The 45,481-nt window shown below is 69.9% G+C and carries 42 protein-coding genes and 1 pseudogene; 21 read left to right on the plus strand and 22 right to left on the minus strand.

Annotated features, from left to right (window positions below):
• Positions 1 to 207: 207 nt before the first annotated feature.
• Positions 208 to 6,651 (plus strand): RHS repeat domain-containing protein, encoded by a 6,444-nt coding sequence (locus ACZ4EF_RS35410; RefSeq protein WP_467508299.1) that lies wholly within the window; start codon positions 208 to 210, stop codon positions 6,649 to 6,651.
• Between the two features lie 3 nt (positions 6,652 to 6,654).
• Positions 6,655 to 7,047, plus strand: a complete 393-nt coding sequence (locus ACZ4EF_RS35415; protein ID WP_391045360.1) for a hypothetical protein — start codon at positions 6,655 to 6,657, stop codon at positions 7,045 to 7,047.
• Between the two features lie 24 nt (positions 7,048 to 7,071).
• Here the strand turns inward: ACZ4EF_RS35415 and ACZ4EF_RS35420 are convergent, their stop codons facing one another.
• Positions 7,072 to 7,440, minus strand: a complete 369-nt coding sequence (locus ACZ4EF_RS35420; protein WP_355345586.1) for a hypothetical protein — start codon at positions 7,438 to 7,440, stop codon at positions 7,072 to 7,074.
• Positions 7,441 to 7,458: 18 nt separating this feature from the next.
• On the opposite strand from ACZ4EF_RS35420, the gene ACZ4EF_RS35425 reads away from it, so the two are divergent.
• Positions 7,459 to 8,316: a LysR family transcriptional regulator gene (locus ACZ4EF_RS35425; RefSeq protein ID WP_467350932.1), complete on the plus strand. Its 858-nt coding sequence runs from the start codon at positions 7,459 to 7,461 to the stop codon at positions 8,314 to 8,316.
• 131 nt (positions 8,317 to 8,447) lie between these two features.
• Here the strand turns inward: ACZ4EF_RS35425 and ACZ4EF_RS35430 are convergent, their stop codons facing one another.
• Positions 8,448 to 8,870 carry a hypothetical protein gene (locus ACZ4EF_RS35430; protein ID WP_355345580.1) on the minus strand — a complete coding sequence of 141 codons (423 nt, stop codon included), beginning with the start codon at positions 8,868 to 8,870 and terminating at the stop codon, positions 8,448 to 8,450.
• Positions 8,871 to 9,434: 564 nt separating this feature from the next.
• On the opposite strand from ACZ4EF_RS35430, the gene ACZ4EF_RS35435 reads away from it, so the two are divergent.
• Positions 9,435 to 9,821, plus strand: a complete 387-nt coding sequence (locus ACZ4EF_RS35435) for a DoxX family protein (protein ID WP_355345577.1) — start codon at positions 9,435 to 9,437, stop codon at positions 9,819 to 9,821.
• 36 nt (positions 9,822 to 9,857) lie between these two features.
• Here ACZ4EF_RS35435 and ACZ4EF_RS35440 read toward each other — a convergent pair whose 3' ends face one another.
• Both ACZ4EF_RS35440 and ACZ4EF_RS35445 read right to left on the minus strand, forming a co-directional pair.
• A complete protein-coding gene (locus tag ACZ4EF_RS35440) occupies positions 9,858 to 10,757 on the minus strand; it encodes a bifunctional helix-turn-helix transcriptional regulator/GNAT family N-acetyltransferase (protein ID WP_355345574.1) in 900 nt (299 codons plus the stop codon).
• Between the two features lie 177 nt (positions 10,758 to 10,934).
• A complete protein-coding gene (locus tag ACZ4EF_RS35445) occupies positions 10,935 to 11,675 on the minus strand; it encodes a dienelactone hydrolase family protein (RefSeq protein ID WP_391162053.1) in 741 nt (246 codons plus the stop codon).
• A gap of 294 nt (positions 11,676 to 11,969) precedes the next feature.
• On the opposite strand from ACZ4EF_RS35445, the gene ACZ4EF_RS35450 reads away from it, so the two are divergent.
• On the plus strand, positions 11,970 to 12,425 hold the full coding sequence (locus tag ACZ4EF_RS35450; protein WP_355345568.1) for a hypothetical protein: 456 nt from the start codon (positions 11,970 to 11,972) through the stop codon (positions 12,423 to 12,425).
• Positions 12,426 to 12,546: 121 nt separating this feature from the next.
• On the opposite strand, the gene ACZ4EF_RS35455 is transcribed toward ACZ4EF_RS35450, so the two are convergent.
• Genes ACZ4EF_RS35455 through ACZ4EF_RS35465 form a run of 3 tightly spaced genes read right to left on the minus strand, consistent with a single transcriptional unit; the run spans position 12,547 to position 14,532 of the window.
• Positions 12,547 to 13,638, minus strand: a complete 1,092-nt coding sequence (locus ACZ4EF_RS35455) for an iron-containing redox enzyme family protein (protein ID WP_391162051.1) — start codon at positions 13,636 to 13,638, stop codon at positions 12,547 to 12,549.
• Positions 13,638 to 13,907, minus strand: coding sequence for a CDGSH iron-sulfur domain-containing protein (locus ACZ4EF_RS35460; protein ID WP_355345562.1), 270 nt, complete (start codon positions 13,905 to 13,907; stop codon positions 13,638 to 13,640). The genes ACZ4EF_RS35455 and ACZ4EF_RS35460 overlap by 1 nt, the downstream gene beginning before the upstream one ends.
• Positions 13,891 to 14,532: a HemK2/MTQ2 family protein methyltransferase gene (locus ACZ4EF_RS35465; protein WP_355345559.1), complete on the minus strand. Its 642-nt coding sequence runs from the start codon at positions 14,530 to 14,532 to the stop codon at positions 13,891 to 13,893. Before ACZ4EF_RS35465 ends, ACZ4EF_RS35460 begins: the two co-directional genes overlap by 17 nt.
• 212 nt (positions 14,533 to 14,744) lie before the next feature.
• On the opposite strand from ACZ4EF_RS35465, the gene ACZ4EF_RS35470 reads away from it, so the two are divergent.
• The 6 genes from ACZ4EF_RS35470 (at position 14,745) to ACZ4EF_RS35495 (ending at position 20,904) form a co-directional block, all read left to right on the plus strand.
• Entirely contained in the window at positions 14,745 to 16,109 is a 1,365-nt protein-coding gene (locus tag ACZ4EF_RS35470; RefSeq protein ID WP_467508304.1) for a preATP grasp domain-containing protein, read from the plus strand.
• A 343-nt stretch (positions 16,110 to 16,452) separates the two neighbouring features.
• Positions 16,453 to 17,718 carry an ice-binding family protein gene (locus ACZ4EF_RS35475; protein WP_467348780.1) on the plus strand — a complete coding sequence of 422 codons (1,266 nt, stop codon included), beginning with the start codon at positions 16,453 to 16,455 and terminating at the stop codon, positions 17,716 to 17,718.
• 246 nt (positions 17,719 to 17,964) lie between these two features.
• Positions 17,965 to 18,555: a DUF5819 family protein gene (locus ACZ4EF_RS35480; protein ID WP_355345550.1), complete on the plus strand. Its 591-nt coding sequence runs from the start codon at positions 17,965 to 17,967 to the stop codon at positions 18,553 to 18,555.
• On the plus strand, positions 18,545 to 19,615 hold the full coding sequence (locus ACZ4EF_RS35485; RefSeq protein ID WP_467508306.1) for an HTTM domain-containing protein: 1,071 nt from the start codon (positions 18,545 to 18,547) through the stop codon (positions 19,613 to 19,615). The genes ACZ4EF_RS35480 and ACZ4EF_RS35485 overlap by 11 nt, the downstream gene beginning before the upstream one ends.
• Positions 19,616 to 19,762: 147 nt before the next feature.
• Positions 19,763 to 20,062 carry a hypothetical protein gene (locus tag ACZ4EF_RS35490; protein ID WP_355345544.1) on the plus strand — a complete coding sequence of 100 codons (300 nt, stop codon included), beginning with the start codon at positions 19,763 to 19,765 and terminating at the stop codon, positions 20,060 to 20,062.
• Between the two features lie 80 nt (positions 20,063 to 20,142).
• Positions 20,143 to 20,904 (plus strand): nucleotidyltransferase domain-containing protein, encoded by a 762-nt coding sequence (locus ACZ4EF_RS35495; RefSeq protein ID WP_467508308.1) that lies wholly within the window; start codon positions 20,143 to 20,145, stop codon positions 20,902 to 20,904.
• 269 nt (positions 20,905 to 21,173) lie between these two features.
• On the opposite strand, the gene ACZ4EF_RS35500 is transcribed toward ACZ4EF_RS35495, so the two are convergent.
• Positions 21,174 to 21,566, minus strand: coding sequence for a VOC family protein (locus tag ACZ4EF_RS35500; RefSeq protein WP_355345517.1), 393 nt, complete (start codon positions 21,564 to 21,566; stop codon positions 21,174 to 21,176).
• A complete protein-coding gene (locus ACZ4EF_RS35505; RefSeq protein ID WP_467508310.1) occupies positions 21,563 to 21,865 on the minus strand; it encodes an ArsR/SmtB family transcription factor in 303 nt (100 codons plus the stop codon). The genes ACZ4EF_RS35500 and ACZ4EF_RS35505 overlap by 4 nt, the downstream gene beginning before the upstream one ends.
• 317 nt (positions 21,866 to 22,182) lie before the next feature.
• Between ACZ4EF_RS35505 and ACZ4EF_RS35510 the strand changes: the two genes are divergently transcribed.
• The 3 genes from ACZ4EF_RS35510 to ACZ4EF_RS35520 all read left to right on the plus strand — a co-directional run bounded on the left by ACZ4EF_RS35510 (position 22,183) and on the right by ACZ4EF_RS35520 (position 25,130).
• Positions 22,183 to 23,388, plus strand: coding sequence for a S8 family peptidase (locus ACZ4EF_RS35510; protein WP_467508312.1), 1,206 nt, complete (start codon positions 22,183 to 22,185; stop codon positions 23,386 to 23,388).
• A gap of 356 nt (positions 23,389 to 23,744) precedes the next feature.
• Complete coding sequence (locus ACZ4EF_RS35515) at positions 23,745 to 24,470, plus strand: dienelactone hydrolase family protein (protein ID WP_401311008.1); 726 nt, start codon at positions 23,745 to 23,747, stop codon at positions 24,468 to 24,470.
• A 270-nt stretch (positions 24,471 to 24,740) separates the two neighbouring features.
• The gene (locus ACZ4EF_RS35520; protein ID WP_401722321.1) at positions 24,741 to 25,130 is read left to right on the plus strand and encodes a PPOX class F420-dependent oxidoreductase; all 390 of its coding nucleotides are present in this window, start codon (positions 24,741 to 24,743) and stop codon (positions 25,128 to 25,130) included.
• 415 nt (positions 25,131 to 25,545) lie between these two features.
• Here ACZ4EF_RS35520 and ACZ4EF_RS35525 read toward each other — a convergent pair.
• Positions 25,546 to 25,815 (minus strand): annotated as a pseudogene (locus ACZ4EF_RS35525) (IS5/IS1182 family transposase); the annotation flags it as partial.
• Between ACZ4EF_RS35525 and ACZ4EF_RS35530 the strand changes: the two are divergent.
• The gene (locus tag ACZ4EF_RS35530) at positions 25,757 to 26,311 is read left to right on the plus strand and encodes a hypothetical protein (RefSeq protein ID WP_355345786.1); all 555 of its coding nucleotides are present in this window, start codon (positions 25,757 to 25,759) and stop codon (positions 26,309 to 26,311) included. The pseudogene ACZ4EF_RS35525 and the gene ACZ4EF_RS35530 sit on opposite strands and share 59 nt — an antisense overlap.
• A 243-nt stretch (positions 26,312 to 26,554) precedes the next feature.
• Here the strand turns inward: ACZ4EF_RS35530 and ACZ4EF_RS35535 are convergent, their stop codons facing one another.
• From ACZ4EF_RS35535 to ACZ4EF_RS35560, 6 genes are all read right to left on the minus strand, one after another.
• On the minus strand, positions 26,555 to 27,568 hold the full coding sequence (locus tag ACZ4EF_RS35535; protein WP_467508314.1) for an RCC1 domain-containing protein: 1,014 nt from the start codon (positions 27,566 to 27,568) through the stop codon (positions 26,555 to 26,557).
• A 46-nt stretch (positions 27,569 to 27,614) separates the two neighbouring features.
• The gene (locus ACZ4EF_RS35540) at positions 27,615 to 28,961 is read right to left on the minus strand and encodes a hypothetical protein (protein ID WP_467508316.1); all 1,347 of its coding nucleotides are present in this window, start codon (positions 28,959 to 28,961) and stop codon (positions 27,615 to 27,617) included.
• Between the two features lie 47 nt (positions 28,962 to 29,008).
• Positions 29,009 to 29,974, minus strand: coding sequence for a hypothetical protein (locus ACZ4EF_RS35545; RefSeq protein WP_401853971.1), 966 nt, complete (start codon positions 29,972 to 29,974; stop codon positions 29,009 to 29,011).
• The gene (locus tag ACZ4EF_RS35550) at positions 29,971 to 30,501 is read right to left on the minus strand and encodes a hypothetical protein (protein ID WP_355345493.1); all 531 of its coding nucleotides are present in this window, start codon (positions 30,499 to 30,501) and stop codon (positions 29,971 to 29,973) included. Before ACZ4EF_RS35550 ends, ACZ4EF_RS35545 begins: the two co-directional genes overlap by 4 nt.
• A 457-nt stretch (positions 30,502 to 30,958) precedes the next feature.
• Entirely contained in the window at positions 30,959 to 31,102 is a 144-nt protein-coding gene (locus tag ACZ4EF_RS35555) for a hypothetical protein (RefSeq protein WP_467508318.1), read from the minus strand.
• An 851-nt stretch (positions 31,103 to 31,953) separates the two neighbouring features.
• On the minus strand, positions 31,954 to 32,346 hold the full coding sequence (locus tag ACZ4EF_RS35560; RefSeq protein WP_467508320.1) for a hypothetical protein: 393 nt from the start codon (positions 32,344 to 32,346) through the stop codon (positions 31,954 to 31,956).
• A 386-nt stretch (positions 32,347 to 32,732) separates the two neighbouring features.
• Here ACZ4EF_RS35560 and ACZ4EF_RS35565 point away from each other — a divergent pair, with 386 nt between their 5' ends.
• Genes ACZ4EF_RS35565 through ACZ4EF_RS35575 form a run of 3 tightly spaced genes read left to right on the plus strand, consistent with a single transcriptional unit; the run spans position 32,733 to position 35,977 of the window.
• A complete protein-coding gene (locus tag ACZ4EF_RS35565; RefSeq protein ID WP_467508322.1) occupies positions 32,733 to 33,782 on the plus strand; it encodes a hypothetical protein in 1,050 nt (349 codons plus the stop codon).
• A 54-nt stretch (positions 33,783 to 33,836) separates the two neighbouring features.
• The gene (locus ACZ4EF_RS35570; protein ID WP_467508324.1) at positions 33,837 to 35,366 is read left to right on the plus strand and encodes an RHS repeat-associated core domain-containing protein; all 1,530 of its coding nucleotides are present in this window, start codon (positions 33,837 to 33,839) and stop codon (positions 35,364 to 35,366) included.
• 23 nt (positions 35,367 to 35,389) lie between these two features.
• A complete protein-coding gene (locus tag ACZ4EF_RS35575; RefSeq protein ID WP_467508325.1) occupies positions 35,390 to 35,977 on the plus strand; it encodes a hypothetical protein in 588 nt (195 codons plus the stop codon).
• A 598-nt stretch (positions 35,978 to 36,575) separates the two neighbouring features.
• Here ACZ4EF_RS35575 and ACZ4EF_RS35580 read toward each other — a convergent pair.
• Positions 36,576 to 37,352, minus strand: coding sequence for a DUF5655 domain-containing protein (locus ACZ4EF_RS35580; RefSeq protein WP_467508327.1), 777 nt, complete (start codon positions 37,350 to 37,352; stop codon positions 36,576 to 36,578).
• 340 nt (positions 37,353 to 37,692) lie between these two features.
• Positions 37,693 to 38,523: a class I SAM-dependent methyltransferase gene (locus ACZ4EF_RS35585; RefSeq protein WP_467508329.1), complete on the minus strand. Its 831-nt coding sequence runs from the start codon at positions 38,521 to 38,523 to the stop codon at positions 37,693 to 37,695.
• Positions 38,524 to 38,596: 73 nt separating this feature from the next.
• Here ACZ4EF_RS35585 and ACZ4EF_RS35590 point away from each other — a divergent pair, with 73 nt between their 5' ends.
• Complete coding sequence (locus ACZ4EF_RS35590) at positions 38,597 to 39,184, plus strand: TetR/AcrR family transcriptional regulator (protein ID WP_467508331.1); 588 nt, start codon at positions 38,597 to 38,599, stop codon at positions 39,182 to 39,184.
• A gap of 80 nt (positions 39,185 to 39,264) precedes the next feature.
• Here ACZ4EF_RS35590 and ACZ4EF_RS35595 read toward each other — a convergent pair whose 3' ends face one another.
• Positions 39,265 to 39,942, minus strand: a complete 678-nt coding sequence (locus ACZ4EF_RS35595) for a hypothetical protein (protein ID WP_467508333.1) — start codon at positions 39,940 to 39,942, stop codon at positions 39,265 to 39,267.
• A gap of 44 nt (positions 39,943 to 39,986) precedes the next feature.
• A complete protein-coding gene (locus ACZ4EF_RS35600) occupies positions 39,987 to 40,487 on the minus strand; it encodes a hypothetical protein (RefSeq protein WP_467508335.1) in 501 nt (166 codons plus the stop codon).
• A gap of 243 nt (positions 40,488 to 40,730) precedes the next feature.
• Here ACZ4EF_RS35600 and ACZ4EF_RS35605 point away from each other — a divergent pair, with 243 nt between their 5' ends.
• Entirely contained in the window at positions 40,731 to 41,342 is a 612-nt protein-coding gene (locus tag ACZ4EF_RS35605) for a flavin reductase family protein (RefSeq protein ID WP_355350251.1), read from the plus strand.
• On the opposite strand, the gene ACZ4EF_RS35610 is transcribed toward ACZ4EF_RS35605, so the two are convergent.
• The gene (locus ACZ4EF_RS35610; RefSeq protein ID WP_467508337.1) at positions 41,299 to 42,102 is read right to left on the minus strand and encodes a TVP38/TMEM64 family protein; all 804 of its coding nucleotides are present in this window, start codon (positions 42,100 to 42,102) and stop codon (positions 41,299 to 41,301) included. The genes ACZ4EF_RS35605 and ACZ4EF_RS35610 overlap by 44 nt on opposite strands.
• Positions 42,103 to 42,269: 167 nt before the next feature.
• A complete protein-coding gene (locus ACZ4EF_RS35615) occupies positions 42,270 to 43,505 on the minus strand; it encodes an MFS transporter (protein WP_467508339.1) in 1,236 nt (411 codons plus the stop codon).
• A 537-nt stretch (positions 43,506 to 44,042) separates the two neighbouring features.
• Between ACZ4EF_RS35615 and tuf the strand changes: the two genes are divergently transcribed.
• Positions 44,043 to 45,230, plus strand: a complete 1,188-nt coding sequence (gene tuf, locus ACZ4EF_RS35620; protein ID WP_467508341.1) for an elongation factor Tu — start codon at positions 44,043 to 44,045, stop codon at positions 45,228 to 45,230.
• Positions 45,231 to 45,481: the final 251 nt, after the last annotated feature.

Below are 45,481 nucleotides of genomic sequence, written 5' to 3' on the forward strand. Positions count from 1 at the left end.
CCCCCCCCCCCCCCCCCCCCCCCCCCCCCCCCCCCCCCCCCCCCCCCCCCGTGCCCCCCCCCCCCCCCCCCCCCCCCCCCCCGGACGCGTGGCATTCGACGAAGTGACAGATCAGACACGTGCTCACGGGCGGAGCCCGGCGGCGGTTCGTGCTGCCGACGTCGGAAGACGGGGGCGCACACGGTGAGGGATGGGGACGGGACAAGCGTGAGCGACAGACGGACATCAACGGGCGGCGCGCGCGGCAAGGCCGCGCTGCTCGCCTGCGGAGCACTGGTGGCGGGCCTGCTGCAAGTGGCCGCGCTACCGGCGGCCCAGGCCGACGACATGCCGAGAACACCGTCCCCGGGCGTGCCCGTGGCCGGACACTCCAGCACCACGACGGCGCCCCGCGCCGAGGACGGCCTGCCGCACCGGGCCGACGACCGGGCCGCGGAGAAGTCCTGGGCCGCGCCCGGAACCGCCACGGTGACGCTGCCCGCCGCGCACGCCGCGCCCACGGCGGTGCGCGCCGGAAAGCTCCCGGTGACCCTCACCGTGCCGGCGGCGGCGCCATCCGCCACGGCCCGCGGCGCGGCCAAGGCGACGGCCGCGCCGTTGACCGGCGCCGCGACCGTACGCGTCCTGGACCGGAAGACCACGCGGGCCGCGGGCGTGGACGGCCTCCTGTTCACCGTCGCACCGCGGGCGGACGCCGAGGGCGGAACGGTCGGCGTCCGCGTGGACGACAGCGCGTACGCCCAGGCGTACGGCGGTGCCTACGCGGCCCGGCTGCGCCTGGTCACACTGCCCGCGTGCGCGCTGACCACCCCCGACAAGCCCGCCTGCACCACGCGGACCCCGGTCCGCGCCACGAACGACGCGGCCGCGCACACGCTGACCGCCGACGCGCTGACCCTGGCGTCCTCGGGCGCGCCCGGCACCGCGACGGTCCTCGCGGCCACCGCGGGCACGTCGAGCGACCACGGCGACTACACCGCCACCTCGCTGTCCCCGTCCTCGAACTGGAACGTCGGGCCCAACACCGGCTCCTTCACCTGGTCCTACGACATGCCCGCCCCCGACGTGCCGGGCAGCTTCACCCCGAAGGTCGGCCTGTCCTACGACTCCGGCAGCGTCGACGGCCGCACCAGCAGCACCAACAACCAGGCGTCCTGGGCCGGTGACGGCTTCGACCTGTCGCCCGGCTACATCGAGCGCAGCTACAAGTCCTGCGGCGACGAAGGCGCCAAGGACTCCTCGGGCAAGAAGTACGAGGACCTGTGCTGGGCGTACGACAACGCGTCGATCTCCTTCGACGGCCACTCCGGCCAGTTGGTCGCCACCGGCACCAACTCCTTCCGGATCAAGGGCGACGACGGCACGAAGGTCGACCGGGTCTACGGCACCTCCACCGACGTGCGCTCCAACGGCGCGCGCAACGACGAGTACTGGCGACTGACGCTCACCGACGGCAGCCAGTACTACTTCGGCTACAACCGGCTGCCCGGCTGGGCGAGCGGCAAGGCGACCACCGACTCCACCTGGACCGTGCCGGTCTTCGGCAACAACGCCGACGAGCCGTGCCACGCCTCCACCTTCGCCAACTCCTGGTGCCAGCAGGGCTGGCGGTGGAATCTCGACTACTCCGTCGACCCGCACGGCAACGCCATCGCGTACTACTACACCAAGGAGACCAACTACTACGGCCGCGCCAGGACCGCCGCCAGCCCCACGACCTACGTCCGCGGCGGCTACCTGGACCACATCGACTACGGCCTGAAGTCCACCGCGATGTACTCGGCCAAGGCCCTCGCGCAGGTCGCCTTCACCAGCGGGGAGAGGTGCCTGTCCGCCACGGCGGGCGCCTGCGACGCCTCGAAGATCGACAACGCCGCCTCCCCCTGGTACGACACGCCGTGGGACCTCAACTGCAAGTCGACCGGCGACTGCCACTCCTTCGGCCCGTCCTTCTGGACCCGCGAGCGCTTGACCGCGGTCACCTCGCAGGTGCTCACCTCGGCCGGGAAGTACACCCCGGTCGACACGTGGAAGCTGGGCCACCAGTGGGGCATGGCCGACATCGACTACCAGTTGGAGCTGGCGTCGATCGAGCACACGGGCAACGCCGACACCCCCGAGGGCGCGCCCGACCTGACCATGCCGAAGATCACCTTCGGGTACGACCAGCGCACCAACCGGCTGGACATCCCCGGTGACAACACCTCGCCGTTCATCAAGGAACGCGTCTCGACCATCGACGACGAGACCGGCGGACAGACCGACATCACCTACTCCACCGCGGCCTGCGACGCCGCGCACCTGCCCACCCCCGACACCAACACCACGCTCTGCTTCCCGCAGTCCTTCACCAAGGAGGGCGACGAGGACCCGTCGCGCCAGTGGTTCAACAAGTACGTGGTGAAGCAGGTCATCCAGTCCGACCGCACCGCCTCCTCGCCTGACGAGGTCACCAGGTACGACTACCTCGGCGGGGCCGCCTGGCACTACGACTCCGACGACGGCATCACCAAGGAGAAGTACAAGTCCTGGTCCACCTGGCGCGGTTACGCCCACGTCCAGGTCGAGACCGGCGGCCAGGACCCGGTCGGCATGAGCTCGCGGACCGACCACTACTACCTGCGCGGCATGGACGCCGACAAGACGACCGGCGGCAAGCGCACCGTGACCGTCTCCGACGACAACGGCGGCACCATCACCGACCACGACTCGCTGGCGGGCGTCGAGTACAAGACCGAGCACTACTCCGGGCCCGACGGCAAGGTGCTGGACAAGACCGTCAGCACCCCCTGGCACCACGAAACGGCCTCGGTCAGCCGCAGTTGGGGCACCATCGCCGCGAATCTGACCGGCACCGCGGAGACCCGCGCCTGGACCTCCCTGGACAACGGCGCCGGTTCGTCGTGGCGGATCACCGACGTCACCCGCACCTTCGACAACACCGCGGGCCGCGTCCTGACCACCGACGACCACGGCGACATCTCCACCGCCGCCGACGACCGGTGCGCCACCACCACCTACGTCGACAACGCCACCGACTGGATCCTGGACAACCCCTCGCGGATTCTCACGGTCGCGGTGCCCTGCTCGGCGACCCCCGACTACACCAAGGACGTCCTGTCGGACATCCGCACCGCCTACGACGGCCACGCCTACGGAGCCGCGCCGACCGCGGGTGACGCCACGCACGTGGCGAGCCTGAAGTCCCACAACGGCACCACCGCCACCTACCTGGAGTCCGCCGCGGCCTACGACTCCTACGGCCGCGCCGTCTCGGCCACCGATCTGAGCGGCAACGTCACCGCGACCGTGACCGGCGCGCCCCAGCGCACCGACCGCACCGACGGCCGCGTCACGACCACGGTCTACGCCCCGGCGACCGGCTTCCCGACCACGACGATGGTCACCACACCGCCGGCCACCGCGGGAGACGCGAGCACCGCGCAGACCACCACCACGACCCTGGACCCCGTACGCCGGCTGCCCGTCACGGTCGTCGACACCAACGGCAAGCGCACCGACACCACATACGACGCGCTGGGCCGCAAGCTGAGGATCTGGCTGCCCGACCGCTCCAAGGCCAACAACCAGACGCCCAACTCCGCCTTCACGTACACACTGGCCGACGGCAAGCCCCCGGTGGTGGCCACCACGAGCCTCGCGGGCACCGGCACGCAGACCGCGTACGCGCTGTACGACGGCTTCCTGAGGGTCCGTCAGGCCCAGACGCCAGGGCCCAAGGGCGGCATGCTGGTCTCCGACACCTTCTACGACGAACGCGGCCTGCCCGCGAAGACCTTCGCCTCGTACTACGCGGCGAAGGCGCCCTCCACCGTGCTGTACAAGGTGGACGACGCGCTGTCGGTCGAGACGCAGACGTGGAACACCTACGACGGTCTCGGCCGGGTCGTGCGCAGCCAGCAGATCGCGGGCAACGGCGACGGCGGCCAGGTCCTCGCGACCACCACCACGGCCTACGGCGGCGACCGCACCACGGTCACCCCGCCGAAGGGCGGCACACCGACCACCACGGTCGTGGACGCGGGCGGCAACGTCCGTGAGCTGGACCAGTACCAGGCCGCGACACCCACGGGCCCGTACGACAAGACGCTCTACGACTACACCCCGGCGGGCAAGCTCTCCAAGGTCACCGACGCGTCGGGCACCGTCTGGGAGTACCGCTACGACCAGCGCGGCAACCAGACCAAGGCGATCGACCCCGACAAGGGCACGACCGACTCCGGCTACGACGACCGCGGCCAACTGGTCTCCAGCACCGACCAGCGCGGCAAGAGCGTCACCCACCTCTACGACGGGCTCGGCCGGGAGACCGAGACCCACGACGGCGACGCGACCGGCCCGCTGCTGACCAAGCACGTGTGGGACCCGGCCGGTTTCAAGGGCCAGATCGCCTCGGCCGCCCGCTACGTCGGCGGCGCCACGGGCTCCGCGTACACCGTGGCCTACTCGCTGTACGACAACCTGTACCGCGCCCACCGCACGACGACCACGATCCCGGCGGCCGAAGGCGCGCTCGCCGGTTCCTACCAGGGCAACGTGCAGTACAACGCGGACGGCACCACGCAGTCCGTCGGCTACCCCGCGGCGGGCAGCCTGCCCGCGGAAGCGGTCACCCCGACCTACGACGAGGTGCTGCGGCCCAGCACGGTGTCCGGCTCCGGCGGCGCCACGTACACGACCAACACCACGTACAGCTACACCGGCCAGGCGCTCCAGTACACCTTCCAGGCGGCCGGGCAGAAGATGACCCAGGTCACCAACACCTACCAGTGGGGCACCCAGCGGCTGTCCAACTCCCGCGTCGACCGGCAGGACGCGCCGGGCACCGACAAGTCCGCCACGTACGGCTACGACCCGGCCGGTGACATCACCTCGCTCACCGACGTCTCCCGCGACGGCACCGACGCCCAGTGCTTCCAGTACGACTACCTGGGCCGGCTGACCGAGGCGTGGGCGCAGGACTCGGCGGGTTGCGCGGCCACCCCGAGCGCCGCGGCACTCGGCGGCCCGGCCGCGTACTGGCAGTCCTTCGGCTACGACAAGGCGGGCGACCGCACCAAGGAGACGGACCACTCCGCCACCGGCGCCACCGCACAGGACACCGTCCGCGACTACTCCTACCCCGCCCCGACCAGCCCCCAGCCGCACACGCTCAGCCAGACGCGGACCACGGGCCCCGGCGGCAGCACGCTGAAGTCCTACACGTACGACGCGATCGGCGGCACCCAGACCAGCACGGTCGGCGCGGCCAAGCAGACCCAGGTGTGGGACACCGAGGGCCACCTGACCCAGGTGACCGCGGTCGACGGCAACGGCGGTACGAAGACCACCTCGTACGTCTACGACGCCGACGGCAACCGGCTGGTGGTCCGTACCGACAGCGGCAGCACGCTCTACCTCGGCGGCACCGAGGTCGCCCTCGCCAAGGGGTCGACCACACCGCGCGCCACCCGCTACTACGACCTCGGCGACGGCAACCAGGCGATGCGCACCGACGACAACAAGGTGTCGTTCCTGATCGCCGACAGCCAGGGCACCAGCCAACTCCAGATCAACGGCGCCGACCTGACCATGCAGCAGCGCCGTACCACCCCCTTCGGGGAACCGCGCGGCACGGCGCCGACCGCCTGGTCGGGGGACAAGGGCTTCGTCGGCGGCGTCAACGACCCGGGCACCGGCCTGACCCACCTCGGCGCCCGCGACTACGACCCGTCGACCGGCCGCTTCACCTCGGTCGACGCCGACCTCGACACCAGCGACCCGCAGTCGCTCAACGGCTACGCGTACGCGGGCAACGACCCCGTCTCCCAGAGCGACCCGACGGGCCTGTACACCTGCCGCAACGGTCACGAGGGCTGTGACGAGCACGGCAACGCCTGCGGCAAGGACTGCAGCGCGTGGGCGACCCAGACCGGTGACTGCGTGCACACCGAGTGCAGCAGCAGCAAGGTCAACCAGAACCCGTACGTCAGCCTCAAGACGCAGCGCAAGGTCTCCTACGCGCGACGCCACTGCGACGACCTGTGCGGCACCCTCGGCATCTCCTCGCCGAGGGAACACCGGTGGCAGGACCTGATCAAGGACCTGTACGGCGGCGACGCGCCGGAGCCCGAGCGGGACACGTACGCGGCCGCGCACGCGCAGGAGAAGTCCGTCGCCTTCTCGCCGCACCCGAGCTACAAATACACGATGTCGGAGCTGATCGGGCCCAACAGCCTCGGCACACCCGAGGAGATCATGGCCTACTTCAAGGCGCACCCGAAGGAGATGTTCCCGTTCAAGGTGACCGGCTGCGACGCCTTCACCCAGGGCGCGATGTGCACGCTGCACCCGGGCGACTCGATCGCGCACGGCCTCGGCCGGATCGCGGGCGGACCCGGCAAGGTGAAGGTGTCCTTCAAGGACAAGACCTCCTTCACCTTCACGGTGACCAACAAGGGATACTTCGACGACGCCGGTTCGCAGATCAAGTTCTCGATCTCGTCCCGGAAGGACGGCGTGTACCTGACGCAGAAGGCGTACACGACGGGCTCGAACTGGTTCGCGTGGGCCGGGGTCAAGATGGGCGCCGCCAAGCAGCAGTGGCAGCAGCAGGCCCGCAATCTGCGGAACGCCATGGAGAACAAATAACGGATGACACGCACGACGCGTAGGGCCTGGCTGTCCTCGGCCCCATGGATCGCCGCCGCGGTGGCGACTCCATGGGCGTCGAGGGCGGCCTCGCCCGTCGACCCCACGGTGGTCACCCTGCTGGCCGCCTTCGCCGCCGTCGGCGTCCTGGGCATCCCGCTGGGCGTCCTGCTCGGACGCCTGGGCGTCCGGCGGGAGGCCGTCGCCGTGGCCGCGCTCGCGGTGGCCGGGGCGGCGGCTTCCTGCGCGGTCCGGATCGTCGGTGCCAGTGACGAGGGCCCGGCGGGCAAGGCGGCGATCGTCCTCGTGCTGGCCGCGCTCTTCGCGGTCCTGGCCCTGCCCCTGCCCGCCGTCGGCTTCGTCGTGGCGTGGGTGCGGCGGAAGCGCGCGCACTGAACACGCGCCCGCCCGGTCGGTCGGTCAGGCCAGCGGCTCGTGGTTGGCCCAGACGACCTGGTACGGGTAGCGGGCCTGCCAGCGGCTGATGAGTTCCTCGGTGCCGGGAATGGCGAAGGCCGCGTTGAGCGCGTCGAGGTCGGCGACGCCGATGTGGACGATCGCGGTGGCGGTGAACACCGGGCTGTGGTCGTCCGCGGGAACACGGATGTGGCGCCGGGCGGAGAAGGTACGCACGTGCCCGGAGCCCACCATCAGGCTTTCGATGTCCTTGAGGTATTGATCCAGGTCCGCGTCCGGGATCGACGGTTCGAACGAGACAATCATCGTGTGGCTGATCATGGGTCCATGGAACCGCCGCCCGGCCGCCACGTCCAAGACCTTCTGGATCATCGGCGATAACCTGAGGGCATGAGTGACCTGGAGACGCGCGAGCTGGAGTACTTCGTCGCGGTCGCCGAGGAACTGCACTTCGGCCGCGCCGCCGAGCGCCTGTCCATCGCGCAGCCCGCGCTGTCGAAGGCGATCCGGCGGGTCGAGTCGCGCCTCGGTGTCCTGCTCCTGACCCGTACGAGCCGCCATGTGGCGCTCACCCCGGCGGGGGAGGCGCTGCTGCACCACGGCCGCCACGCGCTCAACGCGGTCGGCGCGGCGGCCGAGAGCGCGCGCCGGGCCGGTGACGCGCGGGCCCAGCTGCGGCTGGTGATCAAGCCGGGCGGCGACGCCAATCTGCTGTCCGGGATCCTCGCCGCGTACGCGGAACGGCCGGACGCGCGCCGGGTGGACGTGCTGTTCGGCGGCGCCACCGACCGGGCCGACCACCTGCGGGACGGCAGGGCCGATGTGGCGCTGCTGTACGCGCCGTTCGACGACCTGACCGGGCTCGCGTCCGAGACGCTGTTCGTGGAGGGGCGGGTGGCGATCCTGCCGCGTGACCACCGGCTGGCCGGGCGTGCGCAGTTGCGGCTCGCGGATCTGGACGGCGAGACGCTGCCGCGCTGGCAGGGCGTGGGCTGGGCGGGTGTGCCCGACGACGGGAGCGGGCCGGAGGTCGCGGACGTGCCGCAGATGGTCCAGATGATCGTGCTGGGGCGGATGATCGCGGTGCTGCCGCGGTCGCTCGCCGAGCCGGCGCATCCGGGTCTGGTGTGCGTGCCGGTGACCGACGCGCCCACGAGCCGGCTGGTCGTGGCGTGGTCGCGGAGCGACGACCGGGCGCTTGTCGCCTCGTTCGTACGGGCGGCGGTGGCAGCGGCGGGCAGGGCGTAGGCGTAGCGCGTGTGGTGCGCGGCGCGCACGCGTCGGTGCGCGAGAGCCGCGAGCCCGACCGCCGCCTCCACCGTACTGAGGGTGGGGCGGCGGTCCGGCCGGTGCCGCGTGTGGTGCTGCGTACTGCCTGACTACCGGCCGACGCGCGGGAGGCTGTTGAGCTTGCCGGGCAGTGCGGTGTTCGTCTGCTGGGCCCGCATGAGAGCGAGGACCGCGCCGACACCGGCGAGGATCAGGCTCACCCAGAAGCTGAAGCCGTGGCCACCGGCCGGGCCGAAGTCGGAGTGCGCGAAGATCGCGATCAGGTACAGGACGAAGCCCACCGCGAAGCCGACGAAGGTCAGCATGCGGTCGGGCGCGGGCAGCGTGACGGTGGGCACGAAGAGGCTGACCGCGAGCACCGCGGCGCTGAGCACCGTGATGACCATCGCGAACCAGGCTATGAACAGCCCGTGGCTGAAGTGCCAGGCACTCCAACTCACGCTGCCGAGGTTGATGCCGTAACCGCTCCCGAAATCCCAGGAGTAGTAGTCGAAGAACGAGAAGATCAACACAATGAACCCGATACCGAGAATTGCCCAGTCGAGTCGGTTGACCGAAGCCGGGTCGAAAGAACCCCCGGACGGGCCGCTCGCGCTCGGCGGCTGAGTCGGTGGGCCCGGCGGCGGTACATCGTGCGACATGGTGACTTGTCTCCCTGTTGACGTCGTTCTACGAACACTCGGGGGCTGAGAATAGCGGTACGTCGCCCCACCCCGTAAGCAGGTTGGACCGACCTGCATCACATGGGTTCAATTGGTCGCTTTGTTACGTGTGGGGACGCCAGTGGCGGGAGTTGACTTCTCGGTCCCACGGGTTCTGTGGGGAGGGTAAAAGGGGTGAAAGCGGCCCGCACAAGGTTCAAGCATGCGCAAATTCAGCGTATTTGGCCGCGCCCGGTCCCGTGCCAGTCCTGCCGTCGTGCCGCCCCCGGTCCTGCCCTCGCCCCACGCCTGTTCCTGCCTTCGTCCCGTGCCCGTTCCCGCCTTCGTCCCGCGCCGTTTCCGCTGGCGTGTCACAGGGCGCGGCGGCTGTCTCGTCCTACGGGACACAGGCAATTCCCGATCAAGGAGCGGACGATGAACCTCGCGCTGTGGATCGTCACCGGGCTGCTGGCCGCGGTGGCACTGACCGGCGGTGTTTCCAAAGCCTTCATTCCCAAGGACAAACTGACCGCCACTCACGGCGGCGGCTGGACCGGTGACGCCAGTGTCACCTTCGTCAAATCCCTCGGCGTCCTCGAACTCCTCGCCGCTTTCGGCCTCATCCTTCCCGCCGCTCTCGACGTGGCCCCCTTCTTCGTCCCCGTCACCGCGATCTGCTGGTGCCTCCTGATGGTCGGCGCGATGACCACCCACGCCCGTCGCCCGGCCGAAGCCCCCTTCGTCCTCCTCAACCTCTTCTATCTCTGCCTGGCCCTGTTCATCACCTGGGGCCGCCTCGGCCCCCACCCCTTCACCGGGTGAGGCCGCAGTGGCCGCGGCCCTCGTGGCGGTGGGGACTCATCCCGACGGCGGTGTGGTGATCCGCTTCTCGAACCAGTGGTGGGCGTACGGCTCGTCGTTGAAGGCCGCGACCTCCTCGAAACCGCAGGAGTGGTACAGGCTGATCGCGGCGTTCAGCGCCTTGTTGGTGTCAAGGCGCAGCAGGTCGCGGCCGTTGCGGGCGGCCCGCAGTTCCAGTTCGGCCAGGAAGCGGCGGCCGAGGCCGAGTCTGCGGGCCCGCGGCGCGACCCACATGCGCTTGATCTCGGCCGGGGCGCCCGGCGGCAGCTTCAGACCGGCGCAGCCGACCGGCTCACCGTGCAGCCGGGCGACCAGGAAGAGGCCGTGCGGCGACCGGAGTTCACCGGCGTCGGGCAGGAGACTGCGCGCGGGATCGAAACCGGCGTCGAAGCGTTCGCGCAACTCGGCGAAGTAGGAGCGCATGCAGTGCTCGGCGTCGGGGTGGTCCGGGTCGACGACGTCCAGCGTGACCGTCGCGGCGGTAAGCAGCCGGTCGACCTCGGCCATGGCGGCGACCAGCCGGGAGCGCTGGACGGCGTTGAGCGGCTCCAGCAGGGAGCCCGCCAGTTCGTCACTGCGACCGTCGAGCACCGCGCGCTCGGCGCGACCGGCGTCGGTGAGCCGGACGGTGCGCACCCGTCTGTCGCGGGGCAGCGGCTCCACCGTCACCAGCCCGTCCGTCTCCAGGGAGCGCAGCAGACGGCTGACGTATCCCGAGTCGAGACCGAGCCGTTCGCGCAACCGGCGTACGTCCTGGCCCCGTTCGCCGATCTCCCACAGGAGCCGGGCCTCACCGATCGGCCGGTCCCGGCCCAGATAACGGTCGTGGAGCACGCCCACGCGCTCGGTGACGGTGCGGTTGAACCGCCGCACCTGGGCGATCTCTCGTGCGTCCATTCTCTGACTCTAGTCAGAGAAGTCCCGTCGGACCAGAGGTGACCGATCCACGTCGCTCCCCGGTGCCTCCGGTCGTAGGACCGTGTGGAGGAGCGCCGCCGAGCCGGTGGCGGCGCTCCTGCGGGGCCGTCCCGGTCGGAGCGGGCTACCGTCCGGGACCGGTCTGACGGCGCGCTGCTACTTCAGGTGGCGGGTGAAGAACTGGGCCGCGGCGGCACCCGCGGACTCCGGGACTCCGGCGTGTCCGCCGAGGTGGGCGTGGAGGGACTTCTCCTTGGAGCCGAAGGTGTCGAAGAGATCCAGGGACGCCTGCCGGTCGTTGCCTTCGTCGTCCCACTGAAGGAGGACGTGCAGGGGAATGGTGACCTGCTTGGCCTCCTCGAAGATGGCGCGGGGCACGAGGCTCCCGGCGAACAGAACGGCGGCCGAGACGCGCGGCTCGACCACCGCCAGCCGGACGCCGACGGAGATCACCCCTCCCGAGTACCCGACCGGGCCGTCGACCTCGGGCAGCGCGAGAAGGGCGTCCAGGGCGGTCCGCCATTCCGGGACAGCCGCCTCCACCAGGGGGAGGACCAGGGCGTGGACGATCTCGTCGCCGACCGGCTCGCAGGTCTCCATCGCCCGGCGCAGGTCGGCGCGGGCCTCGTCGAGGGCAGGCAGGCGAGGCCGGTCGCCGCTTCCGGGGAGCTCGATGGTGGCCGTGGCGAAACCCTCCGCCGCGCAGCCCAGGGCCCGGCCCAGCAGCCGGGGGTACATCTTGCGCAGCCCGAGGGGAGGGTGGCCGAGCAGGATCAGCGGCGCCGGTGCCACCGCGGACGCCGTATCGGGCGTCCACAAAATGCCGGGGATCTCGCCGAGGGTGAATTCGCGTTCGAGGGCGCCTTCGTCGAGGCGCTGCTCAGAAGTGAATCGCATGGTCGTGCCTTTCGGGAGTGCTCGTTGACGGCGCTCCCGGACGACCTATCGCCCGACCGTGGCCCCAGAGGGGAGCACCCATGTCGATACTGCGTTCACGGGTACCACCTCCTCGTTCTCTCGCACGGCCTCCCGGAGGCTAGCAAGGGCCGGGCACGCTTCGCCAACCGGTTTTCTCCGCGACGCCGTGGCCGCCGGCCGCCCCCGGTGCGCCCCGGCCTCCCGCCGCGGGCCGGTCGCGCCGGGCGTTCCGATCGCCGTGATGGACACGGCCGGCCGGGGAAGGTCTTGCACATGACCAACCATGAACAAGAGCGCGGCCCCGCGGCACCGGCCCGACGTCCCGCCGGGCTGAGCGACGCCTCGGTGGAGGCGCTCGGCATCCTCTCCGAAGCCCTCGAGACGGTGGAGCGGGCGCGCGGGCGGCTGTACGACTTCCACCAGCTCACCGGGGGAGCCGACCTGCGACTCGGCGAGGCGGTCGAGCACCTCAGGGCCGCGGGCCACGCGGAACACGCGGAGCGGCTCGAACGCGAGATCGTCGGCCGCAACGTCCTGCCGGGCTACTGGACCTTCCAGATGGTCGAGGCGTACGACGACACGTACGTCGAACCCTTCCGGCGCATGGAGGAGCAGATCCGCACCGACCTGGCGGGCGGCGCGCGCCACATCCACGAGGCCGAGATGAAGGAGGCGCGCCGCACGCACGGCCACCCCGACCACACGGCCCGCCCCCCGCGTCCGTCCTGACCCGTATCCCGCCCGCCCGGAAGAGGCCACCGGCCCGGCGGCGCGCCCCCAAGCCCATGGCGCCGCCACCGGACCGGGCCGGTGGGTCAATTCCTCGGACCCGCGTCGGGCAGGGGAACCGTCAGCCTCCGGTGCGCGGCGACGGCCGGTCCCGTAGCGGCTCCAACGGCGTGCGCAGCGCGCTGCGTCCGTTCCGCCAGGCGTCGAGCAGCGCCGCGCCGAGACGGTCCTCCAGCAGCCCGGTCGCCTCGATGCCGAGGACCACGTCGGCGTCCAACTGCGGCTCCGCGGCCAGTAGAGGAGCGATCACCTCGTGGCGTACGACCTGTTCGTGGACGGCGTCCGCTTCGACGTGCTCGTCGTAGAAGCGCTCCGCGGCTGGGCCCGCGCGGTTGGCGCGCATCGCCCGCGCCAGCCGCCGGGAACCCGGCGACGAGGTGATCTCGACGGCGGCGAAGTGCCCGACGAGCGCGCCGCGGAGCGCGCGGTGCAGGCCGAAGAGCGACATCAGGTTGACCACCGCCAGCGCCTCGGCGGGCGCCGCGTCCAGATAGCGGCCGTACGCGGTGTCCAGGCCGAGGTCCGTCATCAGGTCGGCGAAGAGCCGCGCGTGGATGTCCTCCGCGTGCCCGCCGCCGAACTCGTCGAATTCGACGGCGACCATCGCCGCCTTCGCCCGGCCGTGGAGGCGCGGGATCACCCAGGCGTGGGGATCGGCCTCCTTGAGGTGGTACAGGGACCGCAGGGCCGCGTACTCCCGCAAGTGCTCGAGATGGCCCTCGGGCTGGAGGTAATGACTGACACCGGTGCCGTCGTCTCCCACCGGTTCGACCAGCAGGGCGGCGACGGAGTCCGCCGCGTGCGGTCGGGCCGGCGCGTCCGCGCGCACCTGGCGCAGGAAACGGTCCTCCAGGAAGCCGCGCGTCCGCAGCAGCTCCACGTCCCACTCACGGTCGTCGGCCACACCCGCGAAGCCCTGGTAGTGCAATTCGTACAGCGAATACAGGGCGAGTTGCAGGTCGTCGCCGTACGGATCGGCGGCGGCCACGGCACCGGCGCCGGGCAGCTCTCCCGCGCCGTCGCGCAGCGACGCCACCACGGCGGCCGACAGCGGCCCGCGGGGCGTCGGAAGCGGGGGAGTGGTGGCACGCGACTCACGGTAGGAGGTCGGGTTCGCGGTCGGCGGGTTCGCGGTCGGGTACGCGGTCGTCATCAGGACTCTCCCTCCGGCCCGGCCGGAGCCGTCCGCTGCGCGCCGCACGCCGGCGGCTCTCCGTCCCCGCCGCCCTTGGACCGGCGGCGGTGGCTGGTGTCGCACCACGGGTGCGTCCGGCTGCGGCGGCAGGTGCACACCGCGACCATGAAGCGGTGCGAGGTCACGGCGACACCGTCGTCGCCGACGACGGTCACCGGCCCCTCGACCAGGACGGGCCCGTCCCGTTCGACCAGGACGCGGCGCGGGCGCTCAGGCGTGTTCGGCACGGATCACCACCAGCTCCTCCTTGTCCTGCTCCCCGTCGATCAGTCCCGCCTGCCGCAGCCACGCCGTTCGTCCGCGCAGTACGGGCCCGAAGGGGATCAGCTCCCGGTCGGTCACCGCCGCGCGCAGCCCGGCCTCCGCCAGGGAGGCCAGTGTCGCCTCGACCCCGCACAGCGCCGAGTGCACCATCAGCAGGACGCCGTGCGGCGCCAGGACGCGCGGCGCGGTCGCGCAGATCCGGTCCACGACCGCCCGCCCGTCGTGCCCCGCGTCCCAGGAGCGGGCCGCGCCCCGTACCGGCGGCTCGGCCGCGGGGGAGGGGACGTAGGGCGGATTGCTGACCACCAGGTCGTACGGGCGGTCGTGCCGTCCCCGCTGCCCCGCGAGGTCGCCGTGCAGCACCCGTACCCGTCGCCCGGCCCTCAGGGCGTTCGCGCGGGCCGAGAGCACGGCCTGCCACGCGATGTCCACGGCGGTCACCCGGGCGCCCAGCCGCGCGGCGCAGATGGCCAGCGCGCCGCTGCCGGTGCACAGATCCAGTACGTGCATCCCGGGCGCCACGGCCTCGCGGCACATGGCCCGCATCAGGAGGTGGGTGTCCTGCTGGGGTTGATAGACACCTGGCATACACAGCACGGTCCACCTCCGACGCATGATGCGATGACTTTGAGTCACCTATTTGTGTGGTCCAGGGCCGACTGCCCCGGATGCGGGGTACCAATCGACGGACGGCGACCCGATAGGGATTCGGACGGTTCCGGAAATTCCGGAACCGGGTTTCCCGCCGCGATCGCGGGCACACACCCTCTATGGCGCCGAAGGACAGTGGCACTCCATCATTGATCGTTCTTGCCAACTTCGCCTCCGCACTCGCTGTCGACCTGCGGGAACACGCCGTGGTCGCCCGGTGGGCCGAGCAGGCCCCGCGGAAGATCTGGCTGACCCGGCCCGGTGACGTACTGCTGACCCCGGTCCCGCTGTCCGAGCCGTTCGCGCGGTACGCGTGCGCCCTGACCGGCGTCCCGAGGGACTCCGTACGGATCGTCACCGTCCGTGATCGACCCGGTGTCGCGATGGCAGACTCCGTGGCCGACACGCCCGGCCTGACCGACGAGCTGCGCGCGCTCGCGGCGGCCCGCCCCGGCACCCGGCTGCTGCCCATCGCCCTGGACGCCTCGACGTTCGCGCTCGCCGCCGCGCTGGGAGTGCCGGTGTCCCCCTGCGGTCGCGGCGGGCCGGCGGTCGGCGCCGAAGCGCTGGCGGTCACGGAGCTGTGCAACACCAAGGCCGGTTTCCGCGCCGTGGCCGAGCGGACCGGGATGCGCGTGCCGTACGGGCGCACCTGCTCAAGCCCGGACCTGCGCGAGACCGTACGCGCGGTGCTCCGCGCGGCCGTTTCCGGGCGCGGTGTCGTGAAACCCGACCGGTCGGCGGGCGGGCACGGGCTGCGGTTCGTCGGCGCCGAGGATCCGCTGGTCGCGGCGGACGGCTTGGGCGTGGACGGACGTGGTGTCGTCGGGCCGGACGGTCTGGGCTCGGACGGCTTGGGCGTGGACGGACGTGGTGTCGACGGTTTCGGGCCGGACGGTTTCGCGTCAGAAGGATTCGGGTCGGGCAGCCGGTGGACCGTGGAGGAGTACGTCCCCCACACCGTCTCGATCAGCGCCCAGTTCGTGGCCGCGGCGGGGGGACCGCGACCGCTCTTCGACGGTGCCATGCGCACCGAGGACGGCTCCTTCACCGGCTACCGGGCTCCGCTGCGCGGCATCGTGCACCCGACGGTGTGCGACGAACTGCGCGACTGGGGCATGGCCCTCGGCCGCCACCTGATTGCGCACGGCTACCGCGGTCCCTACGACATCGACGCCCTCGTGGCCACCGACGGCACCCTGTACGCCACCGAGTCCAACGTCCGCCGCACCGCGACGACCACCCCGTACGACCTGGTCGTCCGCCTCGCCCGCGGCACCCCCGTCACCTGGACGACGGGCACGGTCCGCGCGTCCGTTCCGTACTCCTTCTCCGCCGCACTCGACCGCCTCCGTGACCGCGCGCTGGACTACGACCCCGAGCGCGGCGACGGGGTCGTCCTCTACGCCGACGCCCCTGCGGACGGCGTGAGTTGGCGGTACGCGATCCTGGCGCGCTCCGCGCGGAGGCTGGACGAGTTGGCGGCGTCCCTGCCGTCCGCGCTCCAGAACTGAACCCCGGAGCGCGTCCGCGCGGGGCCGAACTCCGTTTCGGGCGACCGCGGATGGGCCGGATCGGTCCGCCTGAGCGCGAGCGGCGGGCACCCGCGCTCATCATCGGCCGCTCATGGCAATGACTTCCTCGCGGCGCATTCCGGCGCGACGTGCAATAGCGGGAACGTTTTTCCGGCCTCGCGATTCTGCGATATTCGACCATGCCGGTTGATAAATCAATCCTTCACTCGTATGCGTGCATCGCTTCCGCATCTCTTTCTTTAGTGTGCCTGGCACGGAGTCGGCCGTCCTCAGAACCCGCCTTTCGGGCTTCGCTGCCGTTCCTGTCAGGAGTCACGCCTCTATGACGTCACAGATCCTGCCCGCGCCGAAAGGTCGCACCATTCCCACGTGGGTCGCGGCGGTGGTCGCGCCGCTGATCGCCGCGTCTCTCGTCGCCGCGGTGTCGACCCAGGCGGATGCCACCGCCACGGCCGTCCCGCTGGGAACGGCGGACAGTTTCGCCGTACTGGCCGGTCAGACGGTCACCAACACGGGTCCTTCGGTGATCACCGGAGACCTCGGGGTGAGCCCCGGCACCGCCATCACCGGGTTCCCGCCCGGCCTGGTCAACGGGGCCCAGCACTCGGCGGACGCGGTCGCCCTCCAGGCGAAGTCCGACCTGGTCACCGCGTTCAACGACGCCGCAGGACAGGCCACGGACTCGGCGCTGCCCCCGGACGCCGGGGGTTTGTCCCTGGTCCCCGGCGTCTACACCTCCTCGTCCACGCTCGGCCTTACCGGCACGCTGACCCTCGACGCCCAGGGCGATCCCAACGCCGTGTGGGTGTTCCAGGTGGGCTCCGGCCTGACCACCGCGTCCGCGAGCCGCGTTCTCCTGGTCAACGGCGCCTCGCCGTGCAACGTCTTCTGGGAGATCGGCAGTTCGGCCACGATCGGCACCAACTCCACCTTCGTGGGCAACATCCTCGCCCTGACCTCGATCAACGTGACCACGGGCGCGAGCATCGACGGCCGCGCCCTGGCCCGTAACGGCTCGGTGACGCTGGACACCAACCGCATCACGCGGCCGGCGTGCGGCACGGGCACGACGACCGGTGGCACCACCACGGGCGGTACGACGACCGGTGGCACGACCACCGGCGGGACCACGACCGGTGGCACGACGACGGGTGGCACGACCACCGGCGGCACGACCACGGGCGGTACGACGGCGGGAACCACCACGGGCGGGACGACCACGGGTGGGACGACGGCCGGGACGACCACGGGTGGGACGACGACCGGTGGCACCACGACCGGTGGGACGACCACCGGTGGGACGACGACCGGTGGCACGACCACTGGCGGGACCACGGGCGGCACCACGACCGGCGGCACCACGACGGGTGGTACGACGACCGGCGGGGCCACCACCGGCGGTTCGACCGGCGGCACGGGTCACTACCCGGGCAAGCACTGCAAGCCGAAGAAGCCGGTGAAGCACTGCCCGCCCAAGAAGCCCGTGAAGCACTGCCCGCCGAAGAAGAAGCCGGGCAAGCCCGGCGGTTGGTCCGACAACCAGGGCTACGGCGCACAACCCGCTTCCCAGGCGGGTCACCAGCGCTGACGCGCCCGGAGCACGACCCCGCTCGGTGAGCGACCAAGCGGTGCGCGGCGGAATTGACACCGAATCCGCCGCGCGCCGCGGCACCGGGCCGCACAAAAGGCAGCAGCGGAAAGTAGAGGGCAGGCGCAGATGCGGGCAGCAGGGACAGCGGTGCGGGTCGATTCCGACACGCACGTGCGGGAATTGCCGGACGAATCACCGGAGTTCTCCGGACAACACCGGCTGCCCGTCCCGCTGAGAGCGGGCATGGGGATCGCAATCGCGCTGATCGTGGCCACGGCGTTGACCCATGTGGCCATGGTGTTCCTGCACGTGGCACCGGCCAATCCGATCTCGCAGCGGTTCGGCCGCCAGATCAACGCCTGGATCTACCCGGTCTTCGAGCAGAATTGGCAGTTGTTCGCGCCGGATCCCGAGTCGGTGGACCGGACGGTCTACGCCCGTGTCGCGAGCACCGGCCCCGACGGGACCATGCACGTCACCGCGTGGGTCGACCTGACCGCAGCCGACACGGCGGCGGTCGAGCACGACCCGTTCCCCAGCCACACCCACCAGAACATGCTGCGCCGGGCCTGGTCCTCCTACGTCGACACGCACGGGAGCGACGACGAGCCCCACTCGGACCGCGCGGTCATGACCCAGCGGTACCTGCGCAACATCGCGGTGCAGCGCGTGGGGGCCCGCCGACCCGTCGGCGACGGTCCCGTCCAGTCCGTCCAACTCCGAGTGGTCACCGTGCCCGTCGCCGTCCAGCACGCGCGTCCGGTCGCCACCGCGGCCACGGCCGCCGACACCCGTTTGCTGCCCTGGTGGAAGGTGCCCTCGAATGACCACTGACCAGGTGACGTCCACCGACGACGCGGTGCGGCCGGCGCCCGACGTGCCGCGGCCCACCCCGAATAGGACCGGCCGGGCGTACGCCCTGCTCACGGAGCGACCGGTGTCCCTGTACGCGGCGGCCGTGCTGCGGATCGGATACGGACTGCTCTACCTCGTCTTCCTGCTCCGGGAGTTCTCGCATCGCGACGAGATCTGGGGACCCGGCTCGCCGTGGACTCCTGACCTCTCCCGGCAGCTCTTCGCCCAGAGCGGCTGGGCCAGCGTCCTCACGCTGTCCGACAACAAGGTCTACTTCGAGACCTGTTACGCCTTCGCCGTGATCATCTGCGCGCTCTTCGCGCTGGGTTGGCGGACGCGGGCGGTCTCCGTGCTCTTCGCCGTCGTCGTCGCCTCATTCCACGCCAGGGCGCTCTTCATGACGGACGGCGGCGACAACCTCACCCTGCTGATGTCCGTCTACCTGATGTTCACCGCCTGCGGACGCCGCTGGTCCCTGGACGCACGCCGCACTCGGCTTCGCCCCGCCCGCCCGGACGCGCACGCCTTCGTGCAACTCCGTTATATCCGGCGCACGTTGACCACGGTGCTGCACAACTGCGGCATGTTCGTCATCGCGGCCCAGGTCTGCTTCCTCTACGGATCCGCCGGCCTCTACAAGGTCCAGGGCGCCTCCTGGGGCAACGGCACCGCCCTGCACGACGTACTCAACCTCCCCCTCTTCCAGCCCTGGCCCGCGCTGTCCCATCTCGCCGACAGCTTTCCGACGGTGCTCGTCATCGCCGGTTACGTGACCGTGCTCGTCCAAGTCGCCTTCCCCTTTGTCCTGTTCGGCCGCCTCAAGTACCCCGTCCTCGTCGTCCTGATCGGCATGCACACCGGCATCGCCCTCTTCCTCGGTCTGCCGCTCTTCTCCGCGGCGATGATCATCGCCGACACCGCCTTCCTCCCCGACCGCCTCTACCTCTCCCTCTCCGCCCACCTCCGCCGATTCCGCCGCCCCACCGAGCCACCGGACCCCACCGACGCGCCCCCCATCCCCGCCCAACCCGCGCTCTAGGCTGTGTCGCCAGCGGAAGCCGGTGAGCCGGGCGCCCCCGGACCTCACGACGTCGAGCACGCCGCCTCCCGCCGACCGCGTGGTGTCCATCTCGCCGCGTAAACTGTCGGCTCCGACGGTTTCCCGTTCGACCCGAAGGACTCAGCCGTGGCCGACCGGCCCGAGATCGTCTGCATCTGCGGCTCCACCCGGTTCGTGGCCGAGATGCGCGCGGCGAACCGTGACCTGACCTTCGCCGGTGCCATCGTCGTCGCGCCGGGCGAAGCGGACGCGCCGATCACCACCGAGCAGAAGACCGCACTGGACGCCCTCCACCTGCGCAAGATCGACCTGGCCGACCGCGTTCTGATCGTCAACCCCGGCGGCTACGTCGGCGAGTCCACGACCCGGGAGATCGCCTACGCCCAAGCCACCGGCAAACCGATCTCGTTCACCGATCCCGTCTGACCACTAGTACTCCAGCCCCGTAGATCGTGAGCATGCCGGACCTGCGGCGCAGTGCGTGCCCGTGTGCGAGGATCTCGGCTATGGCGGCGACTGAAACGGATCTCGTTCTCAACCGGTTCGTCTCCGAGATACAGTTGGCGGTGCCGATGGTGGCCGTCTGGGCACACGGTTCACTCGCGCTTGGCGACTTCCAGCCGGGACGCAGCGATCTTGATCTCATCGCGATCGTCGAACGCCCTCTGGACGGCGAGCACAGGGACCGGCTGGCGAGCATTCACCAGCGCCTGCTGGACGAAGAGCCAGCTGCGGCCAAGTTGCACTGCTCGTACATGGTCACAACATCGCTCTCCGAGGTCGAGACGCACCATGTCACCTGGGCACACAGCATGATCCTGGAACGCCCAGTAACACCGGTCACCCGCCGAGAACTGCTCGACGGCGGGCTCACCCTCCATGGTCCGTCACCGACGGAACTGCTCCCGCCGCTCACGTGCGGGCAGTTGGAGGACTTCATCCGGCGCGACCTGGAACAGTTCTGGCTTCCGGCCACGGGTAGGCCCCTACTTTGGCTCCGGGACATCTGGGTGGATCTGGGCCTGCTGGTCCTGGCCCGAGCCACCGTCACGCTACGCGACGGACGGCTGATCACGAAGGGTGAGGCCCTCGCGGAACTGCTGGAACTGGGTGCGCCGGCAGATGTGGTTCGAGACATCCATGAGCGCCGGTACGCAGATCCCAAGCCGATCAGCCCTTTGCGGCGAATCCGCCGAGCGATGCGGGCCCGCGCCTTCGTGCGGCGTGGTATTAAGCGCACTCTGGCGATGGGCGGAAGCCCCGAGTAGGCGTCGCCCAGCGTGGATACGTCAAGACGGTCCGCCGGATGCACCTTCGGCTGATCGGATGAGTAGCAGGCCAGGTGGCGACCGGGACGTTCAAGGTCGTGAGCGTCTACGACGGCTCCACTGATCTGTCCCGCTCCTGGCCGCACTACAACGAATGGAAACGCTTCGGCGTCGCGGGCGACTCAGGACTCGACGTACTGCTCTGCCTGTCCATGAACTACCCCGACGACGCCGGGTACGCGACGCAGGCGGGTACGCGGGGCGGACGGCTACTGGGGCTGGGTCGCGATCTGGATGAGGTTGCCGCAGGTGTCGTCGAAGACGGCGGTGGTCACGGGGCCCATTTCCAGGGGCTCCTGAGTGAAACGGACGCCGAGGCCGGACAGGCGCTCGTACTCCGCCTTCACGTCGCTGACGGCGAACTGGGCGAGCGGGATGCCATCCTCGAAGAGCGCGTCGCGGTAGGGCGTGACGGCCGGGTGGCCGGCGGGCTCCAGGAGGAGTTCGGTCCCGCCGGGCTCGTCGGGTGAGACGACGGTCAGCCACCGGTCCTTCTCGCCCACCGGCACGTCGTACTTCTTCACGAAGCCGAGGACGTCCGTGTAGAAGGCCAGGGCCTTGGCCTGGTCGTCGACGAACACACTGGTCAGATGGATCCTCATGAGGTGCTCTCCCTTGGTCCGGACGTGCCGCGGACAGGCCAGCGCTCGGTGATCTGCCGCAGCGGGTCGGTGTTCAGGTCGTGGAACTTGTAGCGCCCCTCCCGCCGGGTCTCGACGAGCCCGGCCGCCTCCAGCACGGCGAGGTGCTGCGAGACCCCCTGACGCGAGAGCCCGAGCCGATGCTTCATCGCCAGCCGCGAGCAGATCTCGAACAGTGTCTGTCCTGACTTCTCTGCGAGCTCGTCGAGGATCGTCCGGCGGGTGGGGTCGGCCAAGGCTTTGAACAGGTCATCGGCCACGCCCCCATGATAGGCAAGCCCCCACTTGCCTATCAAGCCGAGGCACACGCCGGAACCGTCGATGACCAGGCGGTGCTCACGGACCCGACGGCGGCGTGAACCTCGCCGACGGACCCGGCCGAGGGTTTGAACCTCGCCAAGACGTCCGCTCGGAGCTGTTCCGGCAATCGAAGGTAGCCCGCCGGGCGGTCCGGCTGCGGAGCGAGCGTCTGCGCGCTGACCCCGAGGTATCGGGTCAGAAGTCTCAGGAGCAAGTCGCGCGAATCGCCGGGAGGTGTCCTTGGGAGGGATCGTTTCCGCGTGATCACCTGAGCCGAGTGAACACTCGTAGCAACATCGCTCTCGCCGGTGCCGTCGTGCTCGCCCTCAGTGGGCCTCTCGTCGCCGGTATGCCCTCTGCTTCCGCCTCCGCTTCGGCCGCGGGGCCCGCACCGCTGGTACGCGCGGCGGACCGGGTGCCGGGCGAGTACATCGTCACCCTCGACAAGAGAATCGACCCCGCCGGAACGGCGGCGAAGCTGGGTCTGAAGCCGGCCTTCTTCTACAACACGGTCCTCAACGGCTTCGCTGTCCGCCTCACTCCCCAGCAGTTGACGCTCGTCCGCGGCAGCCTCGGAGTGGAGGCGGTGGAGGAGGACGGGAAGGTCGCTGTTCCCGACCCGGCGACCGCGTCCACCCCGGCGGTACGCCTGGGCCCGGCGGCCTCGTCCTGGGGCCTGGACCGGATCGACCAGCGCGATCTGCCGCTCGACGGGGAGTTCATCACCGCCGGCAACGGTGCCGGAGTGACCGCCTACATCCTCGACACCGGCATCGACTACGGCCACCCCGAGTTCGGCGGGCGCGCCACGTTCGGCTTCGACGCGGTCGCGGACGGCAGGGACGGAGCCGACTGCAACGGCCACGGCACGCACGTCGCGGGCACGGTCGGCGGCAAGACCTACGGCGTCGCCACCAAGGCGAGCCTGGTCAGTGTCCGAGTCCTGGACTGCCGGGGCAACGGCGACGACTCCGCGGTGATCGCGGGCCTGGACTGGGTCGCCAAGCACGCCGTGCAGCCCGCCGTCCTCAACGCCTCCATCGGCGGCGAGAAGTCCCTGGCGCTCAACACCGCCACAACCGCCCTCTCCGACGCGGGCGTCCTGCCGGTCCTCGCGGCGGGCAACGACGCGAAGGACGCCTGCGAGCAATCCCCCGCCTCCGCGCAGCGGGTGGTCACGGTCGCGGCGAGCAACAGGTCCGACGAACAGAGCACGTTCTCCAACTGGGGCCCATGCGTCAATCTCTACGCCCCCGGAGAAGGCATCCTCTCAGCCAAACTCGGCGGCGGCTCCGCCTCCCGGAACGGCACCTCGATGGCCGCACCGCACGCCACCGGAGTCGCCGTCCTCTACAAGCAGGAACATCCCGCGGCCGACCCCGCCGAGACCGCCGAATTCCTGGAGACCACGGCCACCCGGAACGTCCTGACCAAGCTCAACCCGACGTCCCCCAACGCACTTCTGTTCACCGACGGACTCTAGCCCGGACCAGCCGTCGGCATCGTGACAGGCGGATCGCGCCACCCGGCCGTCAACCGTGACCCCGCCCATGTGGTGGCCGACCGGGATACGACGGCCGGTGGACTGGCGGCATCCGCCACCGGCGCCCGGCGCCCCTCCACGGCTGCGGCAGCCCCGCCATCGTCCGCCTCGCCGCCCCCTCACCGGGCGACGCCAAACGACCCGCTCGGCTTGTCCGTCATCTACCAGGACCTGCCAGGTCGGCCGATGACTTGGGCTCTCGGGCCGGGCGGGCGCGAGGTGTGCGCGGATGTTTCTGTTCCGCCGGCGGAGAACAGCGGCCCGACCGGGCTCGACGGCCATTACGGTCCAGTCGTATGACGACGGTTACCACGCGTACGGTCGAGTACCCGGCTGACGGTTTGACGATGGTCGGGCACCTCGCGCTTCCGGCCGGTACCGACCGGCGGCCAGCGGTGCTGCTCGGGCCTGAGGGTATGGGGCTCAGTGACGTCGAGCGCCGTCGGGCGGATGCTCTCGCCGAGCTGGGATACGTAGCGCTGGCCTTCGACCTGCACGGCGGGCGCTATCTGGGGGACCCCGAGGAGATGCTGGCCCGTTGCCTGCCGCTGCTCGCCGACCCGGACCGGATGCGGGGGATCGGCCACGCGGCGCTGGACGTGCTGCGCGCCGAACCGCGCACCGACCCCGACCGGATCGCCGCCATCGGTTACGGCACCGGCGGCGCCATCGGGCTGGAACTCGGGCGCGACGGCGCCCACCTGCGCGCGATCGGCACCGTCAACGCGACGACCACCGGCCGGCCGGGCGAGGCAGCGCGCATCCGCTGCCCGGTGTGGGCCGGAGTCGGGTCGGAAGACCCGATCATGCCCCCCGCGCAACGCAACGCGTTCACCGCCGAGATGCAGGCCGCCGGCGTCGACTGGCGCCTCGTGGTCTACGGCGGCGCCCTCCACGCCTTCCACCACCCGCCGGTCGACCACCCCATGGTCCCCGGCGTCGGCCACCACCCACAGCACGCACAACGCGCCTGGCGCGACGTCATCGACCTGCTCACCGAGTGCCTGCCCGTAACGGAGTGATCCGGCCGGCAACCGCCCTTCCGGGCCGCGTACCAGGCCGGTAGATCGCCACCGGCTCCGGCGGCTCCGGTTTGCAGGGCATCACCGCAGCTCGGATTCGCTACGAAGACACCGACAGATCCGTCCGGCGTTGGACGGAGGCAGCACGTCACCACCGCACGGCCGACGATCGCCCAACTCCGGTCTCGCACCCACGACCTGGTCTTCTGGTCAAGCGCATGCCGGGCACGCAGAGGGAGGCTCCACCAAGCCGTGACGTACCCTTCCGCCATGACAGATGGTCAAACGGACCTTGAGCGGCTGACATCGGGCAAGTACGTCCGGGTCACTACCTTCCGTCGGGACGGCACAGAGGTTCCGACCCCGGTGTGGGTGATCCGGGACGGTGATGCCCTCGGTATCTGGACGGTCGCCGACTCCGGCAAGGTCAAGAGGATCCGCAACCGCGCCGACGTCCTGGTGTCCGCCTGCGACATTCGCGGCAACCCCTCGGGCGAGCCCGTCCCAGGACGGGCGGAGATCCTCACCGGCGAGCAGACCCAGCACTACCGCCGTCTCCTGGCCCGCAAGTACGGGTTGACCGGAAGACTCACCCTCCTGGGCAGCCGCCTGCGCCGCGGCCTGGACGGCACCGTCGGCATCCGGATCACCCTCGCCTGACCGTGCGGCAGCGTCGCCGCCCGCCAACGCGATCCCGACGTCGCCGAGGCGGTCGGCGGAGGAGCTGGGGCCGGGTGGTGTCGCGATCCGGCGTGGGGATCGGTGGGGGGCGCATGGATGCTGAGGACCCGAAATCTGCTTCAGCCGGTGGCTCGGTCTTCGTCCTGCCGACCGCAGCGACCAGGTGACCGCACGTCCGCACAGTGAGGCCCGGCTCCGCAACCGGCGGGTGCACGTAGGTATGCATCGTCTCGTTGAACTCCCTGTGCCGGGAGAGCGCCTGCACGGCCTTGGGGTTCAGGCCAGAATCAAGGAGCCATGTGGTGGAGAAGTGCTTCAGGCGGTAGGACCGGGTTCTCTTCGGCAGCCTGGCTAGCTTTACCGCTAGGCCGTTTCGTTTGGATCGGCTGGCAGACCAGAGGAAGATCCCCGCGATGTGCAGTCCAGCCAGGTAGATGGTCCCTGTCCTGTCGTCACGGGCGGCCATGCCCCGTCACTGCTTCAAGCGGTTGATGCAGCCTCCAACGGTGTCGCGCTGTTTGTATGCCTCGCGGTCAAGGGCTGGTGGCCTTCCGCGTCGCAGGTGGTGGTCTCGTTGATCGGCCGGAACGGGGATAACCGCCCGAATGCCACGCTCGCGCAGGTGCTCGCGGATCGCACGGGAGGAGTACGCCTTATGGGCCAGGCCACGTCCGGATGCGGACGGTGATCCGACCGGGTTCACCGCGGCCTCCGGCGGCGGGTGGAAGCCCGAACCGGGCGCGGAGGACCTGACGCTGACCGGCTCCCCGCTCACCGGCACCTTCACCCTCAAAGACGGCGAAGGCACGACCCCCACGTTCGCGAAGGTCGACCCCTCGGCCACGACGTGGCGGGTCACCTCGATGTTCCTGCCGACCACCAACTCCACCTCCCAGGTCGTCTCGGAGAAGATCCCGGTCGGCAATACGTTCCTGGCCCGCCTCAAGTACGCCATCGCACCCACGTCCGCCGTCACGCAGGCCACCTGCTCCACCGCGCCCGCGACCAAGGGCTGCCGCGTACTGGAATACGTCTACGCCAACGCCACCACCGCAGGTGGGCTGGGTGCCTTCTTGCTTGACCAAGCCGGGGTTGACGCCGAGCTAGAAGCCGCCGGGCAACGGCTTGCCGTCCTTGTAGGCCAGGACGTCCAGCGGTGAGGGGCCGTCGGCGGCGTAGACGACGCAGTCGGACAGGACCGCGACCGGGTACTGGCCGGTGGACGCGGCGTACTTGATGATTCGAGCCGCGCGGTGTTCTGCCCAGCCCGGTAGCGGTAGTTGGGAGGTCCTGAGCGGGGTTGCGTGGCGGAGTGAGGCATGTGAACCGGCTGCCGCGTGGCCTTTGGCGAGCGGCAGCCGGTCTACGTCGGGAGCCTGTTGCGCGATCGGCGTTTCAGGTGGTCATGGCTGGGCGGGCGGGTCGCCGCGCAGGGCGAGGGAGTGGTAGCCGCCCGCTGCGATGGCCTGCACTTTGGTGGCGGCGTCGGTGGGGAGTGCGGTGAGGGCCGTGGTGTTGGCTTTCCATTCAATGGCCTGGCCGTTGTCGCGCAGGGCGACGATGCGGTCGTATCCGGCTGCCACCGCGACGACCCGGGTCTGGGCGGTAGTCGGCACCCACTGGTTGGTCATCGCGGTGCCCCAGGCGTAGACGCGACCGCCTACGACTGCGACGGAGAAGTCCTTGCCGGCGGCGATGGCCGTGGCCGTGCCGTTCTTGACCGGGGTGACGACGTCCGTCTGCTTCTTGCGGTTGTCGCCCCACGCGATGACTTTGCCGTCGTCGGTGAGGGCGAGGGCGTGGTAGGCGCCGGCGGCGATCGCGGTGATGCCGGTGTGGGTTCCCTCGGGGGTCTGGGTCTGGCCGTAGCGGTTGTCGCCCCAGGCCAGGACTTGGCCGTGCTTCAGGGCGAGCGAGAAGAACTGGCCTGCCGCGACGGCGTCGACGCCGGTCTGCGCGGCGGCGGGGACGGCTGTGGAGCCGTAGCGGTCGCTGCCCCAGGCGATGGCCTGGCCGTTTTTGACGGCGAGGGAATGGAGATAGCCGCCGGAGACGGCGGTGACGTCGGAGTGGAGCGCGGCCGGGACGTCTGTCTGGTGGTAGAGGTTGCTGCCCCAGGCGGTGACGGCGCCGTCCTTGACGGCCAGCGAGTGGAAGGCGCCGGCGGCGATGGCGCTCGCCCCCCGCAGCGCGGCGCCGGGGATGGCGGTCTGGCCGTAGGTGTTGTCGCCCCAGGCGAGTGTCGCCCAGTCGGTTGCGGCGCGCTGGGCGGGAGCCGGCGTCACGACGGCGGGGGCGGTCCCCGGGGTGGCGGAGGCCGGCTGGGTGAGGGCCGACAGGGGGCTGACGGCGGCCAGGGTGATCAGTACGGCCGCGGGTCTCCAGTGGCGTCGGCCTGCTTCACGGCGGGTCGACATGGGGCGGTTTCCCTTTCCCTGGGAACTCGGGGAGGTGGTGGTCACGTCAGCCACGGTCGGCTCCTGTTGCCGGCGCGCCCGCGTCGACGGGGGTTTCGGCAGAGGGACGGTTGGAGCGGCAGCGTGCCTGCTCACCAGAGGTGAGGGGACCGGTGCGCTGGTAGACGCGGTCGGCGAGCTGGGTGGAAGGGTGGTCGACGACCGTGTAGAGGCGCCAGTCGAGGTTCGGGTCGGCGGGTGTGGGATTGGAGGTGTACCAGCCTTCGGTTCGCTGGCGTCCGCTCTGGGTTTCGATCCAGGAGACCTCGCCGGGGCTGATGACCTCACGGACCGTCCGGTCGGCCGCCGGGGCCCATGCGGGGGTGGTGCCGGTGCCGGTGGTGAACTGGCCGTTCATGTTCGAGCGTGCAGCCGACCCGGAGGCCGGGGGCAGTCCGGCGGCGGCGGGCAGGTCGCTGATGGTGCGTGAGGAGATCCGCAGCGGCCGTTCTCGGGTGATGGTCGCGCGGGTGCAGTTGATGTATCCCTCCTCGGCCTGCCTGGCGGGCTCGTAGTACGCGAAGGAGTAGTCGGACTCGGCCGTGAACGTGCAGCGGCTGGCGGCGGTGTTGCACTCGGTGACGGCCTCGGTGACGTTCCGCTTGTCGTTGCCCCTGAACGCCAGCGACGGCGGCAGTTCGTTGTTGCGGATGGTCTTGTCCAGTGGGGGCGGAACCTGGACCGCCGTGATGTTGGTGATCATCGGTCCGCACTGTCCGCCGTTGGTGCCGGTGCCGGCCGCGCCGCCGTTGGGTTTGACCGGGACCGTGGAGGCGAAGGTGAGCAGCGGCTCGTAGGCGTTGGCGGTGAAGGTGTAGGTGCGCCCGGTGCGCCAGACACCTGCGCCGAAGACATTCCATTCCTTGTCCGGGTCGGGCTCGGTCAGCTCGTCCTGAACGGCGCCGCCCTCACCTTGGACGGTGTAGGTCTGCCCCTGTTCCACCGTGCGGGGGGCACACTGCATCGCGATGCCGGGGCTGTCGTCGAAGGTGACCGTGACCCGTGCGCCGGGCCGCACACCGCGCAGACGCTGCTTGAACTCGTAGGACGAGCCGTTCTGGGGCAGCATCGCCGCGGCCTTCCCCCCGGGGTGGCCCGTGACGGTGCCCGCGTAGCGAAACACTCCGCTGGCGGTTCCGGCACCGTTGTTCGCGGACGTCGAACCCACCGACCATCCCGTGGGCGTGAGGGTGTTGCCGTTTCCGGTGATCGCAGGAAGCGCCAGGTCGCCGTTGATCACGGCGACCGGCTCGGGCGTGTCCGCCGAGGACGCCTCCGGAAAGGCGACGGCCACCAGGCCGAGACACATGGCCCCGACAGCGGCACGGCGAAGCACGGGGCGGGCTGTGGTCACGAGGGTCCTCTCCGGGGCCGGACCGTGCGGCGGCTTCGTGCGGGCGCTCACGAGGCGACGCCCGCGAGGTGAACGCGGTGCTTGAGCCAGGCGCCCGCGGGCAGCCTTTCGACGGTCAGGCCGGCGTCGGACCCGGCGCGCGCGCCGGCACGGCGGGCCGGAACGCTGCGGGTGGGCGGGGGCGTGGTGGTCTCGTCGATGGCGTCCCTGCCGCCGGGCCGCAGCCGCTGGCAGGTGTTGCCGGGCACGGTGTAGGTGTCCGCGACGAAGGTGCTGCGGTTGACGGTGGAAGGACCGTCCACGAAGACGTTGTGCGCCCCGAGACCGCTTCCGGTGAGGATGCTGCCGGCCACGCGCTGCATCGCAGCGCTCGCGCCGAACATGAGCGCGTCGCCCGGGGCGACGGTGACCTCGTATGTGGTGGACTCCGTCTGCTGGGTGCTCCAGTTCTTGGAGTACGACAGCTTGAAGGCGCCCTCGAAGGCGGCCCGCAGGCCCGCCGTGCCGGTCAGGGTGCCGCTGCCGTTGGCGGTTCCCTTCGCGGTGGCCTCGGCGCTGGGCCCCTTGGACTGGTCCGGGGTTTTGAAGGTCCCGCCGGCCTCGCCGCCGACGCCGGCGGTCACCGAGCCGGAGGCGTTCAGGCTTCCCTCGATGGTGATCTGCCCGGTGATCTCGCCGCCGAGGTTGTCGGAGCTGGAGACCTGGAGGGAGACCTGACGGCTGACCTTGATCGGCTCCTTGGTGCAGTTGAGGACCGCATTGCCCAGCGATCTGACAGCGGTGACGTACTCCCTGGAGGCGTCGCGGTTGATCTCGAAGCGGCAGGCACCGGCGTGTGCGGCACAGTAGTCGCTGATCTTCTGCGGGGAGTCCAGCGGCTTGTCGCCGTCGAAGGCCTGCGCGACGGGGACGGCGGGGTCGGGGCCGTCGGCCGCTGCGGCGGCCGGGGCGGACAGCGCGATCGCCAGGGCTGCGGCGGCGGCAAGGACTCGGCGGTTCGTCGCGGCGGTCATGGGTTCATCAACTCGCAGACGCGGGTGAGGTCGGCGGGGTCACCGGAGGACGACAGCGCGGGGGGCAGATCGGCTCCGAACGCGGAGCACTCGCCGCTGACCGCGGTCTGTGCGTTGTTTGAAGGAGCGGGGTGGACGCCTTCCAGTTCCTGCTGGGTCTTGGCCATGCCCTCCTTCTGCTCGTGGCCGTCCCCGGCGAGGTTGGTCATGCAGTCCTTCGAGGTGGGCGGGCACTTGGTGGCCTCGCCCTTGGCGGCGCCGATGTCCTCCTTGGCCTGCGCCTCGTCCTTCTCCACCTTGTCGCGCTGCCCGTCCACTTCCTCACGGTCCTTCGTGGACGCGGGGCAGGGCTTCTCCGCGCCGTCCGGGCAGGTCGAGTCGGTGGGGGAAGGCGTCGGATCGTCGGCCGCGCGGACGACAGCGACGGTGGGAGCGTCATGCAGAACTGCCCGGGAGGCGGGGAGGGCGGCAGCGGTGATGGCCACCGCGAGAGCGGCGATGCCGCGGGAGACAGGGATACGCGTCATGTTTCTGGGCACGACCTTTCCAAACACATGTTCATATACGGTGCATGTCGTCATGAAAATATGAAAATCAGTACAATCTCAAACCCATCCGTGCCGCAGCCGGAAAACGATCACGCGATCGGCTCTGCGACCCGCCTCCTGAGCCCCGGCCAGCGCCGGAACGGGGGCTGTAGACGCGGCCAGTGGACGTGGATTCGCGCAGTGGACGTCGTGGCGGACCCTGCGGAAGGGAGGCGTCGCCCTGACCTGGGGCCCCACGGGAGCGCAGATACTCCGCCAAGCCGTCGGGTCGAACCGTTATACCCGGGTGGAGTTGCTCGCGCCGCGCAAGCGCGTCCTGGGCGAACCACTTGCGTTTGAGTACGTGCCCGCCGTCAGCCGTCGGGACAAAGGAGGCATAGCCGCGCTCGGCTTCGGGCCCGAAGACCTCGGCCAGTGCTGCCGCTGCGTGCGCTGCTCACGCCGGTCCGAGCCAGCACAGCGCCTCGGGGAATGAGCCTGCACCAACCGGCTCGTCGGTGGGGACGAAGCAGGCGTCCTCGGCGTGGAAGTGGATCTGCGCGTAGACGTGATAGCCGCCGCCGGCGGGGTGCCGTTTCATTGAGCAGGTGCATCCCGCCCGGAACGACCCAAGCTCGTCGCGAGGTGCGGTAAACGGCCACGAGGTGTCTTTGCTTCGGAAAGCCGCCACCGCCGCCGCGCCCCATTCCGGTGGGCTCTCGCCTGTCCGGGGCGGCGCCGCCCGGCAAGCCAACGGTCGGGTGGCGGCGATATGTGTCGTAGAGCACGCTGGGGAGCCTGAGCTGTTCGCGGACAGCATCGGCATAGGGCCGGTGAAGCACACAGGAACTGAACAGACGATCATGGATGCGGTGGTCTCCGACGCACGGTGTGCGGCGCTGGAGTTCGACGGGTGCGGACCTGGCTGGAGCGTGCTCGGCGGGCGCCGATGGAGCCGTTCGCTGCTGAAGCCTGGGTACCTGACGCTGCCTTGAAGCACGTGGCGCTGGTCAGGCACCGGGTACGCGGCTGGCTTCCGCCGGGTGAAAGGTCGGACCAGCACGTCCGGCTCGGCAGAGGCGCGGTGCGCGGTGCCGTTGAGCAGGTGCGTCCCGCCCAAGACGATCCGGGCGCCGGGTGGGACGGGGTCCGCGGTCATTGGGAGCATCCTTCGGGAAGCGGACATCAACATGGCACCGGCATCGCGTAAATCGGGGGCTTGTGCGCGTTCCGGGCTCCGCCGCTCGTCCCGGAGGACACCGGTAGGGGCGGCACAGCCCATGGGACTGGCGTTGCTCGCGGACGATGTGGGCGTTGCGACGGAACGCCTGGCCGTGCGTCGGTGGCGCGCACGCTGCCGTGTCGCGGGCGGGGGAGTGGCATTCGGCGGGTCCGCGGCAGGGTCGCCCGCCGTGCCCGAAACACGCGTCATAGGTCGTTTGTTCTCATTCACTACCGGCCCATGGCGTGTGGGGGGTGCATTGTGACCAGACAGTTCGCGGGAAGCGCGTCGGCCGTGAGCCCCGGCGGAGCCGCAGGAATGCCGTTGTCGAGGCGGAGGGTCTGTCCGGTGGCTAGCGCGCGAAGGGTGACTTCGACGCGGCGGCGTCCCAGCGGGCGCAGTTGGTCGAGGGCGCCGGGGAGGGGGAGGACGAGCGGGGTGGAGCGGGCGTCGAGCGGGCGGAGCGTGGCCGCCTGGTCCGGGACGATGGGGGCGGTGGCGAACAGGTGTACGTGCGTTTGCCGGCGCCGCATCTGTGTGGTGTCGGTGGCCAGCACCCTCGACCCGCTGCGCGGCCAGCCGCTCACGGCCAGCGACGCCAACGGGCGCGTCACGACGATCACTTACGACGCGCTCGGACGCACCTCTCAGGTGTGGACACCGGCGCGCTCCCAGGCGACATATCCGACGACGCCGAACTACAAGTTCAGCTACACCATTCGCAACGACGGCCCCGTGGTGGTCACCACCAACAGCCTCAACTACAACGAGGTCTATCAGCCCTCGTACCAGTTCTTCGACGGAATGCTCCGGCTTTACCAGACACAGGTGCCCTCCCCTGACGATTCCGGGCGCCTGGTCACCGAGACGCTGTACGACACCCGCGGCCTCGAATGGCGCACGTCCGGCACGTATTACGCGGACGGTCAGGGCGGAGGCCGTCCCGGTCACCGGACAGGAGCTCAAATACCCGGCCTCGACCGACACGGTCTACGACGGCGCGGGGCGTGTGACGCAGACGGTCAACAAGAAGTTCGGCGACCCGGCGGAGACCACGACCACCATCTACACCGGCGACACCACCACCGTCATTCCGCCCGTCGGCGGTACGGCCACCAGCACTGTCGTCGACGCTTTGGGCCGCACCACTGAACTCAAGGAGTACGCCGACTCCGCACGGACCAATTCGCAGTCCACGTTGTCCACCTACGACGAGCACGGCCGCCTGGCGCAGGTCAAGGACGCGTCCGGCGCGAAGTGGGCATACACCTATGACGCCCGCGGTCACCAGCTCACCGCAGACGATCCGGACAAGGGACACTCGACCACCACGTACGACGCCGGTGACCGTACCGTGGACGTCACCGACGCCCGTGGCTCCAAACTGCACACCGCCTACGACGAGCTCGGCCGCAAGACCAAGCTGACGTCGACCTATCAGGGAACGACCACGACCCTCTCGGAGTGGACATACGACACCGCCAGCGGAGGCAAGGGCCAGCCCGCCAAATCGACCCAGTACATCGGCGGTCAGCCCTACACCAGCGAAGTCACCTCGTACAGCACCCTCTACAAGCCATCGATCTCCCAGCTAACCGTGCCCGGCGCCGGCGGCCTGGCCAACACGTACAAGTGGACGACCGCGTACTACTTCACCGGCCAGACCAAGTGGGTTCGACAGCCCGTGATGGGCGGGTTGCCGCAAGAAGACATCACCTCGCTCTACACCTTTAACGCCGCCCTGCCCGTTGGTCTGGCAGCCGGGACCGACTCAGTAGTGGCTGGTACTCTCTACGACCATTACGGCCGCGTCTGTCGCGAGGAGTACGGCGACTTCAACCACACCGTTTACAACTCCTACCAATACGACGAACACACCGGCGCGCTCACCGACCAGATCACCGACCGCGACACCGTGCCCCAGCGTGTCGACGCCACCCACTACACATACGATGCCGCGCAGAACGTCACCTCGGTCACCGACACCACTGGCCAGGACACCACGGCGGTCACCGACAACCAGTGCTTCACGACTGACGCTCTGCGGCGCATCACGTAGTCGTGGACCACCAAGACCGGCAGCACCTGTACTCAAGGGCCGTCAGCCACAAACGTGGGCGGCGCCGATGCCTACTGGACGTCCTACGGCTACGATGCCGTCGGCAATCGCACCACCGAGACACAGCACGCCACGACCTCCGGTCCGACAACCGACGCCACCCGCACCTACGCCCCGCCCGCGACTGGCACCCACAACCTGCCGAAGGTCACCCAGACCGGCTCCGCACCGCACACCGATACCTACACCTACGACGCGGCCGGTAACACCGCCACTCGCGCTCTGGGCAGCACACCCCAGCAGAGCCTGAGTTGGGATCCGCAAGGTCACCTCAGCGCGGTCAAACAAGGCACCGCCACCGTGGCCTCCTACGCATACGACCCTGATGGTAACCGCCTGACCGCCACCGATGAGTCAGGTACGACGCTCTTCCTGCCGAACGGCAACGAGCTGCTGCTCCAGCCCAACGGCACCCTGGTCGGCACGCGCTACTACGACTTCAACGGCAAGACCGTCGCCATGCGCACGGGCGGAAAGCTGTGCTATCTGATCTCCGATCCGCACGGCACGGCCAGCACGCAGATCGACGCCACCACCCAGACGGTCACCCGCCGTAAGGCCAGCATCTTCGGTGCCGACCGCGGCACGCCGGACGGTACTTGGCAGGGCACGAAGGGCTTCCTCGGCGGCACCGCGGACGACACCACCGGCCTCACCCATATCGGAGCCCGCCAATACGACCCCACCACGGGCCGCTTCATCAGCATCGACCCCATGCTGGAACTGGACAAACCTCAGGCGCTCAACGGCTACACCTATGCCGGTGCCAACCCTCTTGCCTTCTCTGACCCCACGGGCCTGGGGGTAATGGAATGCATGAGCGGCGTCATTACCGGATGCACCAACGGTGTTCCGACCCAGAAATCTACCTACCACGAGGACCGGGAGCCTGCGGTATCGACCGCCACCAAAGATACCTCTGGTCCAACACTCGATCCCGAAACTTACAACTGGCTGAACAAGAACCGTGGCTACAACGGCGGCCAGACGCTCGACGCGAAGTCGTACCAGGAATGGCTCAATTCGGCCGATACCAAATATCGCAACGGGATCATTGAGTTCGACAAGTGCGTCGAGGCTGGCGGATCGGCCGCGAAATGCAAGGACAAGGCCACTGCAGACGGCGGCGGGCCGGCGACGGCGGACACAGTGAAGGATGTGGCCACAGTCATCGCTGTCGGCGGTACGATCGCCGCAGGCGCCTGCGAACTGGGTTCCGCCGGAGTCCTCACCCCTGTCTGTGGAACGGTGTGGGTGGCCTCGTACGCCACTGCGGCTTGGGTCGGCAACGCGTATTTGGTGTACGACGGTTGCTTCGGCGATGGCAGCACCACCGAGTGTGTGATGGCGTCTGCGGGGCTTCTCACCGATGGCGGCCTGCTTTTCAAGAGCGGGGATGCCCGCCTGGTTTGGGGTGCTGCGAACCGCGCGGGCCGTGCTACGGGCCGATTCGCGTCTAGAGCCGGCAGGGCGGTGGGCAGGACGTCCCGATCGGCGTATTCCACGGTGAGATCATGGTTCTGACAGATACCAGCGCAGGAGGTCCTATGTCCCCGGCCGAAACATCCCCTCTGGACACCCGACAACTGGTTCCGTACGTTTCGACTGTTGTGGGTGAAGGGCTCGCATCTGTGATCGGTGGGATCGTTGCGACCGTCGTTTTGCTGGTGTCTTCCGCGAATGTGACGCACGGCGGGCTGAGCGGCGTGGTCCAAGCCGCTGTCCTCTTGGGGATCGGGGTCTTCTGGACCGTCGGGCTTCTGGCGGGTCGTGCGGGAGTGGTCCGGGCCCAGGAAAGTGCCATTCCTATGCAGGATCCGGAAGCGGTGGACCGCTTTTCAGATGATCAGCGGCGCGCCCTTCGCCGCGGGCGGCTTCGCAATGCGGTGTTCGCTGCAGCGGTGGTTGCGGTGTGCGGGCTCGGTTTCCAGTGCCTCTGGCTCGGTCTTGCCTTCCCGCTGCTACAGGTGGCCTCCATGGTGTCTGCCTGGAGTATGGCGCGATGGCAACGGCGCCACGGTGTCGTGCTATGGAAGCCTGCGCTGTCGGCGGTGGGCCGCACAGCCTTCCGCACCGCTCCCTTTTACACGACGCCGATACATGGCCAGGCCCGTTCAGCCTTGCGCAACCGTTAGCCTGCGGATCTCTCGGAATGGTTCGAGTGAACCGCCCCGGGTTCGGTAGAGATCTCAAGTTTGTGGTTGCAAGTTCATCGCGGATAGGACCTCTGCGAGCTCCTCGCGCAGAACTTCGGCATCCGTTCGGGAGCCGAATACCATCAGGCACCAGTCGTCCGCGTACCGCACCAGGTAGTAGGTGGGCAGACCGTGCCAGTGCCGTCTGTTCCGTTCCCGTGGCTGAGCAACGGCGAGAGGATCGACCCATGTGAGGTGCCGACGGTGGTCTCCCGCCGAAGGCGGTCCCCGTCGAGGATCCCCGCTTTGAGGGATTCGTTCACCAAGTCCAGGACGCGTTTGTCTCCGATTCGACGCTGCACCCCCTGCCTCACTGGGCAGCTGGGAAAGGGCAATATGACAAGCGCCTGCACGTCCGCATCATCGATGCCGAATACGATTCTGAACTCGGCCTCCAGGCCATCCATTACGATCACCAACAGACCTACCAGGCAGGACAGGCCATCTGAGCCGCCACCACATGAAACCGCTCCTGCTTGAGCTTCCCCGAGGACTTCGTTCGCCGAGCTGAGCCGATGGCCTAGCAGTCTTGCCATAGTCAGCTCGCCTCAAAGGCCCTTCGGATGAGCGGTTCGGCCCTGTTCGGGTCGGCTGCGGATGCGATCCGCACCTCCAGGTCCCCAGTTCCGAGATGCTCGATGCCGCGCATGTCGCGGGTGAAGCTCTCTTTCAGCACGACCGTGTCCGGGTCGAGGGTGAGGTACACCAGGATGATCCCGTAAGAAGGACGGACGAGGACCGAGGCGCGGTTCACCATCCGCCGGTAGGCGATGTAGTGGCGAAGCCGGGCCACCTCCACCTCGCCCCACGTGGTCAACGCCTCGTCCAGGTCACCGTACAGATCCCGCAGCCCGTCACGAACAACGTTAGGCGCTGCCCGAAGCCCGTCATCAAGGCCGCCTGCTGCCTGCCGCCCGCGGTTGTGTTGCCGAGCCGGAGCCGGGCCGGCAGACGCGGGTGAAGACTCGACCAGCATCAGAGTCAGCAGACCACCGTCGAAGACCCGGTAGCGCACCAGGTCAATCCGTCTGCGGTTGTCGTTCACCGCGACCCGGTCATGCCGAAAGAAATCACTGGCGATGCAGACCGCCCGCGCGTTCCGCCAGTCGATCTCCCCGACCGCCGCGGAACCCAGCCGATCCCGCACCAGCGCCTCGAACTCGTGACGGGCGGAACACAACCACGACAAGTAGGAGGAAGCCTGGGACAGTACCCCACTGTCCACCGTCTTCTTGTACTCCACGACCACCGGAGCGCCGTTTTCGTCGAGGCCCAGGGTGTCGATCCGGCCTCCGTGCAATCCCCGCGAGTTCACGATTTCTGAAGGTATCGAAATCTGAACTGTAGGTATTGTTGGGGCTTCGGAGTCTCTGGCCGTGAGTTCGTGGCGCCGGCCCCCGCTGAGAACTGGGGAGTTCAGAGAGCGTGGGGTGCCGGGCCCGCCGGGCCTTCCTTGGACGAGCGCGGTGTCGGGCCTGGCGCTCCCTGAGTGTCGGCGTTCCGCCTCGATGCGCGCGATAGGGGCGCTGCTGCTGATGATGGCCGCGGCCCGGGGCAAAGGGCCGGAGAAACTTCCCCTCTTGCGAGTCTTCTTCCCGCTTCCCCCGGGAACGTTGCTGTGCTCATCGGTGTACTCGCGCCCGGCGTTGCGGCGGTCACGGCGTTTGGGAGCGGGTGGAGGTGATCACGATGGATGTGTAGGGCATGGTGGCGTGGCCGCCGAGCTTGTCGATCGCGGTCCCGGCGCTGTCCAGGACCTCCGCCATTTTGTCTGCGGGGAGTTGGGTGAGGCCGCCGAAGGTGGGGAGCTGGTCGAGCCACTCCTCTCGGGAGTAGGTGCGCTCCCAGGCGAAGCGCCACTGTTCGGGCTCGCTGAAGCTGCCAGTCTGCCGGATCCCGTCGGCGATTTTCGCGAACAGCGGCTGGTAGGCATCCACGGCCGAGCCCTTGAGCAGGCCGGGGTTGAACGGGGAATCGGGGGCGACACGTTGGAGTGCTTCTGCGAGGGCGTCGATCACCTCGGCCGGGAGCTGGGGGACGTGGTGGAAGGGGGCGAGTCGGCCGCCGGGCTTAAGCACCTGGGCCGCCTTGGCCGCGCCGGCGACGGGGCCCACCCAGTGCCAGGCGGTGCCGGCGATGACCGCGTCGAACTGCCGCCCGGCCGGCTGCCAGTCCTCGAACGTGGCGACCTCGACCTCGATACGGCTGCGTTGCGCGAAGGCGGCCATCCGCTCGTCGGGCTCGACACCGAGCACCGTGCAGCCGGCCGCCTGGAACTGCCGGGCCTCGATGCCGGTCCCGGCTCCGACGTCGAGGACGTGCCGGCCGGGGCTTGCCGCGACGATGTTGTCCACCAGGGCCTGGGGATACGGCGGTCGGGCGCGGTCGTAGCGTTCGGCGTCCACTCCGAACGACTCGGCTGTCTGCCGGTGGCGGTGGGGCTCGGGGCCGGACTCGGACGGCTGTCCCTGCGATAAAGTGGGCATGCGCCCACACTAGTGGGCGCATGCCCACTTGTTAAGGCAGAGCGGCGCGGAGAGGGAGACAATGCCGTCAGGGGTGCACATTCACAACGTGCGCGGTCAGTTGTTCGAAGCCGCCGAGCGTGTCCTGCTTCGGGACGGGCCTTACGCGTTGACCAGCCGGGCGGTCACGGAGGAGGCGAACTGCGCCAAGGGTGTGTTGCATCGGCACTTCACCGATTTCGACGCTTTCCTGGCAGGACTGGTCCTCGACCGCGTCCGCGGCATCGAGGACCGGACCACGACTCTGCGCGCGGCCGCCGGCACCGGGAGCGTGGTGGACAACCTCGCCGACGCGCTGCAGGATCTGTTCGGGCCGGTCACGGTGGCGATCGTCGCGCTCATCACTTTCCGTGACGGCCTCCGCGCCCGGCTGCGCGAGGCCGGTCTGACCGGCATCCCACTCGCCATGCAGGGCACCGCCATGATCGCCGCATACCTCACCGCCGAGCGGGAGTCGGGGCGTCTGGCCGGTGACGCCGACATCGACACACTCGCCCCCACCCTCGTCGGGGCCGGGCACCTGCTATTCGCCGACCGGACAAGCGCCCCACCGCAGACCGCCGCCGTCCACAAGATGGTGACCACCGTCATCGCCAGCGCCTTGCGACCACTCCCATCGTGACCTGAGCGCACAGACCGCACGTCGCCGCCAGCGGCAGACAGCTCCCAGAACAGGGCACATAACGGTCAGCTACCAGGGTATTACCCAATCGTCGTTTCCGTGTCTGACGGGCCGGCTGCGTGGGTGTAGCGGAAGCTGGCCTGGGCGCTGAGGTTGAACATGGTGGCGATGCGGAGGGGGTCGGGTCCGGCGGCGGTCGCTTCTTCGAGGACCCGGTCCTGGCGGAGGCTGTCGGCCGTGGCGGGCAGCCCCTTGAACAGGCGCTTGAGCCAGAAGTCGCTGACCGGACTCTTCCCCTTGGCTGTTTGCTGGGTGCGGAGGAGATGAGGGTTTGCCGAGTCCGGCCAGTGGGCGTCACGGTAGCGTCGGTACTTGCGGATGGCTTCGGCGGTGAAGTCGTCGAGGGGCCGGCTGGCCTCGCCCCGCCGGAGGCGCCCGGTGCTCAGCCCGATGTCGGAGTCCTGGAGCATTCTGATCTCGTGCGGGAAGAGGGCGTGGATGCTGGCAAGGGCGACGACGGCCAGGAGGGCCGGGCTCTCGCCCGCGACTCTGGCCACCTGTTTGAGCTGGCCTTCCGCGACCGGCCTGGGCGGGTTGACGAGGGTGTTGCCGGGCCTGATGCGTCGGGCCGGATCGGCGAAGATCAGCCGCTGTGACTTGAGCGTCTTGAACATCTCCCGGAGCGCGACGATTTCGCGCTGGACGTTGTTCCGATTGGACAGCCAGGCGGTGATGTCGCCGGGGGCGACCTGCCTCAATGCGGAGTATCGGGGGGCACATTACTCGGCAGTGAACGGGACAATCAGCCGCAGGCGGATGTCGACTGTGTGAGACGACCTCGGGCGGCGGCGGGGGCTCCGTCGCGGAGGATGTCGAAGTAAGCGGTCACCTCGACGCATATCTGCTCGGGAAGCAGTGCGAGGTGAGCTCTGACCGGTTGTTCGAGGGCGTCGGGTGCGTCGTCGAGCAGGATGTCGAGATCGTTGAGCATGTCGATGAGATGGACTGCGGGAACATCGATGTCCCGGGAGAGTGCGTGGACCGTGGTGGCTCTGATCCTTTCGGAGGGCTGGTGCAGGGCCGAGAGGATCATCAAGCCGCACTTCACGCGCTCCGGCGGGTTACCTCCGCTCGTGCGGAGAGGACCCGGGAGTTGGTGCGCGGTCACGGACGGGAGGCGGGCCAGCTTGATCACCTTGTGCTTCTTGAAGGCCGAGGTGTCGTCTTCGCGGTAGACCTTCGCGAACTCTCCCCAACCCAGCCGGTGACGAGTGTCCTCGGCGTCGTCGTGCCGGCGGTCCACACCGGCCTCCAATCCGAAGCGGTCCGAGGAGATACGCAGGTATGCGCCGGGCCGCTGCGGTCGGTAGGCGGAGAGTCGGTCGGAGAGGATGAGGTTGACCCCCTACTTCGCGTTTGCCCAAGGGGAAAGCGTGCCACTCGACGGCTCAGCTCCGGGTGCTCGTGTCGTCAGGTTCCGGGCGCTTTTCGGAGGTGTCGCGATCCGGCGTGGGGATCGGTGGGGGGCGCATGGATACTGAGGACCATGCGCATCGACATTGATCCCGGCCAGGTTGAACGGAACGTCTTCTACAAGCTTCTGACCTCGGTCGTTGTACCCCGGCCGATCGCCTGGGTGTCGACGACGTCGGCGGCGGGCACGGACAATCTGGCCCCGCACAGCTTCTTCACGGTGGCGTGCGTGAGTCCGCCGGTGGTGCAGTTCACGTCGGTGGGGCGGAAGGACTCGGTGCGGAACATCGAGGAGACCGGGCAGTTCGTGGTGAGCCTGGCGCCGGAGCATCTGTTCGAGCAGATCAACGCGACGGCGACGGACTTCCCGCGGGGGACGAGTGAGTTCGACGCGGTGGGGATCGCGCGGGAGCCGAGCCTGAGGGTCAAGCCGCCGCGGGTGGCGGCCTCGCCGGTGGCGCTGGAGTGCGAGCTGCACAGCACGGTCCGGTTGGGGGACTCGACGGTGGTGTTCGGGCGCGTCGTGCACGCGGCCGTCTCGGAGGCAGTGATGGACGACGGGCACCCGGACGTACGGAAACTGCGCCCGCTGTCACGGCTGGGCAAGGACGAGTGGGGGACGCTCGGCGAGATCCTGGAGATCAAGCGGATTCCGCTGGCGGACTGGTCCGGTCCGGGGATGTGACCGCTCCGGCGACCGTCTCGGAGGAGTCCGAGGGCTCGGCGGAATCCGGGTCGGCCGCGCGCGCCGAGCGGGTGCGGCGGGCCACCATGGCCGCCGCCACACCCGTGACGCCCAGGAAACCGAGGGCCAGCAGGAAGACCGGCGAGGTCGGTGAGGCGGCGCGGCTGCCCGCGACCACGTAGGCGGCGGTGTTCGCCGCGCTGCCCGCCGCCGTGGCGGTGAGGAAGGGCAGCAGCCGGATACGGGAGACGGCCGCCGCGTAGTTGGCGGCGGCGAAGGGCACACCGGGGAAGAGCCGCAGCGCCAGCGTGCTGCGGAAGCCGTGCCTGCTGAGCTGCCGGTCGAGCGAGAGCGCGATCCGCCCGCGCAGGAAGGGCCGTACGGCGTCACGGCCGAGCAGCCGCCCGAGCAGAAACGCGAGACCCGCGCCCAGCACCGTCCCTGCTATGGCGGCGGGCAGCCCGGCGTGGATGCCGTACAGGGCCCCGGCGGCGGCGTTGAGCAGCGGTCGCGGGACGAACGCGACGGTGCACACGCCGTACGCGAGCGCGAAGAGGACGACCGCCATCGTGCCCGATGTACGCGGCAGGCCGTGCGTCAGCAGATGCTGCGGCTGCCACGCCAGTACGGCGGCCCCCGCGCCCGCCAACAGCAGGATCAGCAGCGCGAACCGCGCCCATGGGGAGAGCAGTACGCGCGAAAGACGGACGGCCGCCCCGTACGGAGCGGAGACCGGGATTCGCGGGAAGCGGTCGAGCATTCAGGCAGCGTAATCGAGACGGGCGGCAGATGGCGCCTGTCGATGTGCCCCACGGCGGGGGCAGGGCGCCGCGACACGTCTACGGCCGGGGACGGGTGCGTGGCGCACGCCGTACGGGCCGAGGGCGGAGTCCGGCGGAAGACCGTCGAACTCCGCGCGGCCCCGCGTCACACCGTGTCCGCCACCGTCAACTCCCCGTCGCCCTCCGCCTTCTGGAGCTGCGAGCCGCTGCCGGTGACGACAGGGGAGGCGTCGTGGGGCGTGCGGCGGTCGAGGACGCCGGCGGTCACGGCGATGCCGAGTCCGGCGGCGGCGAGGACCGCGCCGACCAGGGCGGGGGAGGTCCAGCCCCAGCCGACCGAGATGGCGACGCCGCCGAGCCAGGCGCCGCCGGCGTTGGCGAGGTTGAACGCGGAGTGGTTGGAGGCGGAGGCCAGGGTCGGGGCCTGGCGGGCCTTGTTCATGACCAGCATCTGGATCGGCGTGGTGGTGAGGAAGCCGACGGCGCCGAGCACGACCACCCCGATCGGGGCGGCGACCTTGGACTCGGCCGCGTAGTGGAAGCCGAAGAGGACGACGGCCAGGGCGCCGAGCGAGAAGTACAGCGTCGGCCGCAGGGCCCGGTCGGTGAGGGGGCCCGCTGCGAGCGTGCCCAGCGTCATGCCGACGCCGAAGAGGGCGAGCAGCCACGTGACGGAGGAGTCGGCGTAGTCGGTGACCTCGGTCATCATCGACGCGAGATAGCTGTAGACGGCGAAGATCCCGGCGAAGCCGAACACGGCGGTGAGCAGGCCGAGCAGCACCTGCGGCTCGCGCAGGGCGCGGAACTCCTGGGCTACTCCCACGTGTTCGTCGGTGGGCAGACGCGGGATCAGCAGCGCGAGCGAGCCCAGCGCGATCAGGCCGATCACGGACACCACGAGGAAGGTCGCGCGCCAGCCGAGACTCTGGCCGAGCGCGGTCGCGGCCGGCACGCCGACGATGTTGGCGATCGTCAGGCCGAGGAACATCGCGGCCACCGCCCGCGCCCTGCGGTCCTCGCTCACCATCCGGGCCGCGACGACGGCGCCGACACCGAAGAAGGCACCGTGCGGCAGGCCCGCCAGGAAGCGGCCCACGAGCAGGGTGCTGTAGCCGGGGGCCACGGCGGAGGCCGCGTTGCCGAGCGTGAAGAGCGCCATCAGCAGCAGGAGCATCCGCTTGCGCGGGACGCGGGAGCCGAGCGCGGTGAGCAGGGGCGCGCCGAGCACGACGCCGAGGGCGTAGGCGGAGACGAGATAGCCCGCGGTGGGCACCGATGTGCCCAGGTCGTCAGCGACGTTGGGCAGCAGGCCCATCATCACGAATTCGGTCGTGCCGATGCCGAAGGCGCTCACCGCCAGAGCGAGTATGGCCAGGGGCATGGAGCAGCATCCTTCTGAAGTGTTCGGTGTTCGGGGCCCGTGGGCGCCGGGTTGGTACGGGGAGGGTTCGTGCACGCCGGGTTCGTACGGGGAGGGTTCGTGCACGCCGGGTTCGTGCGGGCGGACATCATGAGTGCCGCGCTCGGGCTCGCGGCGGTGCCCGCCACCTTCTAAGTTCCTTCGCGGAACAAATTCTCGCACGCGGTTGCTTCGCATACGTCACCACCGGGTGAAGTCGTGTCGACCATCACGCCACGCCTCCCCGGAAGGCGACGGAAAACCTTTGGACGTACCACCGACCCGGCAGGGATGATCACCGCATGTTCCGGCTCACCTTCCTCGCAGACGCCACCGCAGCAGCGGTCGCGCCGACGAAGGCTGCCCGGAGCGCACGGGACACCTTCTTCGACGGCGCACGACGCTGACCCTCCCCGGACAGTCATCCGGCGGACCCCGCAGGGGGAGGGTCGGTCCGGCTCATGGGGTCCGGCCGCGTCAGACAACTCCGTCAGAGGAAGAGAAGAGACGACGTCCGTCATGTCCAAGCAGAACTACGTGCGCACCAAGCCACACCTCAACATCGGCACCATGGGTCACGTCGACCACGGCAAGACCACCCTCACCGCCGCCATCACCAAGGTCCTGGCCGACCGCGGGACCGGCACCTTCGTGCCGTTCGACCGGATCGACCGGGCCCCGGAGGAGGCGGCCCGCGGGATCACCATCACCATCGCGCACGTCGAGTACGAGACCGACACCCGGCACTACGCGCACGTGGACATGCCGGGGCACGCCGACTACGTGAAGAACATGATCACCGGCGCCGCGCAGCTCGACGGCGCGATCCTGGTCGTCTCCGCGCTCGACGGCGTGATGCCGCAGACAGCGGAGCACGTCCTGCTCGCCAAGCAGGTCGGTGTCCGGCACATCGTCGTCGCGCTGAACAAGGCGGACGCGGGGGACCCGGAGCTGGCCGACCTGGTCGAGCTGGAGGTGCGCGAACTGCTCACCGCCCACGGGTACCCGGGCGACACGCTGCCCGTCGTGCGCGTCTCCGGGCTGCGCGCGCTCGACGGCGACCCGCGGTGGACCGCCGCGATCGAGGTGCTGCTCGACGCGGTCGACACGCACGTGCCGGTCCCGGTGCGCTACACCGAGGCGCCGTTCCTGCTGTCGGTGGAGAACGTGCTCACCATCACCGGGCGCGGCACCGTCGTGACGGGCGCGGTCGAGCGAGGGACCGTACGGCCGGGCGACCGCGTCGAGGTGTACGGCGAGGGGCACGGCGACGGGCCGCTGGTGAGTGTGGTGACCGGTCTGGAGACCTTCGGCAAGCCGATGGAGTCCGCGCAGGCGGGTGACAACGTGGCGCTGCTGCTGCGCGGTGTGCAGCGCGCCCAGGTGCGGCGCGGCGACATCGTCGCGGCGCCGGACAGCGTGGCCACCCACACGCGGTTCACGGCGACGGTCTTCATGGTGCCCGCGGCCGAGGGCGGCCGGCACACGCCGGTCTCCACCGGCTACCGGCCGCAGTTCTACATCCGCACCGCGGACGTGGTCGGCGACGTCGACTTCGGCGGGCCGGGCGGCATGGCGCTGCCCGGCGACACCGCCGACATCAGCGTCGAGTTGGGCCGCCCGCTCCCGCTGGAGCCGGGTCTCGGCTTCGCGATCCGCGAGGGCGGGCGCACGGTCGGCGCGGGCACGGTCACCGCCGTGGGCTGAGCCGCCCACCCGGCGACCGCGCCCAACAGGGCCCGGCCGCAAGAGGGCTCGGCCCATCGCGGCCCGGCCGCGACAGCACCCGGCCCCGTCGACCCCCGAACAACCGGGGGAGGGCGGGGCCGGGCCGGGGGGGGGGGGGGGGGGAGGGGGGGGGGGGGGGCGCGGAAGACCCACACCCGCTCGGCCGCCCCACTCCTACGCAACGGCCCCTAGCCCGCACGGAACCCGGACCACCCCACAAAAACCGCCGA

It is taken from the genome of Streptomyces sp. NPDC025721, from assembly GCF_055558595.1.

Coding starts and splice junctions, on each gene's coding strand:
- ACZ4EF_RS35435 (WP_355345577.1), top strand. CDS start 9,435: ATGAACCTCGCGCTGTGGATCGTCACCGGGCTGCTGGCCGCGGTGGCA.
- ACZ4EF_RS35495 (WP_467508308.1), top strand. CDS start 20,143: ATGGCGGCGACTGAAACGGATCTCGTTCTCAACCGGTTCGTCTCCGAG.
- ACZ4EF_RS35480 (WP_355345550.1), top strand. CDS start 17,965: ATGGGGATCGCAATCGCGCTGATCGTGGCCACGGCGTTGACCCATGTG.
- ACZ4EF_RS35500 (WP_355345517.1), bottom strand. CDS start 21,566: ATGAGGATCCATCTGACCAGTGTGTTCGTCGACGACCAGGCCAAGGCC.
- ACZ4EF_RS35455 (WP_391162051.1), bottom strand. CDS start 13,638: ATGACGACCGCGTACCCGACCGCGAACCCGCCGACCGCGAACCCGACC.
- ACZ4EF_RS35450 (WP_355345568.1), top strand. CDS start 11,970: ATGACCAACCATGAACAAGAGCGCGGCCCCGCGGCACCGGCCCGACGT.
- ACZ4EF_RS35415 (WP_391045360.1), top strand. CDS start 6,655: ATGACACGCACGACGCGTAGGGCCTGGCTGTCCTCGGCCCCATGGATC.
- ACZ4EF_RS35535 (WP_467508314.1), bottom strand. CDS start 27,568: ATGTCGACCCGCCGTGAAGCAGGCCGACGCCACTGGAGACCCGCGGCC.
- ACZ4EF_RS35575 (WP_467508325.1), top strand. CDS start 35,390: ATGTCCCCGGCCGAAACATCCCCTCTGGACACCCGACAACTGGTTCCG.
- ACZ4EF_RS35550 (WP_355345493.1), bottom strand. CDS start 30,501: ATGACGCGTATCCCTGTCTCCCGCGGCATCGCCGCTCTCGCGGTGGCC.
- ACZ4EF_RS35585 (WP_467508329.1), bottom strand. CDS start 38,523: ATGCCCACTTTATCGCAGGGACAGCCGTCCGAGTCCGGCCCCGAGCCC.
- ACZ4EF_RS35475 (WP_467348780.1), top strand. CDS start 16,453: ATGACGTCACAGATCCTGCCCGCGCCGAAAGGTCGCACCATTCCCACG.
- ACZ4EF_RS35555 (WP_467508318.1), bottom strand. CDS start 31,102: ATGAAACGGCACCCCGCCGGCGGCGGCTATCACGTCTACGCGCAGATC.
- ACZ4EF_RS35515 (WP_401311008.1), top strand. CDS start 23,745: ATGACGACGGTTACCACGCGTACGGTCGAGTACCCGGCTGACGGTTTG.
- ACZ4EF_RS35610 (WP_467508337.1), bottom strand. CDS start 42,102: ATGCTCGACCGCTTCCCGCGAATCCCGGTCTCCGCTCCGTACGGGGCG.
- ACZ4EF_RS35485 (WP_467508306.1), top strand. CDS start 18,545: ATGACCACTGACCAGGTGACGTCCACCGACGACGCGGTGCGGCCGGCG.
- tuf (WP_467508341.1), top strand. CDS start 44,043: ATGTCCAAGCAGAACTACGTGCGCACCAAGCCACACCTCAACATCGGC.
- ACZ4EF_RS35545 (WP_401853971.1), bottom strand. CDS start 29,974: ATGACCGCCGCGACGAACCGCCGAGTCCTTGCCGCCGCCGCAGCCCTG.
- ACZ4EF_RS35605 (WP_355350251.1), top strand. CDS start 40,731: ATGCGCATCGACATTGATCCCGGCCAGGTTGAACGGAACGTCTTCTAC.
- ACZ4EF_RS35615 (WP_467508339.1), bottom strand. CDS start 43,505: ATGCCCCTGGCCATACTCGCTCTGGCGGTGAGCGCCTTCGGCATCGGC.
- ACZ4EF_RS35530 (WP_355345786.1), top strand. CDS start 25,757: ATGCCACGCTCGCGCAGGTGCTCGCGGATCGCACGGGAGGAGTACGCC.
- ACZ4EF_RS35420 (WP_355345586.1), bottom strand. CDS start 7,440: ATGATCCAGAAGGTCTTGGACGTGGCGGCCGGGCGGCGGTTCCATGGA.
- ACZ4EF_RS35445 (WP_391162053.1), bottom strand. CDS start 11,675: ATGCGATTCACTTCTGAGCAGCGCCTCGACGAAGGCGCCCTCGAACGC.
- ACZ4EF_RS35440 (WP_355345574.1), bottom strand. CDS start 10,757: ATGGACGCACGAGAGATCGCCCAGGTGCGGCGGTTCAACCGCACCGTC.
- ACZ4EF_RS35425 (WP_467350932.1), top strand. CDS start 7,459: ATGAGTGACCTGGAGACGCGCGAGCTGGAGTACTTCGTCGCGGTCGCC.
- ACZ4EF_RS35520 (WP_401722321.1), top strand. CDS start 24,741: ATGACAGATGGTCAAACGGACCTTGAGCGGCTGACATCGGGCAAGTAC.
- ACZ4EF_RS35465 (WP_355345559.1), bottom strand. CDS start 14,532: ATGCCAGGTGTCTATCAACCCCAGCAGGACACCCACCTCCTGATGCGG.